The sequence below is a fragment of the Amycolatopsis sp. M39 genome (assembly GCF_001651785.1).
Lineage (GTDB): Bacteria > Actinomycetota > Actinomycetes > Mycobacteriales > Pseudonocardiaceae > Amycolatopsis > Amycolatopsis rubida.
In genome coordinates, this window is sequence record NZ_LWSF01000010.1 from 57,672 (window position 1) to 113,436 (window position 55,765).

Annotated in this window: 54 protein-coding genes and 3 pseudogenes (2 of these 57 only partly in view); 21 read left to right on the forward strand and 36 right to left on the reverse strand. The window is 70.9% G+C overall.

Annotated elements, in window-relative coordinates; genetic code table 11:
- A protein-coding gene (locus A4R44_RS22775; protein WP_095213531.1) for a serine/threonine-protein kinase crosses the window boundary here: on the forward strand, positions 1–1,621 show its 3' portion. 164 nt of this gene lie to the left of the window's left edge; 1,621 of the gene's 1,785 nt are visible here — the last part of the coding sequence; the start codon falls outside the window, past its left edge; it ends in the stop codon at positions 1,619–1,621.
- Here the strand turns inward: A4R44_RS22775 and A4R44_RS22780 are convergent.
- The 3 genes from A4R44_RS22780 to A4R44_RS52075 all read right to left on the reverse strand — a co-directional run bounded on the left by A4R44_RS22780 (position 1,618) and on the right by A4R44_RS52075 (position 4,254).
- Positions 1,618–2,424: a M15 family metallopeptidase gene (locus A4R44_RS22780; protein ID WP_067584174.1), complete on the reverse strand. Its 807-nt coding sequence runs from the start codon at positions 2,422–2,424 to the stop codon at positions 1,618–1,620. The genes A4R44_RS22775 and A4R44_RS22780 overlap by 4 nt on opposite strands.
- 210 nt (positions 2,425–2,634) lie before the next feature.
- Positions 2,635–3,240: an MBL fold metallo-hydrolase gene (locus A4R44_RS22785; RefSeq protein WP_067584177.1), complete on the reverse strand. Its 606-nt coding sequence runs from the start codon at positions 3,238–3,240 to the stop codon at positions 2,635–2,637.
- A gap of 96 nt (positions 3,241–3,336) precedes the next feature.
- Positions 3,337–4,254 (reverse strand): hypothetical protein, encoded by a 918-nt coding sequence (locus A4R44_RS52075; RefSeq protein ID WP_067584180.1) that lies wholly within the window; start codon positions 4,252–4,254, stop codon positions 3,337–3,339.
- Positions 4,255–4,501: 247 nt separating this feature from the next.
- Between A4R44_RS52075 and A4R44_RS22795 the strand changes: the two genes are divergently transcribed.
- A complete protein-coding gene (locus A4R44_RS22795; RefSeq protein WP_198545403.1) occupies positions 4,502–6,112 on the forward strand; it encodes an amidohydrolase in 1,611 nt (536 codons plus the stop codon).
- Between the two features lie 63 nt (positions 6,113–6,175).
- On the opposite strand, the gene A4R44_RS22800 is transcribed toward A4R44_RS22795, so the two are convergent.
- The 6 genes and pseudogenes from A4R44_RS22800 to A4R44_RS22825 form a co-directional block, all read right to left on the reverse strand.
- The gene (locus A4R44_RS22800) at positions 6,176–7,288 is read right to left on the reverse strand and encodes an IS630 family transposase (protein WP_067584183.1); all 1,113 of its coding nucleotides are present in this window, start codon (positions 7,286–7,288) and stop codon (positions 6,176–6,178) included.
- Positions 7,289–7,336: 48 nt separating this feature from the next.
- A pseudogene (locus tag A4R44_RS22805) lies at positions 7,337–7,922 on the reverse strand (response regulator).
- Positions 7,919–9,175 carry a sensor histidine kinase gene (locus A4R44_RS22810; RefSeq protein ID WP_067584186.1) on the reverse strand — a complete coding sequence of 419 codons (1,257 nt, stop codon included), beginning with the start codon at positions 9,173–9,175 and terminating at the stop codon, positions 7,919–7,921. The pseudogene A4R44_RS22805 and the gene A4R44_RS22810 overlap by 4 nt, the downstream one beginning before the upstream one ends.
- 3 nt (positions 9,176–9,178) lie before the next feature.
- The gene (locus A4R44_RS22815) at positions 9,179–9,913 is read right to left on the reverse strand and encodes an ABC transporter permease (protein WP_067584188.1); all 735 of its coding nucleotides are present in this window, start codon (positions 9,911–9,913) and stop codon (positions 9,179–9,181) included.
- Between the two features lie 9 nt (positions 9,914–9,922).
- Entirely contained in the window at positions 9,923–10,825 is a 903-nt protein-coding gene (locus A4R44_RS22820; protein WP_067584191.1) for an ABC transporter ATP-binding protein, read from the reverse strand.
- Positions 10,826–10,930: 105 nt separating this feature from the next.
- Positions 10,931–12,100, reverse strand: a complete 1,170-nt coding sequence (locus A4R44_RS22825) for a cation diffusion facilitator family transporter (RefSeq protein ID WP_198545404.1) — start codon at positions 12,098–12,100, stop codon at positions 10,931–10,933.
- Between the two features lie 113 nt (positions 12,101–12,213).
- On the opposite strand from A4R44_RS22825, the gene A4R44_RS22830 reads away from it, so the two are divergent.
- A complete protein-coding gene (locus A4R44_RS22830; RefSeq protein WP_067584194.1) occupies positions 12,214–12,585 on the forward strand; it encodes a metalloregulator ArsR/SmtB family transcription factor in 372 nt (123 codons plus the stop codon).
- Positions 12,586–12,590: 5 nt separating this feature from the next.
- On the opposite strand, the gene A4R44_RS22835 is transcribed toward A4R44_RS22830, so the two are convergent.
- Complete coding sequence (locus tag A4R44_RS22835) at positions 12,591–12,965, reverse strand: DUF2267 domain-containing protein (protein ID WP_067584197.1); 375 nt, start codon at positions 12,963–12,965, stop codon at positions 12,591–12,593.
- Positions 12,966–13,037: 72 nt separating this feature from the next.
- Between A4R44_RS22835 and A4R44_RS22840 the strand changes: the two genes are divergently transcribed.
- A complete protein-coding gene (locus A4R44_RS22840) occupies positions 13,038–13,394 on the forward strand; it encodes a hypothetical protein (RefSeq protein ID WP_067584199.1) in 357 nt (118 codons plus the stop codon).
- Between the two features lie 62 nt (positions 13,395–13,456).
- The gene (locus A4R44_RS22845) at positions 13,457–13,828 is read left to right on the forward strand and encodes a hypothetical protein (RefSeq protein ID WP_338080261.1); all 372 of its coding nucleotides are present in this window, start codon (positions 13,457–13,459) and stop codon (positions 13,826–13,828) included.
- A 1,420-nt stretch (positions 13,829–15,248) separates the two neighbouring features.
- On the opposite strand, the pseudogene A4R44_RS22850 reads toward A4R44_RS22845, so the two are convergent.
- Both A4R44_RS22850 and A4R44_RS22855 read right to left on the reverse strand, forming a co-directional pair.
- Positions 15,249–15,775: pseudogene (locus A4R44_RS22850) on the reverse strand (hemerythrin domain-containing protein).
- A 69-nt stretch (positions 15,776–15,844) separates the two neighbouring features.
- A complete protein-coding gene (locus A4R44_RS22855; RefSeq protein WP_067584202.1) occupies positions 15,845–16,303 on the reverse strand; it encodes a MarR family winged helix-turn-helix transcriptional regulator in 459 nt (152 codons plus the stop codon).
- 75 nt (positions 16,304–16,378) lie between these two features.
- On the opposite strand from A4R44_RS22855, the gene A4R44_RS22860 reads away from it, so the two are divergent.
- Positions 16,379–17,236, forward strand: coding sequence for an LLM class flavin-dependent oxidoreductase (locus A4R44_RS22860; RefSeq protein ID WP_067584205.1), 858 nt, complete (start codon positions 16,379–16,381; stop codon positions 17,234–17,236).
- Here the strand turns inward: A4R44_RS22860 and A4R44_RS22865 are convergent, their stop codons facing one another.
- Both A4R44_RS22865 and A4R44_RS22870 read right to left on the reverse strand, forming a co-directional pair.
- Positions 17,237–18,625: a HAMP domain-containing sensor histidine kinase gene (locus A4R44_RS22865; protein ID WP_067584208.1), complete on the reverse strand. Its 1,389-nt coding sequence runs from the start codon at positions 18,623–18,625 to the stop codon at positions 17,237–17,239.
- A 20-nt stretch (positions 18,626–18,645) separates the two neighbouring features.
- Positions 18,646–19,320, reverse strand: a complete 675-nt coding sequence (locus tag A4R44_RS22870) for a response regulator transcription factor (RefSeq protein WP_067584211.1) — start codon at positions 19,318–19,320, stop codon at positions 18,646–18,648.
- Positions 19,321–19,541: 221 nt separating this feature from the next.
- Between A4R44_RS22870 and A4R44_RS22875 the strand changes: the two genes are divergently transcribed.
- Positions 19,542–20,789 (forward strand): glycosyltransferase, encoded by a 1,248-nt coding sequence (locus A4R44_RS22875; protein WP_067584215.1) that lies wholly within the window; start codon positions 19,542–19,544, stop codon positions 20,787–20,789.
- Positions 20,790–20,897: 108 nt separating this feature from the next.
- Positions 20,898–22,937 carry a glycosyltransferase family 39 protein gene (locus tag A4R44_RS22880; RefSeq protein WP_232791725.1) on the forward strand — a complete coding sequence of 680 codons (2,040 nt, stop codon included), beginning with the start codon at positions 20,898–20,900 and terminating at the stop codon, positions 22,935–22,937.
- Between the two features lie 39 nt (positions 22,938–22,976).
- Here the strand turns inward: A4R44_RS22880 and A4R44_RS22885 are convergent, their stop codons facing one another.
- From A4R44_RS22885 to A4R44_RS22940, 12 genes are all read right to left on the reverse strand, one after another.
- Complete coding sequence (locus A4R44_RS22885) at positions 22,977–23,735, reverse strand: aspartate/glutamate racemase family protein (protein ID WP_067584222.1); 759 nt, start codon at positions 23,733–23,735, stop codon at positions 22,977–22,979.
- Positions 23,732–24,778, reverse strand: coding sequence for a leucyl aminopeptidase (locus A4R44_RS22890; RefSeq protein WP_067584225.1), 1,047 nt, complete (start codon positions 24,776–24,778; stop codon positions 23,732–23,734). The genes A4R44_RS22885 and A4R44_RS22890 overlap by 4 nt, the downstream gene beginning before the upstream one ends.
- Positions 24,779–24,835: 57 nt before the next feature.
- Complete coding sequence (locus A4R44_RS22895) at positions 24,836–25,678, reverse strand: alpha/beta fold hydrolase (protein WP_067584228.1); 843 nt, start codon at positions 25,676–25,678, stop codon at positions 24,836–24,838.
- Positions 25,679–25,697: 19 nt separating this feature from the next.
- A complete protein-coding gene (locus A4R44_RS22900; protein ID WP_067584231.1) occupies positions 25,698–26,357 on the reverse strand; it encodes an isochorismatase family protein in 660 nt (219 codons plus the stop codon).
- Entirely contained in the window at positions 26,354–27,001 is a 648-nt protein-coding gene (locus A4R44_RS22905) for an SRPBCC family protein (RefSeq protein ID WP_369805927.1), read from the reverse strand. The genes A4R44_RS22900 and A4R44_RS22905 overlap by 4 nt, the downstream gene beginning before the upstream one ends.
- Positions 26,998–27,504, reverse strand: coding sequence for a (2Fe-2S)-binding protein (locus A4R44_RS22910; protein WP_067584234.1), 507 nt, complete (start codon positions 27,502–27,504; stop codon positions 26,998–27,000). Before A4R44_RS22910 ends, A4R44_RS22905 begins: the two co-directional genes overlap by 4 nt.
- A complete protein-coding gene (locus A4R44_RS22915) occupies positions 27,501–29,903 on the reverse strand; it encodes a xanthine dehydrogenase family protein molybdopterin-binding subunit (protein WP_067584237.1) in 2,403 nt (800 codons plus the stop codon). The genes A4R44_RS22910 and A4R44_RS22915 overlap by 4 nt, the downstream gene beginning before the upstream one ends.
- 237 nt (positions 29,904–30,140) lie before the next feature.
- Positions 30,141–31,019: a xanthine dehydrogenase family protein subunit M gene (locus tag A4R44_RS22920; RefSeq protein WP_067584240.1), complete on the reverse strand. Its 879-nt coding sequence runs from the start codon at positions 31,017–31,019 to the stop codon at positions 30,141–30,143.
- 25 nt (positions 31,020–31,044) lie between these two features.
- Positions 31,045–32,439: an MFS transporter gene (locus tag A4R44_RS22925; protein ID WP_067584243.1), complete on the reverse strand. Its 1,395-nt coding sequence runs from the start codon at positions 32,437–32,439 to the stop codon at positions 31,045–31,047.
- 42 nt (positions 32,440–32,481) lie between these two features.
- Entirely contained in the window at positions 32,482–33,750 is a 1,269-nt protein-coding gene (locus A4R44_RS22930) for an FAD-dependent monooxygenase (protein WP_067584246.1), read from the reverse strand.
- A gap of 759 nt (positions 33,751–34,509) precedes the next feature.
- Complete coding sequence (locus A4R44_RS22935; protein ID WP_093576895.1) at positions 34,510–35,010, reverse strand: MarR family winged helix-turn-helix transcriptional regulator; 501 nt, start codon at positions 35,008–35,010, stop codon at positions 34,510–34,512.
- Between the two features lie 269 nt (positions 35,011–35,279).
- Positions 35,280–36,374, reverse strand: coding sequence for a CoA transferase (locus A4R44_RS22940; protein ID WP_232791726.1), 1,095 nt, complete (start codon positions 36,372–36,374; stop codon positions 35,280–35,282).
- On the opposite strand from A4R44_RS22940, the gene A4R44_RS50625 reads away from it, so the two are divergent.
- A complete protein-coding gene (locus tag A4R44_RS50625; RefSeq protein ID WP_232791727.1) occupies positions 36,375–37,136 on the forward strand; it encodes a hypothetical protein in 762 nt (253 codons plus the stop codon).
- A gap of 120 nt (positions 37,137–37,256) precedes the next feature.
- Here A4R44_RS50625 and A4R44_RS49215 read toward each other — a convergent pair whose 3' ends face one another.
- Entirely contained in the window at positions 37,257–37,523 is a 267-nt protein-coding gene (locus tag A4R44_RS49215) for a hypothetical protein (protein ID WP_067584253.1), read from the reverse strand.
- A 188-nt stretch (positions 37,524–37,711) separates the two neighbouring features.
- Here A4R44_RS49215 and A4R44_RS22950 point away from each other — a divergent pair, with 188 nt between their 5' ends.
- Entirely contained in the window at positions 37,712–38,566 is an 855-nt protein-coding gene (locus A4R44_RS22950) for a LysR family transcriptional regulator (protein WP_067584256.1), read from the forward strand.
- Here A4R44_RS22950 and A4R44_RS22955 read toward each other — a convergent pair.
- Positions 38,551–38,892 (reverse strand): helix-turn-helix domain-containing protein, encoded by a 342-nt coding sequence (locus A4R44_RS22955; protein WP_067584259.1) that lies wholly within the window; start codon positions 38,890–38,892, stop codon positions 38,551–38,553. The genes A4R44_RS22950 and A4R44_RS22955 overlap by 16 nt on opposite strands.
- A 126-nt stretch (positions 38,893–39,018) precedes the next feature.
- Here A4R44_RS22955 and A4R44_RS22960 point away from each other — a divergent pair, with 126 nt between their 5' ends.
- Positions 39,019–39,738 (forward strand): alpha/beta fold hydrolase, encoded by a 720-nt coding sequence (locus A4R44_RS22960; RefSeq protein ID WP_067584261.1) that lies wholly within the window; start codon positions 39,019–39,021, stop codon positions 39,736–39,738.
- A gap of 182 nt (positions 39,739–39,920) precedes the next feature.
- Positions 39,921–40,961: an MFS transporter gene (locus tag A4R44_RS46100; protein WP_232791728.1), complete on the forward strand. Its 1,041-nt coding sequence runs from the start codon at positions 39,921–39,923 to the stop codon at positions 40,959–40,961.
- A 232-nt stretch (positions 40,962–41,193) separates the two neighbouring features.
- Here A4R44_RS46100 and A4R44_RS51790 read toward each other — a convergent pair whose 3' ends face one another.
- Both A4R44_RS51790 and A4R44_RS22975 read right to left on the reverse strand, forming a co-directional pair.
- Positions 41,194–41,328: a hypothetical protein gene (locus A4R44_RS51790; RefSeq protein WP_255366174.1), complete on the reverse strand. Its 135-nt coding sequence runs from the start codon at positions 41,326–41,328 to the stop codon at positions 41,194–41,196.
- 679 nt (positions 41,329–42,007) lie between these two features.
- Complete coding sequence (locus A4R44_RS22975; RefSeq protein ID WP_067584550.1) at positions 42,008–42,445, reverse strand: ATP-binding protein; 438 nt, start codon at positions 42,443–42,445, stop codon at positions 42,008–42,010.
- Between the two features lie 260 nt (positions 42,446–42,705).
- Between A4R44_RS22975 and A4R44_RS22980 the strand changes: the two genes are divergently transcribed.
- Positions 42,706–43,926 (forward strand): PP2C family protein-serine/threonine phosphatase, encoded by a 1,221-nt coding sequence (locus tag A4R44_RS22980; protein ID WP_067584267.1) that lies wholly within the window; start codon positions 42,706–42,708, stop codon positions 43,924–43,926.
- On the opposite strand, the gene A4R44_RS22985 is transcribed toward A4R44_RS22980, so the two are convergent.
- Positions 43,927–44,298, reverse strand: a complete 372-nt coding sequence (locus A4R44_RS22985) for an STAS domain-containing protein (protein WP_067584270.1) — start codon at positions 44,296–44,298, stop codon at positions 43,927–43,929.
- An 827-nt stretch (positions 44,299–45,125) separates the two neighbouring features.
- On the reverse strand, positions 45,126–45,737 hold the full coding sequence (locus A4R44_RS22990; protein ID WP_067584273.1) for an HSP18 transcriptional regulator: 612 nt from the start codon (positions 45,735–45,737) through the stop codon (positions 45,126–45,128).
- 305 nt (positions 45,738–46,042) lie between these two features.
- On the opposite strand from A4R44_RS22990, the gene A4R44_RS22995 reads away from it, so the two are divergent.
- From A4R44_RS22995 to A4R44_RS23005, 3 genes are all read left to right on the forward strand, one after another.
- Positions 46,043–46,468, forward strand: coding sequence for a DUF6292 family protein (locus A4R44_RS22995; protein WP_067584553.1), 426 nt, complete (start codon positions 46,043–46,045; stop codon positions 46,466–46,468).
- 78 nt (positions 46,469–46,546) lie between these two features.
- Entirely contained in the window at positions 46,547–46,852 is a 306-nt protein-coding gene (locus A4R44_RS23000; protein ID WP_067584276.1) for a hypothetical protein, read from the forward strand.
- 103 nt (positions 46,853–46,955) lie between these two features.
- A complete protein-coding gene (locus A4R44_RS23005; protein WP_067584279.1) occupies positions 46,956–47,339 on the forward strand; it encodes a DUF2267 domain-containing protein in 384 nt (127 codons plus the stop codon).
- 7 nt (positions 47,340–47,346) lie between these two features.
- Here the strand turns inward: A4R44_RS23005 and A4R44_RS23010 are convergent, their stop codons facing one another.
- Complete coding sequence (locus A4R44_RS23010; protein ID WP_067584556.1) at positions 47,347–48,141, reverse strand: MBL fold metallo-hydrolase; 795 nt, start codon at positions 48,139–48,141, stop codon at positions 47,347–47,349.
- A gap of 152 nt (positions 48,142–48,293) precedes the next feature.
- Here A4R44_RS23010 and A4R44_RS23015 point away from each other — a divergent pair, with 152 nt between their 5' ends.
- From A4R44_RS23015 to metG, 3 genes are all read left to right on the forward strand, one after another.
- A complete protein-coding gene (locus A4R44_RS23015) occupies positions 48,294–48,890 on the forward strand; it encodes a bifunctional 2-polyprenyl-6-hydroxyphenol methylase/3-demethylubiquinol 3-O-methyltransferase UbiG (RefSeq protein WP_067584283.1) in 597 nt (198 codons plus the stop codon).
- 18 nt (positions 48,891–48,908) lie between these two features.
- Positions 48,909–49,373, forward strand: coding sequence for a DinB family protein (locus A4R44_RS23020; protein WP_067584286.1), 465 nt, complete (start codon positions 48,909–48,911; stop codon positions 49,371–49,373).
- Between the two features lie 235 nt (positions 49,374–49,608).
- Entirely contained in the window at positions 49,609–51,012 is a 1,404-nt protein-coding gene (gene metG, locus A4R44_RS23025) for a methionine--tRNA ligase (protein ID WP_067584289.1), read from the forward strand.
- Here the strand turns inward: metG and A4R44_RS23030 are convergent.
- The 3 genes and pseudogenes from A4R44_RS23030 to A4R44_RS23040 all read right to left on the reverse strand — a co-directional run bounded on the left by A4R44_RS23030 (position 50,989) and on the right by A4R44_RS23040 (position 54,133).
- A complete protein-coding gene (locus tag A4R44_RS23030; RefSeq protein ID WP_067584559.1) occupies positions 50,989–51,924 on the reverse strand; it encodes a bile acid:sodium symporter in 936 nt (311 codons plus the stop codon). The genes metG and A4R44_RS23030 overlap by 24 nt on opposite strands.
- A 209-nt stretch (positions 51,925–52,133) precedes the next feature.
- A pseudogene (locus A4R44_RS23035) lies at positions 52,134–53,203 on the reverse strand (cytochrome P450); the annotation flags it as partial.
- A 390-nt stretch (positions 53,204–53,593) separates the two neighbouring features.
- Positions 53,594–54,133 carry a TetR family transcriptional regulator gene (locus tag A4R44_RS23040; protein WP_095213536.1) on the reverse strand — a complete coding sequence of 180 codons (540 nt, stop codon included), beginning with the start codon at positions 54,131–54,133 and terminating at the stop codon, positions 53,594–53,596.
- A 48-nt stretch (positions 54,134–54,181) separates the two neighbouring features.
- Between A4R44_RS23040 and bioB the strand changes: the two genes are divergently transcribed.
- Positions 54,182–55,240, forward strand: a complete 1,059-nt coding sequence (gene bioB, locus A4R44_RS23045) for a biotin synthase BioB (RefSeq protein WP_067584292.1) — start codon at positions 54,182–54,184, stop codon at positions 55,238–55,240.
- 5 nt (positions 55,241–55,245) lie between these two features.
- Positions 55,246–55,765: the 5' portion of an 8-amino-7-oxononanoate synthase gene (locus tag A4R44_RS23050; RefSeq protein ID WP_067584565.1), read on the forward strand. Its footprint extends 617 nt past the window's final position; 520 of the gene's 1,137 nt are visible here — the first part of the coding sequence; it begins with the start codon at positions 55,246–55,248; the stop codon falls past the right edge of the window.

Genomic DNA, 55,765 nt, shown 5'->3' on the forward strand with positions numbered 1-55,765 from the left:
GCTCGGCGCGGCGCTGCAGCATCCGCACATCGTCGCGGTGTACGACTCCGTTTCCGACGGCACCGACCGATGGCTCGTCATGGAGTACCTCCCGGCGCGCAGCTTGGCCGAGATCGTGCACGCCGACGGTGTCCTCGCTCCCGGACGAGCCGCGGAAATCGGCGGGCAGATCGCGTCCGCGCTCGCCGCGATGCACGCCCGCGGCATGGTGCATCGCGACCTCGCCCCGGGCAACGTCCTGGTCGCCGACGACGGCACCGCCAAACTCGCCGACCTCGGCATCTCCCGCGGCCACGAGGCCACGCTCACCGACGGAGCCCGGGTCGGCGGCACCGCCGGGTACCTCGCGCCGGAAGTCGCGAACGGCGAGGCGGCCACCGCGGCGTCGGACGTCTTCTCGCTCGGGGCGACGCTGTTCGCGGCTGTCGAGGGCGGTTCTCCTTGGGGCAGCGGGGAAAACGGGCCGTTCGCGCAACTGCGCCGGGCCGCGGAAGGAACTCCCGAACCGCCGCGCAACGCTCGTGAGCTCGGGCCCGCGTTGCGGGCGATGCTCAGCCGTCAGCCGGAAAGGCGCCCGACCGCGGTCGAGGCCGAGGCCTTCCTGCGCGGTGCGCCCGTGCCGCAAACGGCGAAGAGGCCCAAGCGGCCCATGATCATCGGCGCGGCGCTCGGCGCGGTTGTCCTTCTGGCCGCCGGGTTTCTCGTCTTCACTCGCGACGACGCCCCGCCCGCGAACGCGACTGCCGCGCCGCCGTCGCAAGAGCTGTCAGGCGACCCGCACACCGCTGATCCGTGCTCGCTGCTGTCGGTGAATTCCCTGAGCCAGTACGGCAAAGTGTTCCTCGAACCGAACCTCGGCACGTTCGCGCGCTGCGACCTCAACACGAGCCTGCCCGACCGCAGCGGCACGATCGTGACCAGCCTGGAACTGTCCGAACCGGAGCAGTATCCGCAGGTGCCGCCGGTCCGGGGAAAACTCGGCGAGCTCCGGCGGCCGAACCCCGACGCCGGGAAATGCCGTCGCTCCTTCACCCTGCCGGATCTCTCGGTCGTCACGGTGAGCTCGGTCCGCTCCGACGGCGCGGCCGCTCCGCAACTGTGCGCGATGGCGGACGCCGTCGTCGGGGACGCCTACGCGCGCGTCGCCCGCGGCCCGATCGCCCGCCGGGCCCAGCCGTTCCAGCCGGGTTCGCTGGCGCGGACGGACGCCTGCACGCTGGTCGACGATGCCACGCTCCGCCGGACCGCCGGCCCGGACTACCCGGTCGACCGGCATTTCGCGAACTGGGCCTGCTCGTGGGGGCACGACGCGAAGTCGGTCGACCTCTACTACGACCGGCAGTGGCCGCTGGCCGAGGATCCGCCGGACGGCCAGACGCGCACGACCGTTGGCGGACGCCTCGCGTACGTCGATCCGCACGACAGCGAAGGCGACACGTGCGACGTCACCCTCGTCCATCGCACCTACTCGCCGGCACTCCCCTCGCTCGAAGGCACGCCGGAGCAGCGAGACGAAGTCGTGCTGGTCGAAATCACCGACGAAGCGAGCAAGGGAAACCTCACCGCCATCTGCGACACAGCGAAATCGGTCGCCGCGGTCGTCGCGACCCGCCTGCCCTAGAACGGACGGCAGTTCAGCGACCGCCGCGAGACCGGGAAGTCGAAGTAGGTGTCCGGGAACGTCTCCGGCTGGAACGTGTAATGCCACCATTCCTCGGGCAGGTTCTTGAACCCGGCGCGCTCCAGTCCGTGCAGCAGGAGCATCCGGTTCTCCCGCTGTTTCCCGGCGATCCGCGGGCCGAGCGTGTGCGCGAGGGTGTCGAAGCAGTCGAAGCCGGTGCCCATGTCGAGCGAGTTGTCCGGGAATCGTTCGGCTTTCCGGCCGTAGCACGGCGTCAGCGGCTCACCGGGGCGGTACGGCCGCGTCGGGAACGCCGGGAGACGGACGAGCGTCAGGTCGACCGTGCTTCCCCGGCTGTGGCCGGATTTCGCCGCGATGTAGCCGTCCGCGAAAAGCCGGGCCTTCTCCACGCGCGGGTAGAACTCGGCTTTCATCCGCAGGTCGGACAGGTCCTCCGCCCAGCGCACGAAGTCGTCGACCGCGCGCTGGGGGCGGTAGCAGTCGTAGACCTTCAGCGTGTAGCCCTGGCGCAGGAACGACAGTTGCGCCCTGTGCAGGGCGACAGCGGCGTCCCTGGTCAGGATGCACATCGGCTGCCGGTATCCGTCGACCCGCGCGCCGGTGAAGTTGTGCGGGGTGATGTACCGGATCTCCTGCACGATGGTCGGATCGACGTCGCGCAGGGCGACGAATCCGGGCGGTGCCTTCGGCTCCGGTGCGGCCGGCGCCGGCGGTGCGGCGACGAGACAGGTCAGCAGGCTCATCGCGGCGATCGTCAGGCCGCGCATCGTCTTTCCGCGCATAGCCGGATTGCTTACCACAAGATCGCGCCGAAGTCCCCGGGCCGATCAAGTGGTCCCACACCGCCAGCACGGTGCCCGTGACCGCCACATGGCAGACGGACGGGAACGGCAGGTCGCCACCAGCTCCGTCAGAAGGCGGACCCGGACGCGGGCCGGTTCCCCCGGGGTCGTGCTCGAACCCGGGCTGGAACACCGCGTCCCCGGCGAAAGTCAGCCGGACGATGCTGCGGAGTGTGCCCGCCGGTCCGGCAGATCCGCACGCCCGGCGTCACCTCGTGCCCGGTTTCGGACGGCCGCAGTACACGTCAAGGAACCGCGTGGCCGTCGTGCGCAGCACCTCCGGGATCGGCTCCGGCAGGACAGTGCGGGAAAAGCCGGGCGCCTGCCAGAACTCCGCCTCCGCCGAGGCGAGGTGAACCGCGGATCCTCGCGCGGCCGACCGCGGAGCCCCTCGACGAGCAGCCCGCCGATGTGGTCCGTGTGCAGGTGGGTGAGCACGACGTCGGTCAGCGACGACGGGTCGGTCCCGGCCGCGACGAGCCGCGTCGCCGGCTGCCCGGCGCGCGGGAAGCCCGGGAATTCGGCGGCCAGCCCGGAATCGGCCAGGCTCGTCCGGCCGCCGCTGCGCACCGCGGCCACGTTCAGCGGCCAGTCGATCGTCTCCGGCGGCAGGAACATTTCGCGCGGCCAGGCCGGCAGGTCGGCGTTGGCGGCCAGCGTTACGGCGGTGATCGGCAGCATGGCGATGTCGCCGACCTTCAGCGCGGACCGCGAACGGACCGCCTCGTCGAGACGGGCGGAAGGGGCCAAGCCCATGGGGTTCTCCTCGGGAGCAGCGCGGCCAGATAGCCGGCTGAGACCGGACGGCCGCCCGGTTTGTGACAACTCGCCCAGGATCCGGTTCCGCGGCAGTCAGGTTTGCGGGGCTTTCGGGGCTTGCGGGGCCTTCCGCACCACGCGCCGCCGCCCGTCCGCGCGCAGCATCGGCTCGAACCGCGACCGCGCCTCCGCCGCCAGCTCGGCGCCGAGGTCCACCTCGTACCGCCCCGCCGGCACTGCGATCCGCAACCGATCGCCCCGCGTGCCGAGACCGGTGATCCGGTTCCGCGCCACTGCCAGCAACTGCACACCATGCCTCAGCGGGCGACGGCCCAGCACATGCCGGACCGCCACCAGCTCCTGCCGCGTCAGCGCGACGAACGCCGCCGGCCGGGATTGCTGCCACAGCCACCGCCGCGGGAGTTCCGGTTCCGCGCCGAGGTAGCGCGTATGCCGGGTATGTCCGAGTGCCACCAACGGCGACGCCGGGAGCCGCTCCCAGCCGAGGGAAGGCGGGCCCGCGTGCGCCGGTTCCGCCGCGCCGGGGCGATGCGCGCGCGACCGCACGTGCGTCAAGAGGTCGGCCACCGCGGGCCACGCCCACGAGCGGTAGCGGAAGACCAGTGTCGTCCGGACGCCGGTCAGCACCAGGCACGAGTGCTTCCCCGCCATCGCGTGCTCGACCGCGATCAGCTCCGGGTACGGGATCGCACCGATAATGCGCGGGTAGGGCAGGTCGTCGACCCACAGCGCCGCCCCGCGCGCGCCCGCGCCCAGCGCCTGCTCCGGCGTCCACACCACGCCGTCGCTCGACGGCCGGGTCGCCGACGGGGCCAGGACCACCTCGCCCGGCCCGACCAGGTCCGCGAGGTCGTCCGCCGCCGCGCCCGGCCGGGACCAGCGGGAAGGCGGTTTGGTGTCGAGCCGGTCGGCGAGGTCGCGGCCGATCTGGATCTCCCACGGCTCGGCGGCGGCGCCGAGCGCGGCCCGCGCCCCACCGATGCCGGACATGCGAGCCTCCTGCCGCCGCGGGAGCCGGGCCGGGCGCCCGGTGCTTCCAGCGTATACACCGCCGCGGGGCCGGTTCTCATTCCGGAGTCCGCCCCGGCGGGACCCAGATCACCCGATTGCCGCAACCCGCTTCGACGATGCGCCCGCGCCCGCCGCGCCCCTAGAATCGGCGGTGCGGCACCGCGGCCACACCATCCTTTGTGGACACAGCGCCGCGCGGTCAGCCGTCGACCCTGGAGGGAACCTCGTGTCCGCACCGGAATCCGTGCAGATCGTCACCGCCCGGCGCATCGTGACCATGGCCGGCGCCGAACCCCCGGCCTTCGCGATGCGCGGCGAACGGATCGTCGCGCACGGCGCCGTCGCCGACCTGCGCGGCGAGTTCCCGGCCGCGCGGCTGCACGATTTCGGCGACGCCACCGTCATCCCCGGCTTCAACGACGCCCACCAGCACCCGACCGTCGTCGCCGCGCAGTCCTTGCAGGTCGACCTCTCGCCGTCCCGGATCAGCTCGACCGCCGATCTCACCGCCGCGCTGCGCGAACGAGCCGCCGCGACGCCGCCCGGCGAATGGGTCATCGGCTGCGGCTACGACTCGTTCCGCAGCAACGGCGGCCGCGAACTCACCCGCGCCGAACTGGACGAAGCCTGCCCGGACCACCCGGTCCTGGTCGTGCACGTGACGCTGCACGCCGGCGTCGTCAACTCCCCCGGTCTCGCCCTCGCCGGCCTCACCGACTGGAGCGAACCCCCGCCCGGCGGTCACCTCGGCCGCGACGCCGCCGGCCGTCTCGACGGCGTCATCCACGACCAAGCCCTCTACGACCTGGCATTTCCCGCTTTCACCCCGCGCCCGACGATCGTGCAGGACCCCTCCACCGAGGTCTTGGCCGCCGCCTTCACCCGGCACGCCGCCGCCCTGCACGCCGCGGGCATCACCTCGGTCGGCGACGCCCTCGTCGGCCGCACCGAATGGCAGGTCCTCCGTCACCTGGCCGACCAGAACCAGCTCACCCTCCGGGTCAACGCACTGGCCGCCTACGACCACTTCGACTACTTCCGCGCCCTCCCCGGCACTCCGCTCGCTCCCGAAACCCGGCTGCGCCTTGGCGGCGTCAAGACCTTCGCCGACGGTGCCGTCAACGGCGGGACCTGCCTGGTCGAACAGCCCATCGAAGGCACCGACAGCTACGGATTGGAGCGCGTCAGCGCCGCCCAACTGGCCGACACCGTGCGCCACGTGCACGACGCCGGCTGGCGGGTCTGCGTGCACGCCAACGGCGACCGCGCGATCCGCCGCGTCCTCGACGCCGTCGACCAGGCCCAAGCCGCCACTCCGCGGGAGGACCCCCGGCACCGCATCGAACACTGTTCCATCATTGACGACGAGATCCTGAAACGCATGCGCGACCACGGGATGGTCGCAGTGCCGTTCGCGAACTACGCCGCCGCGCACGGGGACAAACTGACCCAGTACTACGGGCCGGAACGCGTCGAGCGCATGTTCGCCCACCGCTCGATGCTCGACGCCGGGGTCGCCGTGGCCGGTTCGTCCGACCATCCGTGCGGCCCGTTCCCGCCGCTGTACGCACTGCGCAGCTGCGTGACGCGCCGAGCCCCGGACGGGGAGTTGTTCGGGCCTTCGCAGCGGATCAGCGTCGAGGCCGCGCTCGGGGTTTACACGACAGGGTCGGCGTATGCGTCCGGGGAGGAGGCGACCAAGGGACAGCTCGCGCCCGGGTTCCTGGCCGATTTCGCGGTGCTGGCGGAGGATCCGTTCGCGGCCGATCCGGAGGCGCTGGACCGGGTGCGGGTACGGGAAACGTGGGTCGGCGGGGAGCGGGTCTGGTCGGCGTAGCGCGCGTGAGGGGAATCCTCAGTGACTCTGATTCCCGCAGGGTTCCCCTCACGGCGCACCGTGCTAGTGTCCTGCGCCGGAAATTCGTCGGCAGAAGTTCGCCAGTGACTCAAGGATCTCTGCGGCGGTCTTGGTCCAGATGAAGGGCCTGGGGTTTTCGTTCCATTCCTTGATCCATGAGCGGATGTCGGCTTCGAGGTTCTGAACGTTCTTGTGGGTGCCACGCCTGATCTGCTGATCAGCGAGGAACCCGAACCACCGCTCAACCTGATTGATCCAGGAGGAACCGGTGGGGGTGAAGTGCATATGACAACGAGGGTGCCGTTCCAGCCACGCCCGAATCGCAGGTGTTTTGTGGGTACCGTAGTTGTCGCAGATCAGATGGATCTGGAGATGGGCAGGGATTTCCTTGTCGACCTTGACGAGAAACTTCTCGAACTCCGCGGCACGATGCCGGCGGTGCAGAGAACTGATGACCTCGCCGGTGGCAACGTCGAACGCCGCGAACAAGGTGGTCAGACCGTTGCGGACGTAGTCGTGGGTACGACGCTCGGGCATGCCGGGCATCATCGGAAGCACCGGCTGAGACCGGTCCAGCGCCTGGATCTGCGACTTCTCGTCAACAGACAGAACGATCGCACCGTCGGGCGGATTGAAATACAACCCGACGACATCGTGCACTTTCTCCACGAACAACGGATCGGTCGACAGTGTGAAGGTCTCGGTCAGGTGCGGTTTGAGCTGAAACTTCCGCCAGATCCGGCCGACAGTCGACTTGGACAAGCCACTGTGCTGCGCCATCGACGCACGCGACCAGTGCGTGGCGTCCTTCGGGATTTCTTCCAGGGTCGCCACCACGACCGCTTCGACGTCCTCGACCCCGATCACCGGCGGACGACCGGGCCGAGGTTCGTCGACCAGCCCGTCGAGACGGTCCGACAGAAAACGCCGGCGCCATTTGCGGACCATGTCCGGCGACACGCCAAGGTCCTTCGCGACGCCCACGACCGGAGGCACGCCGCCCTCAGCGCACGCCAGCACAATCCGCGATCGCGCAGCCAAAGCCTGCGCAGAATTCCGTCGTCGCACCCAGCGTTCCAGCGTCGACCGCTCCTCATCGGCGAGGACCACCGGCTCAAGCTTCGGCCCCCGACGTCCCGCGGCACCATCAGTCATGCCGCCAGAGCCTAACTGACGACGAATTAACGACGCAGGACACTAGCCCTACAGCGTCAAATACCCCTGCGCGAACGCCGCGGCCACCGCCGCCGCGCGGTCGTTCACGCCGAGTTTCGCGTAAACGTGCAGCAGGTGCGTCTTCACCGTCGCCTGGCTGATGAACAACTGCTCCGCCGCCCGGCGGTTCGTCGCGCCCTTCGCGATCAGCCGCAGGACCTCGATCTCGCGTTCCGACAACAGGTCCGCCGCCGGGTGCCGCAGCTGCCCCATCAGGCGGGTCGCGACCGTCGGCGAGAGCACTGCCTGGCCTTGCGCCGCGGCCTCGACCGCGCGGAAAAGCTCCTCCCGGGGCGCTTCCTTCAGCAGATACCCGGTGGCTCCCGCTTCGATCGCCGGAAGCGCGCGCGGGGACACCGCGTTTCGCCAGTTCCTTGATCGCGGTGACGCCGTTCGTTCCCGGCATTCGCAGGTCCATCAGGATCACGTCCGGGCGAAGCTGCTCACCGGCGGTGATCGCGGCGGCTCCGTCCGCGGCCTCGCCGACTACCTCGAACCGCGGATCGGCGCCGAACATGCCGCGCAGGCCGTCGCGCACCACCGGGTGGTCGTCGACGATCAGCAGCGAAATCACCGCCCACCGCCAGCCGGAATGGCGGGCACGGTCGCCGAGACCGCCGTGCCGCGGCCGGGTTCCGATTCGATGTCCAGGCGTCCCGCGAGGCGTTGCACCCGCTGCCGCATTCCGGACAGGCCGAAGCCGCCGTTCGTGGAACCGTTGGCGCGCTTGGCATTCGGTTCGAAGCCGACGCCGTCGTCGCGGACGTCGAGGGTCACCAGGTCCGGCATGTACGACAGGGTCAGGCCGACCCGCTTCGCCTGCGCGTGTTTCGCCACGTTCGACAGCGCTTCCTGCGCGGTCCGCAGCAAGGCCACCTCGACGTCGGTGTGCATCGGACGGGCGTCGCCGGTGGTGGTGAGCACGGCATCGACGCGGTTGGCCGCTGACCAATTCCTGGTCACCTCGCCGATCGCCTCCGGGAGCCGGGCGTCGGCGAGCACCGAGGGCTCCACGGAATGGACCGTCCGGCGCGCTTCGACCAGGCTTTCCCGGGCCAGGTTCGTCGCGTTCGCCACGTGCCGGCCGAGCACTTCCGGTTCGGCGGCGGTTTGCTCGGCCGCTTGCAGCTGGGCCAGTATTCCGGCCAGGCCCTGCGCGAGGGTGTCGTGGATTTCCCGCGCCATCCGCTGCCGTTCGTCCAGAACCCCGGCCGCGCGAGCCTGGACCAGCAGTCGCGCGTGCAGTCCGGCGTTCTCGGCCAAGGCGGCTTCCAGTTTCAGATTGACCTCGCGCAGTTCCGCGAGCGCCTGCTTCTGCAGTTCATTCCGCTGGTAGGCCATTTCCACGAAAGAGAACACCGCTCCGGCCAGCGCGATCGAAAGCACGCTGACGCCCAGCCACACCCACCACAGATTCTCCGCGCCGATCTTGGCGATTCCGCCCAGAAAAGCCATCGCGGAGATCACCGCGGTGGCAGCGGCACCGGCGTATCGCCAGCGTCCCGTCAGGTACTGGAAAGCTTGCGGGTAACCGACAAAGGCGAACAGGCCGTACCACGGTGCGAGAGCCGCCAAGCTCGCCGCCATCGCCAGCAGTCCCGCGTAATATCCCGATCGCACTACGTGTGGATGAAGAGTGTGAAACCACAGCAGCCAGAGGGCGGCGGCGGCAGAAAGACCCAGCACGACCGGAAGATGCGCGGGCAGCTGAAGCACAGTAATGCCCACGCTCACCGCGAGAAGACCGTACGGCAGCACTGTGAACGTCGCCGTCTGTGCGGCTTCCCAGCGGTCGAACTCTTCGCGCAGATCCCCCTCGATGCCCACCAGTCACTCCCAGCGGAAATACCGCGCGGCCAAGCCCCCGGCCACGACAAGCCACCCTAGCATGACACCGACGTGCAGCAGGTGCGGCCAATTCCCGGAAGTCGTGTCCTGCAACGCTTGTACGCCCGCGCCGAGCGGCGTCAGATCGCTGATCGTCCGCAGAACCTGGTTCATGCCGGCGCGCGGCAGCCAGAGCCCGGCAAAGAACACCAGCGGGAAGAACACCAGGGAACCGACCGCGCTGGCGCTTGTCGCGGACCGGGCGAGCGCCGCGACCAGCAGCCCGATCGCGAACAGCGCCAGTGCCAGCAGCGCAAAGCAGAGCACGTACGCGGGCAGGCGCCGAGGCAGGTCGAGATCGAAGGCCAGCCGTCCGGTCAGGAGGACGACCAGCGTCGAGGCCGCCGACAGCACCACCGCCATCAGCAGTTGCGCACCGAGCAGGACCGTCGGTTCCACCGGGGTGAGCCGCATCCGCCGCAGCACGCCCTTCTCGCGGTAGGAAGCGAACAGCTGCGACAGCCCGCTGAGCGAGAACAGCGCGACCCCCATCGCGACGACGATCGGGAGGTAGCGGCTGATCATCCGGACTCCGTCCGGCCCGGGTTCGCGCACAGCCGGGATCAGGCCGAGAACGCCGAACAGGACCGGCGAGAACGCGAGCGCGAAGAACACGACGATCGGCTCGCGGAAGAACAGTTTCGTTTCGGTGGCGGCGAGCCGGAACAAGGCGGGCACCGGGGCTCCTCAGGATTCGATGGAACGGCCGGTGAGCGCGACGAACGCGTCGTCCAACGTGGTCTGGTCCATTCGCAGGCCGGCGATCTGGTGGCCTGCCAGCGCGGAGGCGACCGCGAGCAGCAGGTTTCCCCCTCCGGTGACGACGATCTGACTGCCCGAGCGCTCGACGGCGGCGACCTCCGGCAGTCCGGTCAGCACCGCGTCGTCGAGCGGTGCGGCAGTGCGAAACCGGAGCCGCTGCCGGTCGTCGACGCGTGCCACCAGCCCGGCCGGGCTGTCGACCGCGACGACCTGACCCGCGTCGATGACCGCCAGCCGGTCGCACAATCGCTCGGCCTCTTCCATGAAGTGCGTGACCAGCAAGATCGTCACGCCCCGCGCGCGGATGCGTTCGACCAGGCCCCAGACGTCGCGGCGAGCCTGCGGATCGAGGCCGGTGGTGAGCTCGTCGAGCATCGCGACCTTCGGGTTGCCAAGCAGCGCGAGCGCGATCGACAGCCGTTGTTTCTGGCCGCCGGACAAACGGCGGAACTGAGTGCCGAGCTTGTGTTCGAGGGCGAGGATCTCGGCGAGTTCCCGCCAATCGGCCGGGTCGCGATAGAACGAGCTGTACAGCTGGAGCGCCTCGCCGACCTTGAGTTTGTCCGGCAGTTCGCTTTCCTGGAGCTGCCCGCCGAGAACCTGGCGCAGTTCGCCGTCGTCGCGCTGCGGGTCGAGGCCGCAGACGCGGATCGCCCCGCCGTCCGGCCCGCGCAGCCCTTCGACGCACTCGACCGTCGTGGTCTTGCCGGCCCCGTTCGGTCCGAGAATGCCGAAAATCTCGCCCGGTTCGACGGCGAAGCTGACGCCGTCGACCACGGTGTGCCCGCCGTACCGCTTGACGAGGTTGTCCACCTCGATGATTGCCATGCGTTCACCGTGCCGGGCGGCACCGGCGCGGCGAATCGACTGCGTGGCCAGACTTTCCGGCCGGCCCGGGCGGAGCGGCGGATCAGCCGATCGGCCGATGCGCGATCAGCCGAGGTGGGCGGCCTCCGCCCCGATCGCCGGTTCGACGTGCACTGCCGCCGCCGTCAGCCGGGGCACCGTGGTGATCAGCCGGTGTTCCAGGTTGTGTGCAAGTTCGTGCGCCTGCTCGACGGTGAGGGTGTTGCCGACCTGGACGGCGAGTTCCGCGCGGAGGCAGTGGCCGATCCAGCGCATCCGGACCTCCCGCACGCCTTCCACTCCGGGCACCGCCGCGGCTGTCTGTTCGGCCAGTTCGACGGTCGCCGGATCGACGGCGTCCATCAGCCGCCGGAAGACTTCCTTGGCCGCGTCGCGCAGGACGAACAGGATCGCGACGGTGATCAGCAATCCGATCACCGGGTCGGCCGCCGGGAAACCGAGGGCGACGCCGGCCGCGCCCAGCACTACCGCCAGCGAGGTGAAGCCGTCGGTGCGGGCGTGCAGGCCGTCCGCGACCAAGGCGGCGGAGCCGATTTCGCGGCCGACGGTGATCCGGTACCGGGCGACGAGTTCGTTTCCGGCGAAGCCCACTGCTCCGGCGGCGGCGAGCACCCAGAGCTGCTGCACGGGATGCGGATGCAGCAGGCGGTCGATCGCTTCGTAGGCGGCTAACGCGGCTGATCCGGCGATGATCAGCACGACCACGACTCCGGCCAGGTCTTCGGCGCGGCCGAGGCCGTAGGTGTAGCGGCGGGTCGCGGCGCGGCGGCCCAGTGCGAAGGCGATGCCCAGCGGCAGGGCGGTGAGGGCGTCGGCGAAGTTGTGGATGGTGTCGCCGAGGAGCGCCACCGAACCGGTGACCACGACCAGGGCCAGCTGGATCACAGCGGTGCCGAACAGGGCGGCGAACGACCAGGTCAGCGCCCGGATTCCGCGTTGACTCGTTTCGAGGGCGGTGTCGAGGCGGTCGGCGCTGTCGTGACTGTGCGGGGCGAGGAGGTGTTTGACGCGGTGCCGCCAGGTCGCAGGCTTGCCGTGACCGTGACCGTGGCCATGCCCGTGCCCGTGGCCATGCCCGTGCCCGTGGCCATGCCCGTGGCCGTGGCCATGCCCGTGGCCGTGGCCATGCCCGTGGCCGTGGCCATGCCCGTGGCCGTGGCCGTGACCGTGGCCATCACCGTGCTCTCGCACCGGCCCGTCCTCGGGCTGCGGACGGTCCTGACCCAGCTCTGCCATCGACCACTCCCGGATGCTCGAAACCCGCGCGCGACCGGGCGGACGCACCGGCCGACTATCAGCATACCTGCGCAGATGCGCAGACAACCGAGAAGGAACGGTAGCATCAGGGCATGCACTCCTCCCTGCCGGACTTCGACATGCCCTCCGACGAGCAGGTCCACCTGGCCGCGGAAAGCTTCCGCCTGCTCTCCGACCCGACGCGGATCAAGGTGCTGTGGGCGCTTCTGCAGGGAGAATCGTCGGTGGCCTGCCTCGCCGAACTGGCCGGGGCCGCGCCGACCGCGGTCAGCCAGCATCTGGCCAAGCTCCGGCTCGCGGGACTGGTGAAGGGCCGCCGCGAGGGGACGTTCGTGTACTACTCCGCCGCGGACGAGCACGTGCGCGGGCTCCTGGCCCAGGCGCTGCACCACGCCGACCACGTCGACCGGGACATCCCTGGCGGCGACGCCCAGCCGCACCGCCCCCGGATGCGGAACGCCTGAGCAGGTCAGGCGGCCCGGGCCGCCACCAGGTGCCGCAACGGTTCCGGCAGCACGTCCCAGACCTCGTCCGCCACCTGCACCGTTTCGCGGCCCAGCACGGCCAGCACCACGCCTGCCCGGTGCACGGCCTCCGGATCCGTCAAGTCCGCCCGGTGCGCGATCCGTCCGACGAAGTCCTCCAGTTCGAAGCGTTCCCCGCGGCCGCCGCCCGGACGCAGGTCGTCGGCCAGTCCGGCCGGCAGCTGTACCGCCAGGCTCGCCGCCGCTTCCGGGGAGATCCGCTCGGACAGCGTCCGCAGCACTGCGTGCGCTGCCCGTTCGGCGTCGCGGGACTCCGCGAGGCAGGCCCGCCTCCGGATCAGTTCGACGATCTCGTTCATCGTCCCCGGATACCCGGGGCGGCCGTCCGCAATCGTCCGGTTAGCCGCACTGCCACCGGGTATCACCGGTTCATGGACCATTCAGCGACGTCTCCCGCACCGGCCGAGCAGGCGCAGACCGCGCTGCGCCGGCTCCGTCGCGAGGCCGGTGCCGGCGGCTACGAATGCCCCGCGGAGTTGTACCGGACGCTGGGCTTGCTGAGCCTCCTCGCCGACGACCTCTCCGAACTCCTCCCCGATTTGTCCGGCCAGCTCGAAGAAGCACTGCTCGCCGGGCGCGTGCGGCATCGTTCGGACGACGCGCAGGCAGCTTGCGACGCGGTCGCCTCGGCGGCGCACAGCATTTCGGTCGCCCGCTTCACCGCGCTCCTGGTCGGCCAGGAAATCCAGAATGCACAGACCGCGATCCGCGATCTCGCTGCCACCTGACCTCGTTTTGTCCCGTTCCGCGCGGGTATCCGGTGAGGAAAGCACTGCAGCGAGAAGGGAGCATGATGGCCGACAGCGATCCGGCTGAGCCCGAAACGCTCGACCAGTCCGAATCTCTCGACGAGGACGAACTGCGGGTCGACCCGTTGGAGGAGGGCGTAGAACCGGCGGAACGCTGGAGCCCGGCGGTCCGGCAGGCCACGACCCCCGCCGAGGCGCGCGAAGGCGAGCCGCTCGAAAACCGGCTCGCCGAGGAACGGCCGGACATCCAGCCCGTGCCGAACCCGCCCGACGACGAGACACTCGCCCGGGCGGAAGCGGCCAGGGCCGTGGTTCCGGACGAGGATCTTCCGCAGCACCGGGCGGATCCGGATCCCGGTGAACAGGCGGACGAGGCCGGCGGCTCCGTCGCGAAGTCGCTTCGCGAAGAGTAATCCGCCGGGAAGGAGTCCCCCATGCCGACGGTCACCACCCGTTTTTGGGCTCGTCCGGTCGTCGCCGTGCCCAGCCTGAGCTAGCTGGTCCTCGGCAGCGCCGGGTTCTCCGTGCCGGAAACCAGGCGCGAGCTGTTCATCGTCCCCACCGCACTGGGCCTGCTCGGGCTTTTGGCCGCACGCAAGCTTTCCGGTGCCATCGCTGTACTACTGGGTGCTGTTCGTGGCGGCACCCGGTTGACCCGCGTACGGGATTCTGGCGACGGTGCCGCTCGCGCTCGGCGGCGCCCGGCATCACCGCGCCGCCCATCCGGACTCCCCCGGCGGCAGAGCCTTCCCGCACGGTCTCCCGCCGCGATCCGATCCCACGAATACCGCGCCCAGAACCGCTTCTGCTCCGCGGTCCCCAGCGCCTCCAGCTCTGCGGGATCGTCCGGCAAAGCCCGCAACTGCGCCGCCAGCCGGGCCGGGTCGCGCGGCGGTACCAACCTGCCGGTGATCCCGTCCACCACCGTATCCGTCAAGCCGCCGACCGCCATCGGCCACTGCTTCCAGCGGAACCGTCCCGAACTGCTCGTGCCAAGGCGTGCACAGCACCGCGTCCGCCGGACGCAGCAACGCAGGCAGGTCGTCCCGGCACACCTGACCTGCCAGCCGCACCCGGCCGGCCACTCCGAGCCCGGATTCCGGGAAAGCGCCGCGGAAGCCGATCCGCCCGCGAGCACCAACTCGGTCTCCGGCGCCTGTCCGCAACGCGGCGATCGGCAGGTCGAATCCCTTGCGCGGCACCAATCTCCCCCACCGGCACCGGCGGCGCAACCGGGCCGTGCGGCGCCGAACCGGTCCAGGTCGACCCCGCACGGCACCACCGAGATCCGCTGCCGCGGCACCCTCGCCGAGCCAGTTCGAACACCTCGTCCGAGCAGGTCGCGATAGCGCGGCCGACCTGTTTGCCGACCATGCGCTCGCACCGCTTCCGGTCCGGCGGGCTCGGGCCGGCGTCGCCCTGGTGCAGCCGTTTCACCGCGCCCAGCGGGCGAAAGGTCCGCACCGGCGGCACGCCAGCCTCTTGTGCGGCGAGAACGGTTGCTACACCGGACATTCAGAAGTGCGCGTGCGCCACATCCGGCGGCGCTCCGTCCACCGGTCGCGCAGCCGGCTGCCGAATTCTCCATGTGCGGCACAAGCTCGTCCTTCGGCAGTCGCAGCGCCGGGCCGGCCGGAACGTGCACGACGCGGCAGCCCGCCGGTGCTCCACCGCGGCAGGAGCGTCCGGGTCGCCGAGTCCCGTGCAGACGGACGCGTTTTGCCCGCCCGCGGCCTCCGCCCCCGGTTCGGCGAGCGGGCCGGCGTGCTCGGGCGCCATCGAGATCTTCGCCAGGCTCCTTCGGCACGAGAACGCAGTGCGCCGCGACCGGCGTCAGCTCTTCCGCCCGGTCAGCGCGTCGCGAATCTTGTCGACGAACGGCGCGAGAATCAGATTCTCCGGCGGGGGCTCGGCGCGACCTTCTTCGCCGCCAGCACGCGTTCGCCCAGCTGGTCCAGCTCCCCGGCCGAACACGCCTCGCGCAGCCGCGGCAGCAGGCCGGTTTCCTCGTCCCTGATGTGGCGCCGGACGTCGGCGATGAGCTTGCCGAGCAGCTCCTCGTACTCCGGTTCGCCCGGACTCTCGCGCTCAAGCCGCTTCATGAGCTTTTCCGTTTCGGCGTGCTTCTCGATCTCGTGATCGGCGATCTCGTCGCCGTCGTCGAGGTGTTCGCGCGCGGCCCGGTACACGAGCTGCTCTTCCGCGACCGAATGCCGGACCAGCTCGGCGATCACGTGGTCGACCACGTCTTTCCGGTCGCCCGCCCCGGGTTCGCTCTCGAGTTCGGCGAACACCCGCTCCACGTCGCGGTGGTCGTCGGTGATCACGGTAATCAGGTCAGTCCTGGTGGGCGCGGCCATGCTGCCTCCTCGGGCGCCGGGAAACCTCCGGTTACCCGGTGCGCCGCACGGCAACCGTCCGAAGCGGAACTACCCGGCTCCCGGCCGCGCCCGGTCGTCCGCGACCACCACCCGCCGCAGCAGGGAAATCAGCGTCTCGCGTTCTTTCGCGGACAGTTCGCCGAGAAAGACGTCCTGCGAGCGGCTGGCCTCCTCCTTCAGCTCTCCCGTCAGCGACTTCCCGGCCTCGGTGAGCGTGACGCGTTGACGCCGCCGGTCGTCCGGGTCGCGTTCGCGGCCGACGAGGTCTCGGCGTTCCAGTTCGTCCAGATAGCCCACGAGATGACTGCGGTTGAGCCCGAGCCGGTCGGCGAGCGCGTGCTGCGCCAGCGGCCCGAAGTCGGAAAGACCGGCCAGCACGGCGAAATGCGGCAGCCGGAGGCCATGCGTCTCGAGCGCGCCTGCCAGCTCCCGCCGCCCGATCCGCGCGACGTGCCCGGCCAGGTACGAGGGCAGCGCGAGCAGGGTCGGCGGGCGCAGTTCGTCCATGCCGGAATCCTACCCGCTGGACAGAGTTCGTTCCGTCAGGTAATCATGTCTGCATGACACTATTCCGGGCGACCCATGCCTGACTACGGCCACGACCTCCAGTTCGGCGTCATCCTCCTGCCGGAAGCCGCCGAACCCGGCGCGGCGACCCGGCTCGCCGAAGCCGCCGACACCGCCGGGCTCGACCTGCTCAGCGTCCCCGACCACCCGTACCGGCCGGACCTGCTCGACGCGTGGACCGTCCTGAGCGTCGTCGCCGCGCGCACCGAGCGGCTGCGCGTGTTCCCGAACGTCGCCAACCTGCCGCTGCGCCCGCCCGCGGTGCTCGCGCGCTCGGCGGCGAGTCTCGACCTGCTCAGCGGCGGCCGCGCCGAACTCGCCCTCGGCGCTGGCGCGTACTGGGACGAGATCGAGGCGCAAGGCGGCCCGCGGTACACCCCCGGCGAAGCCTTCGCCGCGCTGACGGAAGCGATCGACGTCGTCCGTGCACTGTGGACACCCGGTCCCCCAGCCGAAGTGTCCGGTGCCCGGCACCGGCTCACCGGCACTCCGCCGGGCCCTTTTCCGGTGCACCGCATGGAGATCTGGCTCGGCGCGCTCGGACCGCGGATGCTGCGCCTGATCGGCCGCACCGCGGACGGCTGGCTGCCGAGCATGACCCGCGTCCCGCCGGACCGGCTGCCCGCCGCGAACGCGCTCATCGACGGGGCGGCCCGGAAGGCGGGCCGCTCCCCCGCCGAGATCCGGCGGCTGTACAACCTGCCGGGGATTCCGTCCGGCAGCACCGGCGCGTGGGCCGGCCAGCTCGCCGGACTGGCGCTCGCGCACGGGACGAGCGCGTTTCTCCTGGCCGTGGACTCCGCCGACGCCATCCGGTTGTTCGCGCGGGAGGTCGCGCCGCGGGTGCGCGAGCTGGTGGCCGCCCAGCGATGATCAGCCGCGGCTGCCGGGCAGCAGGGGAGAGCCTGCCGCAGCCGCGGGCGGCAATCGGACCACCGCCAGCGCTCCCCGGCCGGACGGCGGGTCCTCGAAGCGCGCGTACCCGCCGTGCGCGGCCGCGATGTCGGTGACGATCGCCAAGCCCAGTCCCGATCCCGGCAACGACCGGGCCTCCGGCACCCGCCAGAACCGGTCGAACGCCGCGTCCCGGTCCGCCGCGGCGACGCCCGGCCCGTTGTCGGCCACCGACACCAGCCCCGGCTCCGAACGCACCTTCACCGCCGAACCGGCGGGCGAGAACTTGATCGCGTTGTCCAGCAGGTTCAGCACCATCCGTTCCAGCGCGCCCTCGTCGCCGCGGACGGACCATTCGGCGCACGTCACGTCGAACGTGTGCTCCCGCGCGCGGCTCGACGCCCGGCGGACGGCGTGGCGGACCACTGTGCCCATCGCGACTTCGGCGTGGTCGAACTCGTGCTCGTCCCTGGCGAGCACGACCAGTTCGGCGACGAGGTCGCCGAGTTCGCCCGCCTGCGCCTGGAGCCGGTCCAGGAGCCGGCCGCGGTCGCCGTCGGCCAGCGCGCGGCCGGTGCGTTCGCTGCGGGCCAGCAGGTCGATGTTGGTGCGCAGGCTGGTCAACGGCGTCCGCAGTTCGTGCGCGGCGTCGGTGACCAGCGCGCGCTGCCGCCGCCGCGAATCGGCCAGTGCGCCGGTCATCGCGGAGAACGCGCGGCCCAGCCGTCCCACCTCGTCGCGGCCGGACACGGTGACCGGGAGGTCGAGGTCGTGCGTGCGGGCGATCTCCTCGGCGGCTCCGGTCAATCGCGCCATGGGCCGCAGCGTCCGCCGGGTCAGCAGCAGTCCGGCCGCCGCGGCGAGCAGCGCGCCCAGCACCGACACCGCGATCAGGATGGTCCGAAGGCCGGCGAGGGTGCTGTCGACCTCGGCGAGGCTTCGCGAGATGACCAGCACGTTCCCGTCGCCGAGCGGGCCGAGCAGCACCCGGACCGGCGTGCCGGACCGGGTCTGGCCGTCCCGCAGGGTCACGGTGCGCGCGCCCCGGTCGGCCGCGTCGACGACAACCGAGTCCACGCCCGGCGGCGAGCAGACCGTGCCGTCCGCTTTCAGCAGCTGGACGCCTTCCAGGAACCGCTGCAGCGGTTTGCCCGGGGTGCTGTGGCGGCACAGGTCCGCCGGGCCGGGCCGGCGCGCCTCCGGGTCGTCCGGGCCGGGCGGCGGCGGAGGCCAGCCGCCGAGCAGGGTTTCGTCCAGCTGGGTGCGCAGACTGTGCTCAGTGGACAGATAGGTCACCGTGCTGACCACCGCGATCGCGACCGCGACGATCGCCGCGGTGATCAGCGCGACCCGGCTGCGCAGCAGCATCCGGGGTTCCCCGCGGCGCCTCACGGGGCCCGCAGCACGAATCCGACACCGCGCACGGTGTGCAGCAGCCGGCTCGCCCCGCCCGCCTCGGTCTTGCGCCGCAGATACCCGACGTACACGTCGAGATTGTTGGTGCGGCTCGGTTCCCTCCCCCAGACCTCCTGCCGCAGCCGGTTCTTGGTCAGCACCTTCTCCGGGGCCCGCAGGAACACCGCGAGCAGGTCGAACTCGGTGGGCGTGAGTTCCAGCCGCCGCCCGGCGCGGGTCACCTCGCGCGTTTCCGGGTCGAGTTCCAGATCCGCGAACCGGCGCGCCGCCGGACCCGGCGTGGCGCGATTCTGCTTCAGCAGCGCGCGCACCCGCGCCAGCAGCTCCTCCAGCGCGAACGGCTTCACCAGGTAGTCGTCGGCGCCGGAGTCGAGACCGGTGACCCGGTCGCCCAGCGCGTCGCGCGCGGTCAGCATCAGCACCGGCAGCCGCTCCCCCGCCGCCCGGATCCGCCGGCACGTCTCCAGGCCGTCGACCTCGGGCATCATCACGTCCAGGATCACCAGATCGGGTTTGCCCGTCCCGGAGACCGCCGCCAGCGCCGCCGCGCCGCTTTCGGCCGCGGCGACCTCGTACCCCTCGAATTCGAGGCCGCGCTGGAGGCTTTCGCGCACGTCGGCGTCGTCGTCCACCACCAGCAGCCGCATCCCGCCCGATCCTTTCCGCGCCGTGCTCGTCCGGAATCGGCCCGAGGCTACGCGGCCAAACTGTGCGGAAGCTGTTCGTCCCACGACCGGGGAAAGATCAGCTTCTCACGATCCTCTCAGGGTTTTTCCAGGTCTTTCTCACGACGGCCGCGCCACGGTGAGACCCGAAGCGGTCACACAGCGTCGTGCGCGACCGGTTGTCACCCCGGAACGGAGGAAGCATGTCGGTCGGCGCGACCAGAGGGTTGACCACGTCCCCGGGGCCGGGTGCGGCGACGGCGACCGTGGACATCGTCATCCCCGTATACAACGAGGAACGCGCCCTGCCGGGCTGCGTCCAGGTCCTGCGCGAGTTCCTGCGCCGCGAGTTCCCCTTCGAGTGGACCATCGTGATCGCGGACAACGCGAGCACAGACCGGACCCTGGAGGTCGCCGAAACGCTCGCCCGCGCCGACAAGACGCTGCGGGTCCGCCATCTCGACCGGAAGGGCCGGGGCCGGGCGCTGCGCGAAACCTGGCGAGCGAGCACCGCCGACGTCGTGGTCTACATGGACGTCGACCTCTCCACCGGCCTCGACGCCCTGCTGCCGCTGGTGGCTCCCCTGGTCAACGGGCATTCGGACCTGGCCATCGGCTCCCGGCTGGCCCCGGGAGCGCGCACCGTGCGCGGACCGAAGCGCGAGTTCGTTTCCCGGTGCTACAACAAGATGATCCGGCTGAGCCACGGCGCGCGGTTCTCCGACGCGCAGTGCGGGTTCAAAGCCGCGCGCACCGACGTCCTCCGGCCGCTGCTGGAACACGTGCGAGACGACGCCTGGTTCTTCGACACCGAACTCCTGCTGCTGGCCGAGCACAACGGGCTGCGCGTGCACGAGGTGCCGGTCGACTGGGTCGAGGACGCCGACAGCCGCGTCGACGTCGCGAAGACCGCGCTCGACGACATCCGCGGGCTGATCCGGGTCGCGCGGGCCAAGGCGGCGGGCACGGCGAAGGTGCCGGACCTGCCTCGCCGCCCCGCGCCGCGAGCCGCGCACCCGGACGCCGTGCTGAGCCCGCCCGACAGCGGCCGATTCTGGGAAATCCTGTCGTTCGCCGTGATCGGTGTGCTCTCCACGGTGGCGAATCTCGCGCTGTACGGGCTTTTCCGGCTGTGGTGGCCGGTGCTCGCGGCGAATCTGGCCGCGCTCGTGCTCACCACACTGTTCAACACCGAGGCCAACCGCCGCTTCACCTTCGCCGGTGCGGGCACCCCGCGCCGCAAAGCGCATCTGCAAGGATTCGTCGTATTCGGCCTCTACTACGCCTTCACCTCGGCAGCGCTGCTCCTGCTCCACGCACTCGTGGCCGAACCGGGCCGGACGCTGGAACTGACCGTGCTGCTCGCCGCCTCGCTGCTCGGCACAGCGGGCCGGTTCGTGCTGCTGCGCACCTGGGTCTTCCGCCAGGACAACGGAAAGGACGAAGAATGACAGTCGCCGCCCCCTCCGCGGCGCCAGCCNCCAGCCGAAACCGCCGCCCCGGCGACCCGCTCGCGATGGCGGACCTGGGCGCTCGCCGCGATCTGCGCGGCCGCTGCCGTGCTCTACGCCTGGCGGATCGGCGACGGCCAAGTGGGCAACAGCTACTACTCCGCCGCCGTGAAGTCCATGACCGGCAGCTTCTCGAACTTCCTTTTCGGTTCGTTCGACCCGTACGGCGTGTTCACTGTGGACAAGCCGCCGATGTCCCTGTGGCCGCAAGCGATTTCGGTGCTGATCTTCGGCTTCCACGGCTGGGCGCTGCTGCTGCCGCAGGTGCTCGAAGGCGTCGCGGCGGTCTTCCTGCTGCACCGTGCGGTCCGGCTGTGGGCCGGGGAGAACGCCGCGCTGCTGGCCGCGCTGATCCTCACGCTCACCCCGATCACGGTGGCGATCAACCGGGACAACAACCCCGACACCCTGCTCGTGCTGCTGCTTGTCGCCGCGGCGTACGCGTTCACCCGCTCGGTGCAGGCGGACCCGAGCCGCGCGCGGACCCGGTGGCTGCTGTGGTGCGCGTTCTTCATCGGTTGCGGCTTCGTCACGAAGATGATGCAGGCGTGGATCATCCTCCCCGGCTTCGCGCTCGCCTATTTCGCCGGCACTTCCGCCCCGGTGAAACGGCGGCTGCTGGACCTGCTGGGCGCTGCCGCCGTGCTGCTCGTTTCGTCGTTCTGGTGGACCGCGCTGCACGACCTGTGGCCGGGCTCGAAGCCGTACATGGGCGGCAGCACCGACGGCACCGCGCTGAACCTGATCTTCGGCTACAACGGCTTCGGCCGGATCTTCGGCGGCGAGGGCAACTTCGGCCCCGGCGGGGGCGGACACCGGCCAGGCGGGGGCCTGCCCGGCGGCATGGAGCTGCCTGCGGGCACGGCACCGCCCTCCGGCGGCCCCGGCGGGATGTTCGGCGGCGAAACCGGGCTCGGCCGGATGTTCGGCGGTGCGGTCGGCGGGCAGATCTCCTGGCTGCTGCCGCTGGCGCTGCTGGTCCTGGTCGCCGTCGCGGTGCGCGGCGTCCGGCGGAAGCGGCCGGGCGGCCCGGCGCAGCGGGCGGGCTGGTTCGCCTGGGGCAGCTGGCTGCTGGTGACCGGCGTGGTGTTCAGCTACGCCCAGGGGATCTGGCATCCGTACTACACGACCATGCTGGCCCCGGCGATCGCGGCGATCTGCGCGGCCGGGCTCGCCGGTTTCTGGCGCGAGTACCGGCAGGACTCCGGCTACGGCTGGCTGCTGCTTCCGGCGGGCGTCGCGCTCACCGCGGGCTGGGCGTTCGTCCTGGCGAACCGCGACCCCTCGTGGCACGGCTGGACGCGGTGGGCGGTGCTGGCGGTCGGCGCGGTCGCTGTCGCCGCGCTCGTGCTGGGCAAACTCGCCTCAGTACGCCGGGCGATTTTCACCCGGGCGTCGCTGGTGCTCGCGGCCGTCGCGCTGCTGCTGGTGCCGGCCGTGTGGTCGGCCGCGACCGCGGCCACTGGCGAGAGCATGGGCGGCATGCCTTCGGCCGGGCCTGCCGGCCTGGGCTTCCCGGGCGGATCCGGCGGCGGGGCGCGGATGCCGGGCGGACGCGACGCGGGCCTGCCGGGTGCGCCGGACGCTTCCGGTTTTCCCGGCGGCCCGGGCGGCATGCGGGCAGGCGCGCGGAAGCCTGGCGACATGGGCGATTTCCTGAACGGCAAACTCACCGACGACCAGCGCCGCATCCTGGACTACGCCAAGCAGCACAGCGGCGGCGCCGCGATCACCCTCGCGGTCGACGGCTCGGCCACGATGGCGTCGAGCTTCATCATCGGCTCCGACGAGACCGTGATCGGCATGGGCGGTTTCCTCGGCAGCGACGACTCGCCGTCGGTCGGCCAGCTCCAGCAGTGGACCGCCGAGGGCAAGCTCAAGTTCGTCCTCGGCAGCACCGGCGGCCGCGGCGGCAGGGGCATGCCGGGGATGAGCGGCGGCGCCGGAGAGAAACGGCAGGGGTGGATCAAGCAGCACTGCGCCGCGGTCGATCCGGCCGCCTACGGCGGAAAGCCGGCGTCGGCGGAGCAGGAGGCCCAGGCCGGTCCGATGGGCGGAGCCCAGACGCTCTACCAGTGCCACGCCTGAAACCCGCGGGGGCGGACCGGAGTCTGCCCCCGCGGGCCGTTACGCGGAGACCTTCCCGCTCAGCAAATGCCCCGCCCCGGGCACCTCCGGCCGCACCCCCAGCTCGCTGAGAATCCGGAACGCCGTCGCCGTCGCCGCCGACAGCACCGGGATCCCCACCGCGTCCTGGACCGGCTGGACCGACGGCAGCGACGGCATCTGCACGCACGCCGACAGCACCAGCGCGTCCGCTCGCGACAGGTCCAGTTTCCGGTAGTGCGCAAGCAGATCCGCCGGATCCAGCCGCGCCACCGCCAGGTTGTCGGGCACCTCCAGCGAGAGCGAATCGACCACCTCGACGCCCGCGTCCTCCAGGTACTCGACGACCGCCTGGGTAAGCGGCTTCAGATACGGCGTCACCATCGCGACCCGCTTCGCCTCCAACGCGGCGATCCCGGACAACAGCGCGCCCGCCGACGAGACCACCGGCGCGTCCGAGCCTTCCGCGCGCAGCGCCGAGGTGATCGCATCCTCGGCGGTGCAGTGATAACCCGGCCCCTGCGCCATGATCGCGACCAGACAGGCCGTCGCCACGACGCCGGGCCGCGCGTCGGCCAGTTCGGTGGCCGCGCGTTGCGCCTGGGCGTTCATCGCGCGCAACTGCTCCGGCGTCACGTGCTGCATCCGCGCGCGGGCGGAGTGGAAGACGAACCGGTCCTGCGGATACCGCTCCTCGCGGGCGCGCAGCATCCGCGGCAGTTCGGTTTCCATGGTCAGGTTGGAGCTCGGGACGATCATCCCGATGTGGTGGTCGGTCATCGCTTCGCCGCCGGGCGCATGTCCTGCACGGTCAGCTCGCCCGCGTCGACGATCAGCTCGTCGTCGAGGTACAGGCTGTTGCCGCGCATCGGGATGTCGAAGTGGCAGGCCGTGTCGTTCGGGCCGCCGAGTTCGTTGTTCGGGCCGATCGAGAACATCACGTTGCCGTAGAAGCTGCGCAGCTCCATGCCCATGCCGCCGGGGAACTGGGTCAGGCCGTGCCAGTGCGCCCGCTCGTCGAGGCCCCAGCCGACGTGCGACATCCCGTAGCCGCGCGGGTCGTGGAAGGACTCGATGTAGCTGCGCAGCAGGTCGGCGTCGAGGCCGGACGAGCCCGCGCCGCCGCGGATGTCCTGGATGAAGCCCTTTTCGATGGTCAGCTCGACCGGCGTCCGCACGTAGGTGTTGAACGGCAGCAGCACGTCGCCGGGCGCGAGCACGATCTTGCCGTCCACGCCGTCGTCCGAACCGCCGGTGAAGACGAACGCCGCGGGCCAGTGGTCCCAGCGGCCCGGCTGGTCGGTGTAGCCGTACTCGCTCATCGTCGGGTACACGCCCAGCTGGTAGGTGACGTCCGTCCCGTGCGGACTGGTGATCCGCATGGTCTTGGCCTTGGCCAGCAGCTCCGCGCCGATTTCGACGCGCTCGCGCAGTTCCTTCGTCGGCATCAGCCGGGCCAGCAGTTCGGGCGGCTCGACCGCGGTGAGGATCCGGGTCCCGGCGGCCTGGATCGCGAACTGCTCCTCGCTGAAGAGCAGGAACGTGCAGTCGACGACCATGTCCGCGGCCTTGAGCGCCTCCACCGCGAGCGGCAGCTGGTCAAGACCGGACTGCCCGACCGCCCACGCGCCGGACGCGTTCGCCGGCGACGGCAGCCGCAGGTGATAGGTCGCCGCGCCGAGCTGCTGGGCGGCCCAGAGGAAGGCGTCCGCGTACTCCGCGCGCTCGGCGCCGCGCGTCAGCACGACGACCGTCTCGCCCTCGTGCACGCCGGAAAAAGTCAGCTGGCGCAAGCAGATGTCGTTGAACAGGTTCTGGTCCATGGCGACCTCCTTGATTGTCCGAATACGGATTATCCGAGTACGAAAAAACCGCCGGGATCAGCGGGCGAGCACGTCTTTCAGCGCCGAACGCAGCGCGTGCCGGGCGGGCTGCGGTTCGTCCCAGAAGATCATGTGCCCGGCGCCCGCCACGGCTGCCAGCGGATGCTTCGATTTCTCCAGCACCGCGACGTCCGCCGAGGTCACCACCGGGCTCTCCGCGCCGTGCAGCAGCACGGCGGGCCCTGGCAGATTTTCCCACAGCGGAAGGAATTCCTCGGATTCGAAACCCGCGTGCGTGGCCGCGATGGCGGCACGAGAGCACGAAGCGAGCCAGCGAGCGCGCAATTCCTGTTCCCGGCGCGGCCATCGCGGCCACGAGGCGGCGACCTCGTCCGCGTTGGTTCCCCGCCGCGCTTGGTCCACTTGGGACTCGAAGACCGCCAGCGAAGTCGGGTACCGGCGTCCGGGGCCGCTCATCGGCGGATCGGCGAGGACGGTGCCCGCGACCCGGCCGGACAACGCGGCTTTGGCCGCGATCCGCGCGCCCATCGAGTGGCCGAACAGCAGCGGCGCGGACAGGTTCAGCTGGTCGATCACCGCTTCGACGTCCGCGGCGTACGCGTCGAGGCCATAGCCGGGCCCGTCGTCGGACAGGCCGCGGCCGCGGACGTCGAGCACCAGCGGACGGACGAGATCGGTCAGCTCCCGGGCGACGAAGTCCATGGTGATCGCCGGGCTGGTGATCCCGGGCAGCACCACGAGCGGGACGCCGTCGGCCGGTCCGTAGTCGAGGACGTGCAGCCGGACGGAACCGGAGCGCGCCCAGACGCTGGCCGCCGGAACGTCAGCCAGGTCGGCGAGCGCGGACTGGGACAGCACCCGGTCAGGCAGTGACGACATGCGGGAACTCCTTCCGGGTTCAGCGGGCCTTGGCGAGCAGCTCGACGCCCTCGCCCAGGCCGATCACATCGGCGTATTTGGCTTGCAGGTCAAAGAGAGCGGCGTCGTGCGGTCCGCGTGCACGGTCGCCGCAGGCGTCGCGGACGACGAGGGTGTCGAAGCCGGATTGGACCGCGTCGACGGCGGTGGCCCGGACGCAGCCCGAGGTCGTCGCACCGCACACCAGCACGGTGTCCGCGCCGAGACCAGTGAGCAGCGCGGCGAGGCTCGTCCCGTGGAACGCGGACGCGCCCTTCTTGACGATCAGGTGGTCCGCGTCGTGCCGTTCCAGCCGGGGATCGAGCGCGACCTCGGCGCTTCCGCCGCGCAGGCTGCGCATGCCGGGAGCCTTGCGCAGCCACGCGATCGCGTCGCCGTCCGCCTCCGCGGCGGTGTAGCTGATCGCGGTGTAGACGACCGGCGCTCCGCTCTCGCGAGCGGCCCGGACCAGCGCTCCGGCGGCTTCGACTTCGGTGGAAAGGTCCGCGCCGGAAGGGAATTCCGGTTCGGTGAAACCGCGGGTCAGGTCGACCACGACCAGCACCGGCGCGGTTCCCCGCGGCACCGCGGCCCCGAACCCCGCGCGGGCGTAGGTCCGGTCGGTCTCGGTGCCGTGCAGTCCGTTTTCAGGCGCGTTCACGCAGCAGCTCCTTGATCAGTTTGTGCTGCGACCGGACCCGGCCGAGCAGCCAGCCCTGGAACAGCCCGAGCGCGCCCGCCGCGACAACGGGGAGGTAGCGCTTCGCGTTGGGCGGCAGCAGCATCGCCAGTCCGTCCAGCGAATCCGAGGCAGAAGCGGNCAGAAGCGGCGGCGGTGGCCGCCGGAGCCGGTGCGGTGCCGCCGTTTTCCAGCAGCGCACCGAGGTTCTGCGCGAACTGCTGCAGGATCCGGTTCGACACCGTGCTGATCGCGCCCTTGCCGAACTGCGCGATCTTACCCCGCACCACGAGATCAGTGCGCAGGCTCAGCGACGAGCCCTTCGGACCGGGCGCCAGGGTCAGCGTGACGTCCGCTTCGGCGTCGCCGTTCCCGTGGCTGTCCGCGCCCCTGGCCGACAGCCGCAGCCGGCGCTCGCCCTCGGCGATCTCGGTGAACCGGACCTTGCCCGCGTACGCGGCGCTGACCGGGCCGACCTTGAACTTGACCTTGCCGAGGTAGGACTCGCCGTCGCGGCCCTCCAGCACCGCGCCGGGCAGGCAGCCCGCGACCCGCTCGACGTCGTTGAGCAGCGCGAACACCGTGTCCGGATCGCCGGGAAGATCAAGGGTGTTCTGCAGAATCATCGGACCGCGTCCTCTTTCCTGCCGGATCCGGCCGACCGCTGGGCGGCGGTCGCCTCGATCGCGTCCACAATGGTCTGATACCCGGTGCAGCGGCACAGGTTCGACGACACCGCCTCCCGGATCTCCTCGCGCGTCGGCGACGGTTCCTGAGCGAGGAACCCTTCGGCCAGCATGAGGAAGCCCGGCGTGCAGAAGCCGCACTGCAAGCCGTGGTGTTCGGAAAACGCCTGCTGCAGATCGTTCGGCTCCTCCGGGGTGCCGAGGTCCTCGACGGTCCGGATCGCGCAGCCTTCCGCCTGCACGGCGTACATCAGGCAGGCGCGCACCGGTTCGCCGTCGACCAGGATCGTGCACGCCCCGCACACGCCGTGCTCGCAGCCGGCGTGCGTGCCGGTGAGGCCCACGTTGTGCCGGAGCACGTCGAGCAGTGTCCACCGCGGTTCGACGAGCAGTTCGTGCTCCTCGCCGTTGACGGTCAGGACGATCAGCTGTTTGTCGGTCATGCGCCGGTACCCGCTTTCTCCCGGTCGGCCAGGTCAGTCACAGCCAGCGCGGCGAGGACGGCCTCGGGGTGGATCGGAGTCTGCTCCAGCTGGACCCCGGTGTGCCAGAGAAGGTCGTTGACCGCGTTGAGCACCGCGGCGGGCGCGCCGATCGTGCCGCCCTCTCCGGCTCCCTTCGCCCCGCTTTCGGTGAAGGCGCAGGGGGTTTCGAGGTGGTCGACAGTGATGTCGGGGATCTCCGCGGCGGTCGGGACGAGGTAGTCGATGAAGCTCGCCGCCGACGGTTCGCCGTTCTCGGCGTAGGTGACCTCCTCGAACAGCGCGCCGGCGATGCCCTGCGCGATCCCGCCGCGCGCCTGGCCGTCGACCACCTTCGGATTGATCACCACGCCGCAGTCCTCGACACAGGCGTAGCGGAGGATTTTCACCTGGCCGGTGCCCGGATCGGCCTCCGCCACGACCGCGTGAGTGGCGTTCGAGAACGTGCCGTCGCCGGGGATGTCGAACGCCGCGGTGGCGGTGAGCGTCGGCTCGGCTTCCTTCGGCAGCAGGTGGCTGCGCAGGTACGCGACGTCGGCGATCTCCTCGAACGACAGCCGCTGGCTGGGGTCGTCGAGCTGGATCACCCCGCCCTCGCCGTCGAGGCCGACGTTCTCGACCCGAGTGTCCATCAGGTGCGCCGCGATCAGGCAGAGCTGCTCGCCCAGCCGGGTCGCCGCCGTAGCCACTGCCGAGCCACCGATGGTCACCGATCGGGACGCGAATGTGCCCCAGCCGTAGGAAATCCGTTCAGTGTCGCCTTGCCGCAGCTTCACCTTGGCGAGGTCGACGCCGAGCCGTTCCGCGACGATCTGCGCGAACGTCGTTTCGTGGGACTGCCCGTGGTTGATCGTGCCGCTCGTGACGACGATCGAACCGGTGAGGTCCATCCGGATCTCGCTCATGTCGAACCCGGGCACCACGGTCATCTTCCGCTTCGCGAACGCCTCGGAGCCGTAGCCGGTGCGCTCGGAGAAGCAGCTGTAGCCGATGCCGATGTGCGGGTTCTTCCCGCGCAGCTCGTACCAGCCCTCGTCGCGGAGGATTTTCTCGCCCAGCTCCAGCGATTCGAGGTAGCTGCCCGGATCGTAGGTGACCTGGTTGATGCCCAGGTACGGAAACTCGGTGATCACGTTGCGGCGGCGGATCTCGACCGGATCGAGACCGAGCCGGCGCGCGGCCAGGTCCATGATCCGCTCCAGCACCATGACGTACTGCGGACGGCTGACCCCGCGGTACGGCGCGGTCGGCGCTTTGTTGCTGGTGATCGCCCGCGCCCGCACGCGATAGGCCGGAACCCGGTACACCGACGGCATTTCCGCCGCCGCCATCAACGGCTCGATGCCGACGGTGAACGGATAGCACGAGTACGCGCCCATGTCGCACACGATGTCGGACTCCAGCGCGGTCAACTCGCCGTCCGGAGTGAACGCGGCACGGGTGCGGTATCGCTGTTCGCGCGCGAGGAACCCGGACGCGAGCGCCTCGCCGCGGCCCTCGATCCACTTGACCGGACGCCGCAAGCGCTTCGCCGCCGCCGCGACAGCGATTTCCTCCCGCCCCACCACGCATTTCTGCCCGAAGCCGCCACCCATGTCCGGGACGACGACGCGCACCGAACGCTCCGGAATCCGCAGCGAACGCGCCAGCACGGTACGGACCTGGTGCGGCACCTGACTGCACGTCTGGACGAGAAGCTGCTCGTCGCGGTCGTCCCAGGACGCCACCGCGCCGCGCGTCTCCAGCGGCAACGCGTTCTGCCGGCCGCTGCGGGTGACGAGTTCGATCACGCACCCGTCCGCGAACGCTTCGTCCACTCCCGGGGTGTCGAACGAGGTGACATCCAGCAGCACATTGCTCGGCGCGTCCTCGTGCACCAGCGGCGCGTTCGCGGCGAGCGCGCTCTCCTCGGAAACGACGGCGTCGAGGACCTCGTAACTCACCTGCGCGGCTTCGATGCCGTCCTCGACCGCGTATGGATCCTTCGCGATGACCAGCGCGATCGGCTCGCCGACGAACCGGACTTTGCCGCGCGCGAGGATCGGCATCGTGGTCGGGGTGAACTCCTCGGGCGGACGGTCCAGCAGCGCGACCATGTCGCCGAGCTGGAGGTCTTCCGCCGAGTACGCGGCCACGACGCCGTCCACGTCGCGAGTGGCCCCGAGGTCGAGCCCGGTGATCTTGCCGTGCGCGACGGTCGCCCGCACGAACCCGGCGTGCAGCATGCCGTGGAGGTGAATGTCGTCCACGAACCGTCCCCGGCCAGTCACCAGCCGCGGATCCTCGCGACGGCGCACGGACGCGCCGATCCACTTGCCGCCCCGGCCGTCGAAACGGGGTTCTTCGGGCTTGTCGGCCATTACCGCTCTCCCCTCTCCCGCACCTGGCTTCGCGCCAGCACCGCCCGGCCGTCCCCCGAGCCTGCTCACCATTACCGCTCTCCCCTCTGCCGCACCTGGCTTCGCGCCAGCACCGCCCGACCGTCCAGCCGGGACCCCCCGAGCCCGCCCACCATCACCGCTCTCCCCTCTCCCGCACCTGGCTTCGCACCAGCACCGCCCGACCGTCCAGCCGGGACCCCCCGAGCCCGCTCACCATCACCGCTCTCCCCTCTCCCACACCTGGCCCAGACTCCGCGCCACCAAGGTCCTCGTCAGCGCACGCCGGTAATCCGCGCTCCCCTGCGCGTCGCTCCGCGGCTCGATCGCCTCGGCCGCCGCCCGGCCGCACGCCGCGAACAGCTCCGGCCCCGGCTCGCCGCCCGCCAGCACCTCCTCGGCTTCCGGAACCCGCGACGGCGCGGGCGCGACCCCGCCCAGCACCACCCGGCCGCCCGCCAGCGACCCGTCCGTCCGAGGTTCGAGCGTCACCGCCGCCGCGACCGTGGCGAAATCCCCGGCACGGCGGGAAAACTCGGTCAACGCCGCCTTCGGAGCCGCCCGGGTGAACCGGACCTCGGTGACGACCTCGTCCGCCTCCACCGCGGTCGCGTAGAAGCCGGAGAACATCTCCCCCGCCGGGATTTCGCGGCGGCCGTCCGGTCCTTCGGCAACGATCACCGCGTCCAGCAGCAGCGCGAGCATGCACCACTCGGCGGTGGCGTCGCCGTGCACGAGACTGCCGCCGACGGTGCCGCGCGACCGGATCGGCAGGTGCCCGACGTAGCGCATCGCCTCCGCCAGCACGGCGAATCCCGGGTCGAGCCGGGCAAGTTCGACCTGGCGGTGCGTCGTCATCGCACCGATGCGGAGCGTCGAATCGGCGTGCACGATGTCGGTCATCCCCGGCAGATCGCGCAACCGCCCGAGGTCGACCAGATCGCTCGGGCGGGCCAGGCGGAAGCTCATCATCGGCATCAGGCTCTGCCCGCCCGCGAGCGCTTTCGGCTCCCGCCCTTGCCCGGCGAGGTCGGAAAGCAGGCCGACGGCGTCGGCGACATCGTGCGCCCGATGGTAGGCGAACGCGGCGGGCTTCATGCACTTCCCTTTCTGCTGCCGAGAATCAGACTGTGTCCATTTCGGACTGGTGCGGCGCGGGCGCGGTCTCGTCGTCGATCCGGTCCAGCTCCCGGCCCCGCGTTTCCGGCGCGCAGAAGACCATGAACACCACGGCCCCGACGACGAGCAGGCCGAGCAGCGTGAACGTCAGCGGCAGCCCGAGCACCGGCCACAGCACGCTGCCGAACAGCAGCGGCGCGAACCCGGTCACCGCCCGGCTCGACGACGACGCCCAGCCGAAGCCCGACGCGCGCAGCTCCGTCGGGTACAGCTCGGACACGAACGCGTACATCACCGGAATGACCACCAGCGAGAACAGCCCGAACGCGCCGATCGCCACCACCGCGGCTCCCGCCGACCCGAGCACCAGCGAGAAAATCACCAGCGTGACCGCGGCGAGCGGCCCGGCCGCGGCGATCACCCGCTTGCGGCCGACGCGGTCCACCAGCAACACCGCCACCACGACCCCGACGATACCGAGCGCGTTCATCAAAGTGGTCGAGGCGAACGCGGCTATCTCCCCGAACCCCTGCGCCTTCAGGATCGACGGCATCCAGCTCAGCGCGGCGTAGTACACCAGCATCACGGTGATGAACAGCGCCCACGCGACGCCGGTGACCTTCGGGTTGCAGGCCCAGACCCGCCGCAGCTGATCAACGGCCGCGAACAACCCGCCGCCCCGCTTGTCTTCCTGAACCGCCGGCGGAATCCGATACGGCTCCTTCGGCGCACCCGTACGCTCGACAAGATCGTCGATGACCAGCCGAGCCTCGGCCTCGCGTCCCTTGCGCACCAGATACAACGGCGATTCCGGCACCCCGCGTCGCGCCCAGAACAACAGCACCGCGGGCAGGATCATCAGCACCAGCATCCACCGCCAGTTCCCGGAAACCGGAACCAGCAGCGTCGCGGACGCCCCCGCCAGCGTCGTGCCGACCGGCCACCACCCGTCCATCGCGGACAGTACGCGGCCGCGTTGCTTGCGCGGCGAAAACTCGCTGACAATGGCGTAATCCACCGGAATACAGCCGCCCAGCCCGACTCCGGCGAGGAACCGCAGCAGCAAAAACACCTCGATATTCGGCGACAACGCCGCGAAGACCGAGAAGAACGCGAACAACAGCAACGTAATGCTGAACGCCCGCTTCCGCCCGATCCGGTCCGCGACCGTCCCCCAGGCGACCGCCCCCACCGCCATGCCGATCAGGTTGGCGGTGGCGACAAACCCCCGCTGCGTCGCCGACAGCCCGAATTCCGTGCCCACCAGCGGGGTGAGAAATCCGTTCAGCGCGACGTCCCAGGCGTCGAACATGTAGCCGAGCCCGCCGATGAGGAAGATCTTGCCCTGGACGCGCCAGCGCCACGGCAAGTCCTGGACCACCTGGTCTCCGGTACGCATAGCCTTTGCTCCTTTGCGAAAGTCTGCGTGCGCCGTTTCGTGCTATCGGGCGAACTGGTAGTGAATCGATTCGTTGTCGGGGTCGCCCAGCGGGGTTCCGTTCCACAGCCAGTCGTAGGACACATCGGACTCGCCGTCGAAGCTGCGCAGCTTTTCGTCGCGCTGGCGCTGCGCCGGACCGTCCGGCAAGTGGTAGAAACTCATGTTCCGCAACGACGCGTCCTGCACCATCCCCGCGTGCTTGGCCCGCCGGTGCACATACCGGGTCAGCGCAGCGTCGATCCCGTCGCGCGTCGCCTGCCCCAGCTCCTCCGCGAGAACCGCCCCGTCCTCCATCGCCTGCGACGCCCCTTGCGCCTGATACGGAAGCATGGCGTGGCAAGCGTCCCCGAGCAACGCGACGCGTCCGTCGACCCACACCGGATCGCGACGCCGCCGGTACATCGCCCAGACCGAGACGTCGTCCTTGGCTTTCGACAACATCGTCGGCACGCGATCGTCCCAATCGGAATACTCGGCCGCAAGCTGTTCCGCACCGGCCGGCGCACTCCAGTTCTTCTCGACTTCCTCCGTGCACGGCACAATCGCCACCACGTTGAGATACTCGCCGCCGCGGATCATGTAGTGCACGAGATGCTTGTCCGGCCCGTACCAAATCGTCGAATGATACCGATCGGCCAGGAACCGGGTCGCCGGATCCGCCGCGATCGAATCCCCCGGAATCAACGCCCGGTACGCCATCTCCCCAGAGAACGCGAGCGTGTCGTCAAACCCCGCGAGATCCCTTACCGCGGAACGAATCCCGTCCGCCCCCACGACAACGTCGCCCGCAAACCGCCGCCCGTCCCCAGTGATCACGGCGGGCCGCTCCGGATTCCCGCGATCAAGATCGACGACCTTCGCCGCGGTAGCCACCTTCACCACCGGCCCCGCCCCGTCCGGGTCAATACATGCCCGCAGCAGAACGGAATGCAAATCCGCCCGATGATAATGCCAATACGGAGCCCCGTACCTGTCGACGACCCGCTGCCCGAGCGGCAACTGCGCGATAATGCTGCCGTCAGCCCACCGCCGCCGAACCTGATCCTGCGGCTCGCACCGAACCCGCTGCAGCTCGGCCCGCAACCCCAGCCCGATCAGAATCCGGCTGGCATTGGGCGCAGTCTGAATCCCGGCCCCGATCTCCCCCAGCTGCGGCGCCGCTTCGACCACCGTGACCCGCAACCCGCGCTGCCGCAACGACAAGGCCGCACACAGCCCGCCCAGCCCGCCCCCGGCGACCACTACCTCGAAAGACTGACTCGCCGCCACCTGCCGACCTCCTACCCGCTAGCCGCCTCCGGCGCACCGTCACCCCGGACCCAGTTAATCCGAACACGGATTATCCGAACACGCAATAGTCGGCGGGAATTTCGCGGCAGCGAGGTTCCGTTGGGCGCACTGGGTGCAGGGACGGTCACCGAACGAGGCGACACGACAGCTCCCGACCCCGCACAGCGAGGCAGCACGTGAGGGCCACCCACACAGCCGCTGATTCCTTCACGACCCGCCGCCGCCCGCGGGAGCCCCTTCGCCGGCCTGGCTTCCTTCACGGACCTCCGCAGAAGCAAAGCCACGCAACCCGTCTCGCCGCCAGCGCTCCCCCACCCTGACGAGCACCGCTACAGCAAACCCGCCACCTGCCGCGCCACCGAGAAAACCTCATCGGGCCACGACCGACCCCCGCGCACCCAACCACCCAAGCCACGCGCACCCCAACCGCAGCCCGCGCACCCACCCAGGCAGCCCCACCCGCAAACCGCCGCCGCTGCACCCACCATCAAGGCACCCAGCCCCTCCCGCCGCAGCCGATGCACCCGCCATCGAGGCACCCAGCCCCTCCCCCGCACCCCGATCCGGGGCCTCCCTGCGGTTCGGGGGTGCTTGTCAAGGCATCTTTCCCGCCTTGACAAGCACCCNCCCAGCCCCTCCCCCACACCCCGATCCGAAGCCTCCCTGCGGTTCGGGGTGCCCCACGCCAGCCCCCAAAGGCAATGTCGCCCCCAGGCGACGAGCCGCCCCCGAGAAGCCTCAGATCTCCGGCCGCTCAGCAACCGCTTCCCACAACGCCCCCAGCTCGTTCAACATCCTCGCGATCTCCCCCCGCCTCTCCTCCGGACACCCCGCGAGCAACGCCTGATCCAGCTTCCGAGTCCGCCGAGTCACCTCGCGAAACGCAGCCAGCCCGTCATCCGTCAGCGTCAAAACCTTGGCCCGAGCATCATGCGGCGCAGGCCCGCGGGCGATCAGCCCGCGAGTCTCCAACCGCCGGCACACATCAGCCATCGTCGAAGTGTCCAGCGCCACCGCCTTGGCCAGCGCAGTCTGATCGAACCCGGGATAAGCCCGCACCGCCGACAGCACCGCGAACTGCGGCCCGGTCAACACCGAGTCGACATGCCGATTCCAGGCCGCCAAATACGCCTGGTACAACCGCCGAGCCCCGTACCCGGGCGCGGCGGCGAGATCCGCCGGCGCTTCCAGGCTCACCCGGCGCCCCGCCCGCGAGCCGCCCTTCGCTGACCCACCCACTGCTGTCGACATCCCTCGACCTTAACTACGCACCCGTGCTCCAGCAGCCCATCCGGCCCGCCGGAGCCTGTCCCCGCATCCCTGCCCGCTCATAATAGTACGTCCTCGGACAAAGTGCGGCGCAGGCGACACCGGGCGGCTTCGCCTGATTCCGGTCGAACAAGACAGCCCGGACAGGCGATTCGCGCGAAGCCGTGACCAGGAACGGACGAATACCCTACTATCAAACGGCTTCACCCCGAAAACCGCGCCCCAACCCGGCCGGCAGGTCACCACTCCGGCCGGGAACTCCCCAGCTCAGGCGTAGTCCCCTCCCACCGCGGCGGGGTCTCGCTCATCCGGATCACCGGTCCGAGGCTCTTCAGATCGCCATAAATCGTGTCGTCGTCCAGAACCGCGTAACGCTCGAATTCCGAAGGCGGAAGACGACCCGGCGCATCCGCGTAGTCAGTCAACAACCCCTGCCGCTGCAACAACATCGACGACTGGCACAGCGAAACCCGCACATGATACGACCCGCCTTCCCGAACCCGCCGCGCCAAAGCCAGCATCGCGCCGTAACTCGCCAGGAAACCGGTCAGGAAATCGCACAGATACACCGGTGTCAACTGTGGACGGTCGCCCCCTTGAACCACACAAGCACCAGTCACGGCTTGCGCGACCTGATCCCATCCAGCACGCATCCCGAACGGGCCGCCGGAGCCGAAGCAGTTCACGGTCACGTAAACGATCCCGGGGCGAAGTGCCGCGACGTCTTCCGGGCCGAAGCCGTGCGCCGACATCCTGCCTGGGCGGTAGCCTTCGACGAACACATCGGCCGCGCTGACCAACGAACGCAACCGAGCAGCATCGTCCGCTGTGGAGTAGTCAAGGTAGGTGCTTCGCTTGCCATGACTGGTATCCCGGACGAACGGCGCCACCTGAGGAAGATGCGGCGCGGTCACCATCAGCACGTTCGCACCATGCTGCGCCAAGCTCAACGTGGCAGTGGGGCCAGCCAGAATGCGAGTCAGGTCCAAGACCCGGACGTCCGAAAGCGGCGAAGCACCGCCAGCGGGCAGCGCGGAAGGAGCGCTGTCCCCGATTTTGGCGATTTCGACAACAGGACGTGCGGCCAGGGAGGAACCGTGCGGATGCGCGAGCCATTCCTCCGGCGTCCGCACGGTTCCCCCGCACGCGCCGGCGGCGGCGATAGCGTCTTCCAGATCATCGGCCTTCCACTCGGCGACCGCCGCGGCAACAGAGGCAGGCGTCGCCTCGCAATCGAGGACGGCCAAGACCCGGCGTTCCAGATGCGGCAGATTGAAATGCGGCAGAAACCACCGTCCGTCGGCAGTCGGCCAAGGCTGGGTGAGCGCGACCATGTGCTCGACAGCAGGAGAAAGCGGCGCGGGACGGTAATCGCCGTCCGCCGAGCGGACAAGCGTCATGTCTTCACCGCCGAGAGCGGTGGCCGCGGCAGCGCGGACATCCACCGCAATCCTCTGCCGACGCCCGGTCCGCAACTCCCACAGGTCGTTCGCGGCGACCGCACGGGCGGCGAGTGCGTCGGCGAGTGTCTCGCCGATCCGCAACGGCGACGCGAAAAGCGGGTCCGAGCCGGTGATCGTGACCTCGCCGGCCGCGGGACGAGGGCCGTCGCGCAGGGTCATCAATTCGTCGAAGGCGTCCATTGTGTCTCCTTTCAGGCCGAAGCGACGTCGACCACGTTGCGGCCCGGTACCTGCACCGGCCAGGAGCGAAGCGGCGGCGTCCTCGGCCTCCGCGAGCGGGACGACCCGCGTCACGGAGTCCAGGAGCGCCGGATCGAACAACTGCGCCCGGCGCTGCCAGGCGGCCTCGCGACGGAGCGGAGGCGTGCGGATCGGGTCGATCCCGAGCAGGGCGACGCGGCGCAGGATGAACGGCAGGACGTTGCCGGGGCACTCGGCAAGTCCGCAAATCCTCGCGACCCCGAAGTGTTGCAGACCGGCAAGCGCACCAGCGGGGACGGAACCGCCAATCGTGTCGGCTGCGCCTGTCGAGCGCTGTTTGCCCAACGGCTTGCCAGAAGAAGCGAGTTCGGCGCGGTCGAGGACATGCGCGGCGAGTTGTGCGGACAGCTCGGCAGCCAGTGGCAGCGATGACCTCGTACTGCGCCGCCGCGAGCAGCGCTACTGCGATCGAGCCGACGCCGCCGCCCGCGCCGGTGACCAGGGTCGGTCCGGTTTCCGGGGCCAGGCCGTGGCGTTCCAAAACGAGCAGGCTCAGCGCGGCGGTGAACCCGGCGGTGCCGATCGCCGCCGCGGGGAGCGGGCCGAGTTGCGCGGGGACGCGGTCGAGGTCGCCGCCAGCCCGCCGTGCAGGTCTTCGCCGGCTCCTGCGCCGTTGAGCGTGCCGAGGTAGCGCGGATGCCGAGGCGAGAGGACGTCTCCGGTCAGGTCGATCCCGACGACGAGCGGAGGGCGACGGACGATGCCGGGGCGGCCGTGCGGCGCGAGCGCGTCCTTGTAATTGATGCTGGAGCAGCGCACGCGGACAGTGGTGTCGAGGTCGTCCAGCCTCGCCGGGCCGAGCCAGCCGGGCGTCGCGCGCGATCCAGCCGGGGAAGGCCGTCAACTCCTGGTCCATGCTTCCCACGCTAGAAATCCGGAACCTGGCGGGGAAATGCCGGTCACAGCGGTGCCATGCGCGGCGGGCATAGCTGGGTAGGCTGCCGGACATGGAGGTCGAACTGCGGCATCTGCGCGCGTTCGTGACGGTCGCGGCGTGCGGCACGTTCACGGCCGCGAGCCGCGAACTGCTGATCACCCAGCCTGCGCTGACGCGCACGATCCAGCAGTTCGAGGAGTCGGTCGGCACCCGCCTGCTGGAGCGCACGCCGCACGGCGTCGTACCGACCGAAGCCGGCGGCGAGTTGCTCGGACGGCTGCGCGTCGTGCTGCGCGACCTCGACGCCGCACTCGCCGCGGCGGGCGGCAACGCCGGGCTGCGGATCGGGTTCCAGTGGGCACTGCCGGATCCGTGGGCGAGCGACCTGCTGACCGCCTTCGAAACCGCGACCGGCGCGACCGCCACCCTCCTGCGCCGCGACGACATCGTGGCCGCCCTGTATTCCGGCGACGTCGACGCGGCGTTGGTGCGCGGCGAGATCGGCGCGTCCGGGATCAGCGGAAGCTTGCTGTTCGAGGAAGACCGGCTGGCCGCGGTCGCCGCGAGTTCGGAACTGGCGGCGCGCGCGGAGCTGGACTGGGCGGATCTGGCCGCGCATCCGGTGGTCGTGAACACGGTCAGCGGCGCGACCAGTCCGCTCGACTGGCCGCCGGAAAACCGGCCCGCGCGGGTGACCCAGTGCGGCAGCTACGACGAATGGCTCACGATTATCGCGTCCGGCCGGGCCGTCGGATCGACCACCACCTCGGCCGCGGAGGCGCACACCCACGCGCGCGTCGCGCACATCCCGCTGCGGAACGCGCCCCGCGTGGCGCTGCGCCTGCTGTGGCCGGCGCGCCGGTCAAGCGATCCGCTGCTGCGGCGGTTCAGCGAACTGGCGCGTTCCGTTCAGCGGGCGTCGTAGTCCGCGCGAGCCTTTTCGATCTTCGCTAAATGCTCGACGCTCCATTCCAGCAATGGCGCGGTCGCTTCGCGAAGAGTCCGGCCCATTGCGGTCAGCTCGTAGGAAACATGCGGCGGCATGACATTGCGGACAGTCCGCGTGAGAATCCCGTCACGCTCCAGGTCCCGCAGCGTCACGGTGAGCATCCGCTGGCTGATTCCTTCGATTTCCCTTTTGAGTTCGGTGAACCGCCGCGGGCCGTCGCGCAGCATGCGGACGATCAGCAGCGCCCACTTGTCCCCCACGATTTCCAGGACCACGCGGGTCCGGCACACCTCGTCGGCCATGGTTACCTCCGGAGAACCGAGGCACTAAATAGTGCCTTATTGCCCGCCGCCGCACGGACGATCACGATGGTTCTCAGACAGTACCGGGTTACTTCCGGTAACCGCAAAACCCGAGGAATCCTGACTATGACGACGTTTGTGCTGGTCCACGGCGCGTGGCACAGCGGCCGGGCCTGGGACCGGGTGGTCCCGCTGCTGGAAGCGGCGGGACATCGGGTGCTCGCGCCCTCGCTGACCGGCTACGGCGACAAGAAACACCTGCTCGGCCCCGAAATCGGGCTCGACACTCACGTCCAGGACATCGTGGACCTGCTCCGCGGCGAAGAGGACGTGGTCCTCGTCGGACACAGCTACGCCGGGATGGTCATCTCGTCGGCCGCGAACGAGGTGCCGGACCGGGTAGCCGGACTGGTCTACCTCGACGCGATGGTGCCGGAGGACGGCGAAACCGCGGTCGACGTCCAGCCGGTCAGCCAAAGCCTGATCGACCTCGCCAAGCAGCACGGCGACGGCTGGCGCGTTCCGCCGCTGCCGGAGCAGCCCGCGCCGTTCGGACTGTTCGGCGTCACCGACCCGGCCGACGTCGCGTGGGTGCGCGGAATGCTCTCCGACCAGCCGGTCCGCTGCCTGCAGCAACCGGCGCGGCTCGACAATCCCGCCGCGCGAGCGATCCCCCGCACGCACATCCACTGCGTCGGCGCGACCCCGAAGGGCATCACCCGCCGTCCGGTCCCGGCGATCCAGCCGAACGGGACGCCGTCGCAGGTGTGGGAGCTGCAGACCGGGCACGACTGCATGATCACGATGCCGGTCGAGCTGAGCGAACTGCTGCTGAAGCTCACCTAGCCCGGCCGAAGTCCGTGAGGGAATCAGATTCCCTGAGGGTTCCCCTCACGGACCTTCGCATCGCCTGCCANCCTCACGGACGGCGCGCGGCGGCAAGCGGAGTGCCCATCAGGCAAAATTGCCTAGTGGGCACTTTTATGGCTACCTTGGGAGCACAGCATCCGGGGGAAGGACGTCCAGCCATGCCGAGAACCGCCGCGCCGGAAGAAACCAGCCTGTTCACCGGGCGCGTCAAGATCGGCATCGCCGGGGCGTTGTCCGGCATGGCGCTGGGCATGCTCGACAGCTACATCGTCGCCACCGCACTGCCCAGCATCGCCGCGGATCTCGGCGGGCCGGGGTCGATGACCTGGATCATCACCGCCTACGCGCTGGCGATCGCGGCGTCCACCCAGGTGTGGGGCAAGCTCAGCGACCAGTTCGACCGCAAGGCGATGTTCCTGCTGTCAGTGGCGGTCTTCCTCACCGGATCCATGCTGTGCGGCCTGGCTCCGGCCATGGGCGCGCTGATCGGTTTCCGTGCACTGCAAGGCATCGGGGCCGGCGGGCTGCTCGTCGGGGCGATGGCGATGGTCCAGGTTCTGGTGCCGCCCAAGGAATCCACGCGGATCTCCAGCTGGACCGGCCTGTTGCTGGGCCTCTCCCTCGTCGGCGGCCCGCTGGCGGGCGGATTCCTCGCCGACGCCGCCGCGGCGCCGTCCAGCTCCAACGCGCAGCCGTGGCAGGTCGAGGTCGTCAGCGGCGCCAAGGGGGACGAACTCGCCGACGCACTGGTTGCCGCACACCAGGAAGGCCGCCGGTCGGTCGATTTCCCGTACAGCGAAGCCGTGCACCAGAAGCGCCGGGCCGCGGCGGGCGGCGCGCTGCAGATCGGTTTCGACGACCACGAAGCTCGCGCCGCCTACGACGCCGAAAGCCTGCGCTTCTACGGTGCCCCCCATGTCGCGCTGCTGTTCGCGCCGGATACTGCGGAAGCCCGGCTCGCGGCGGATGTCGGGATGTACGGGCAGGCCCTGCTGCTGGCCATGCAGGCGCACGGAGTTTCCAGCTGCCCGCAAGGATTGCTGAGCTTCTACGTCGACACGGTGCGGGAAACGCTCGGCCTCGAACGAGGGAAGCCGCTGTTCGGAATCTCGTTCGGGTACGCCGACCGCGCCGCACCGGTCAACCGGTTCGCCGCCGGACGCGTTCCGCTGGACGAGACCACCCGGTTCCACGCCTGAACGGTGATCCCGATCGACCGGCATGCATGCGACGCGTAACCGCTCGTCGCCGCCGCGGGACATCGGCCGGCATCACGGCGTCGGGGACGAGGTGCCCGGGCGGCTCGCGGACAGGGCGGCCGTCCATCAGGAACTGCGCGACCCAGTTGGAACGCCACCGGGTTCCGGGAGGCGGCACAGAGCACCACCAGTTCCGCCATGCGGTCGCCAGGCCGCACGAAACCGCGTTCTGTCAAGTAGAGACCGCCCTTCCGGCCGCGCCAGCGCCTCCCTCGGCCCGCGCGAAGCGCGTTTTGTCCACATCGGACACCGTCGGCCGCACCAGGTACAGCGCGCCGTTGCGGGTCAGCAGGAAAGGATCGGCCACGCACAACGGGTCCAGTATCGCGCGCCCGTCCGGCGTCCCACGCGCGAGTCGAACGGACCGTCGGCGGCGGAGAAGGCGCGTGCGGAGGATTGCCGACCACGACGTCGTACGGTCCGGTTTCTCAGGTTTCCCGGAGTCCGCCGCGACGACGGCGGCTCCAGTCCGCGCCAGGGCGTTGGCCAGTGCACCGCTGCCGGTTCGCGGGTCTGCGGTCAGCACGCTGGAAAGCAAGGCAGTGTCCTCATCGCGGACGGCAGGCCCCGGGCAGCCGGAATACTCTGCCCGGCGGCCGTGCCTCCGACGCGGGGAGCGCGGACGTCGGCCTGGCGGTCCTCCGGCTCGGCCGGTCCGCCCGGATACCCCCGTCCAGTCAGGACAAACCGCGATTTCCGCCGCACCGCCCCGAAATCGGCCGGTCAAGCGCCGGCAGCACCGCTGCCCGGCGATCTCCACATCCCGCCCTCGCGGCCCGGGGAATGTCCCCTGCGGCCATTCCGCCTCGCCTGCCGGATACCCGCATCCGGGAACGGAAGGAGCGAGACCACGGCCGAACCGCGCGAACCCGAGGACGTCCGCGGCGGCACCCCCGGAGGAAGAACGCGAGACCATCCCCGGCGAACCGGCACGTCCGGCGGCGAACGACGACTCCGGCCCGCGGCAGGGCCGGTGAACCGCGGCCTCAGCGGGACGATTCGCAGGACTCCCGGGCAGGCACCCCGCAGCCGAGCCGGGCCCAGACCGTCTTGCCGCCGGAATGCTCGTGCACTCCCCAGTCGTCGGCGAGCCGGTCGACGAGCAGCATTCCCCGGCCGCGCGCCCGTTCGAAGTCCGGCGGGCGGACCTCCGGACGCCCGTGCTCCGGGTCCTCCACCTCGATCACGACGACGCACGGCCGGGGCAGCACGGTCAACCGCGCGCAGGAGGGACCCGAGGTGTGCTCGTAAGCGTTCGACGCGAGTTCCTCGACCACCATCAGGACGTCCGCGAGATGGTCAGGCGACAGATGCCCCAGCGACTTGCCCGCCCAGGCGCGCACCCGCGGCAGCGCGGAAACTCCGGTGCCCTCCAGATCCAGTACCCAGGGCGGGTCGCCCGCCCCGGAAGCCGAGGCGGTCACCGCCGGCCCCTCTTCGTTCGGCCAGGACAACAAGGCCCCGCTCCCGCCGACGGCGCGACGGAGTGCCGGGAACTGCCTGCGCCGGAAAGCGCCGCCGCGCTTCGCCGCTCCTCGCCGCAGCCGCTTGACATCACGTGGGGAAGTCCCTTTCTCGTGCTCGACTTCGCCGGTGCCCCATCGGGCGTACCCGGACGGGGCCGACTTCACACCTGTTGTCTCTCCTCGCTGGACCGCGGCGACGGTTCGGCTACTGTCGCTGCATGCCGTCTCACGCGCCGGAGCCCGAATCGCGCACTCGCCTCGCCGAAATCCTCGGCGCCGGGGCGAGCAACGCCGCGCTCGGCGAGGAGCTCACCAAGGTCCTCGCGCGGGCCTGCGCCGTTCTCGACGTCGACACCGCCACCGTGCTGCGTCACGATTCCCGGTGGCAGCGCCTTGTCGCGATCGCCGCCGCCGGTCTCGAGGAAGAGGTCTACCAGGGAGTCCAGGTGCCGGTCGGCGCGGGATTCCCCGGCAGTGTCGCCGCGCGCCGGGAGCCGGTCGTCATCGACCAGGTCGACCAGACCACGGTGCTGAACGCGCTGCTGGCCGAACGCGGCCTGCACACCATGCTCGGCGTCCCGATGCTGGCCGGCACCGAACTGGTCGGCGTCCTGCACATCGGAGCCGCGCGGGACCGCCGGTTCACCACCACCGACATCGAAACCCTGCGGCTGCTGGCCGACCGGCTGGCCGCCGTGCTGCAGGCAGAACTCATGCACCAGAACCAGGCCGCGACCATCGCGTTGCAGCGCAGCCTGCTGCCGGGCGTCCTGCCCGTCATCGACGGCCTGCGCCTGGCCGCGCGCTACGTGCCGGGCGCGGAGGCCGGGCTCGGCGGCGACTGGTACGACGTGTTCCGGCTTCCCGGAGACCAGACCGGCATCGTGATGGGCGACGTTTCCGGGCACGGTCTCGAAGCCGCGGTCATCATGGGGCGGCTCCGCAGCGCGTTGCGGGCGTACGCGCTCGATTGCGACGATCCCGCGGAAGTCCTCGCCAAACTCGACCGCAAAGCGAACCACTTCGAGCACGGAGTGATGGCGACGGTCGCCTACGGCATCCTCAGACCCGGCCACGAGACGATGGCGCTGTCGCTGGCCGGGCACCTGCCGCCGGTCCTGGCTTCGCCGGGCGAACCGGCGCGGCTCGTGCCTGCCCCGCCGGACCCGCCGGTCGGCCTGACGGTCGGGGCCACCGTCGAACGGCGCACCACCATGGTGCAACTGCCGCCGGGAGCCGTCGCCGCGTTCTATACCGACGGTCTCGTCGAGCGCCGGGACCGGCTCGTCGACACCGGCATGGACCAGCTCGCCGGACTGGTCCGTCCGGAGGACCCGGACCGGGCCTGCGCCCGGATCATGGCCGCGATGGTGGGATCGCGGCCCCCGCAGGACGACGTCGCACTCGTGGTGCTCCAGCGCGCTGCGGGGGCGCACTGATCACTCCGCGGCCAGCGCCTCGTCGAGCGTGCGGTACAGCGGGAGGCTCTGCTCCAGCCCGGTGAGCTGGATAGGCCGCAGAGTCGCCCGGCCGGACGCCACGATCCGCACCTGCGTCCCCTCCGGCGCTTCCCGGCACGCGGCCAGCAGGACGGTCAGCCCCGCCGACGCGAGGAAATCGACCCCGGTCAGGTCCAGCACCAGCACCGGGGGCTTCCCGGCGACGGTCTCGGCGACCGCGGCCGTCAATTTCGGGGCGGTCCCGAGGTCAAGGTCCCCGTTCAGGGCCAGCACCGCCGCGGGCGAGCGGTCGGCCCGTTCGATCGACAGCGAACCCGGCGGGTCGATCACCGGGTCGGTCAGCTCACTCATCGCTCTTTCCCTCCTCAGGAAGCCCGGAGCGCTCTTCGTCCGGGCAGGAAAAGGACGCGGCTGNCTCACGACGGCGGCTCGCACGAATGCCGCCGCGGGGAAATGATCTCGGATCCCGGGAACGGCGGCAGTGCGGGGCGCCCGGGGAGAGACATTCGGCTCATTGCACCGGGTTTCGGCGCGGCCTTGGCTGGTGGTTGCCGGGCCGGTCGGCGTGCTCGCCGAACCAGCGCGGCGACGCGGTGTCGCGGCTGGGGACGACCGGCGATTTGCGGCTGGGGGCGACCGGCGATTTTCCGGCGGAGCGCACTGCCTGGCTCGATGTGCGTGGCTGTGCCCTCGCCGCGGCGGCCTTGCGCTGCCGGCCGGCCTGATCCGGCAAGCCCAGACGACCTGGTTTGCCCGGCGGGCACGTCGCCGCCAGCCGGGCACGCGGAATGGCTCGCCGCGCCCGGGACGCACCACTGGGCCGCCGCGTCCTCGCACCGCCAGCCAACCCGACCCGGCACACCCGGACAACCCCGCTCGCCCAGCCCGCACACCACCACCAACCACGCACCCGACCCGGCACACCACGCCCCCGCCCCGCCAGCCGACCCGACCCGGCACACCCGGACAACCCCGCTCGCCCAGCCCGCACACCNACCCGGCACACCCCGCCCCCGCCCCGCCAGCCGACCCGACCCGGCACACCCGGACAACCCCGCTCGCCCAGCCCGCACACCACCGACCACGCACCCGACCCGGCGCACCACGCCCCCGCACCGCCAGCCGGACCAGCCCGGCACGTCGCGACCCGAACGCCGCGCCCGCTCATCGCGCGGCGCTCATCGCGCACGACCGCGCCGCTGCCCGGCCGCCTCCTCGCGCAGCCGGTCCGCGTGCTCGGCGATCTCCCCGACGCGGTCCGCCAGTGCGGCGTGCCGCGGTTCGAGATGCGCGCGCAGGTCGGCCAGCGGCGGGAGCAGGTTCGTGACGTCGTCGTCTCCCAGCGCGACGCCGAGCCGGTCGGCGCTTTCTTGTCCGGCGGGGTCCAAGCCGGGCGCGGCGCTGGCCTCCGCGGCCAGCCGCCGCAGCACCGCGGCGTTGCGCCGGGCCCAGCCGGCGACTGCCCGGTCTCCCGCGCGGCGGCCGCGTTCGGCGTCGACGCGTGCTTCGCCAGTGGCCTCCCCGGTCGCCGACGGCCGCACCCGCAGGTACCGGCGTTCGGCCGCCTGCCTGCTCGCCACGCCCAGCGCCGGGGCCAGCGCCGCCCAGCTCGCGCCCGCCGCGCGCGCGGACGCGATCAGTTCCGGTTCCCATTCGCCGAGCTGATCGCGCAGCGCCCGCAGCACGGAGAGCGCGGCCAGCGACCGGTCGGCCGCCGCGCCGCCGTCCCGGGCGGCCAGCACCGCCTCGCGGACGCCCTGGATCAGCGGGCCGGGGTCCACCTCCGCCATCGCGTCATCCTCTCGACGACTTGGCAGTTGTCATCAGTTCGATGACATGCTAGAAGAAAAGGGCGTCCCCTGTCGAGCGGCGGAGGTGAATCCGATGACCGGCCGGCCTCGCGGGCCGATTCGCCGCGCTCCGCGGGTTTCCCGGGCCCCGTCACCGGGAATAAGGTCCGGGCCGCCCGCGAGGGCGCGTTCCGGCCGCTAGCCGGAGAACCCCGCCGCGCCACCGGATGCGGCCCGTGACGCGGGACAGGAAACCCCTGTTCCGCGCCAGTCCTTCGCGCGAGAAAGGCGTTGTCCCCGTGTCCCTGCCGCTGCACACCGCCCAGACCGGCTCGTCGCACCCCGCGTCGGTGCGCCTGTGGAACTACCTCGCCGAGGTCACCGGCGCTCTGGGCATCGGCCTCGAATCCTGCACCGTCGACCACGACACCCCGGTGTCGGCCTACGTCGCGCTCGACGGCCGTCTGCCCGCCTACCCCGGCCGCGACGTCGCCCTGCTGTGGGACGAGATCCACGGCTGGGCCGCCGCCGTGGAAACGCATTCCGGCGAAGACCTCATCGTCATCCGCTACCTGGCCGGGCCTTCGGTCGCGCCGCCCGCGTCCCGCGTCGCCGAATTCGCGGCCGCGGTCCGCGACGACGACCACCGGATCGGCTGCCTCGCGCCGCCCGGGCTCCGGACGCCGGGCACGCCCGCCGACCTCGACGCCCTCCTCCGCGACGCGGGGTGAACCGGGCAGCTCACCGTCCGTGAACGTCCACTGTGGACCCTCCGGTTTCACGCCGCCGCGAAACGGGCAGGCAGGATGATGAGCGAGTTCGAAACGCGGCGGAGGATGCCCGCGCCGGCCGGCCACGTCTACGCCGTCGCCTCCGATGCCGCGCACCTGAACGAATGGCTGCCGGAGCCGGTCGCGGTGCCCCCGTCCGGGCGCCGCGACCGGCTCCGGCTCGAATGGAACGGCGGCTGGCTCCAGGTCGCGCCCGGTGCGGCGGGCACGAGCCACGCGACGCTGCACCTGTCGGTTCCGGCGGGCCAGGACCGCGACGACGTGCCCGCGCGGATCCGCGAGTCGCTCGACCGGCTCGCCGTTTTGTCCGGCTCGCCCGGCTGAATCCGTCCACAGTGGACTCCACCGGATCGTTTTCCGTCGCACGGAACCGGAACGTCGCCGCGCGCGCCGGATCGGCTACTCTGCGGCCAGGAGTTGATGGTCCATGGTGGTGCGGAAGGAAATTCTGCCCGGGCCTCGCCTGCCCCGCACGGAACGGAACCGGCTCGCGATCGACTGCGTCGTCGACAGCCTGCTGCGATGCCTTCCTCTGGCCGAGCAAACCCGGCTGGGCATCGTGGCGGCGAACCGCGGCCGCACCTGCGACCGCGAGGCCCTCCTGATGGAGGTCTCGTTGCGCACCAGGCGTTCCCCGCACGCGGCGAGGTGCCTGGTCCGCGCGGTCTACTCGGCACTCGGGCAGACCTCGCCGGAGCTGGCCTCCCGGGTGCGCGCGGGGGTGAGCCCGGACGTGCTGGTCCTGCTGGGCGGGACGCGGCAGCCGAGCAGGTGGTCGCGGGAAACCCCGCCCCGGTGCCGCAGCGGGTAACCCCCGCTCAGGCCCAGGCGAACCGCCGGATCCCGGCCGCGGTGACCAGCCGCCCGAAGGCGAGTCCCGGGAAATGCGCTGGCGCGAAAACGTCGCCGGACGCCTCGAGTTCGGCCGCGATCCGCTGCCGCATCGCGGTCGCCGCGGGCCGGTCCACATCGAACATGCCCTCCCATTCCGGGTCGGTCAGCTCGCTGACGGTATGCAGGACGTCGCCGAGCAGCAGGGCGCGTTCGCCGGCGTCGCTGACCACGAAAACCGTCGAGCCGGGCGTGTGGCCGGGCGCGGGACGGGCGACAAGGCCGGGGACCAGTTCGATTTCGCCGTCGAAGGTCTCGACCTGTCCGAGGATCGGCGCGAACGTGGCCCGCACCGCCGGATCCGCGGTTTCGCCGGTCGTGAAGTGCGCCCAGTCGGCAGCGTGCATGCGGAAGGCCGCCCGCGGGAAAACGGCTTCGCCGCGCACGCTCGACCAGCCGACGTGGTCCACGTGCAGATGGGTGAAGACCACGTCCGTCACCTCCTCCGGCGCGACCCCGGCGCGGCGCAGGTTGCCGAGGAGGCCGCCGGTGGCGAAGCCGTCGTGCTCGAATCCCGGCCCGGTCCCGGCGTCGACCAGCACCGTCCGGTCGCCGAGCCGGACGAGGAACGATCCGACGTCCATCCGGATCCGGCCCTCGGCGTCGAGCGGCTGATGGCGGCATTCCCACCGCGCGCCCCGGGCGTGCACGACCGTGCCCGCCAGCGGCAGCCGGGCGATGCCGTCGAGGATCGGAACGATGTCCACGGCGCCGATTTTCATTGACCGCTCCCCGCTTTCCGGACCGTTCGTCTCCGACGGTACCGGCGAAACGATCCGGTCCAGCATGCGGGAGTTGCCGTTCCGGCAAGATCGCGTGCGCTGCGGGCCCGGCTCCGGCGACGCTGGACGCACCCGACCCGAGGAGCCGACCGATGACCACCGACGCGAACCTGTTCTGGGACGAAGTGCACGCCGCCCGGCCGCCCTCGGACCCGAAGCCGAACGCCCGGCTCGTGGAAACCGTCTCCGATCTTCCTCCCGGCGACGCGCTCGACCTCGGCTGCGGCAACGGCGGCGACGCACGCTGGCTCGCCGGGCGCGGCTGGAACGTGACCGCCACTGACATCTCCGCCGTCGCGGTCAACCGCCTCGCCGGCCCGCGGATCACCGCCGTGCGGCACGACCTGCGGGTCAGCTTCCCGGCCGGTGCGTTCGACCTCGTGACAGCGCACTACCTGCAGACCCCCTTCGAACTGGACCGGTCGACAGTCCTGCGCACCGCCGCGCACGCACTGCGGCCAGGCGGCCGGTTGCTGGTCGTGGACCACGGCTCGATCGCGCCGTGGTCGTGGAACCAGGATCCGGACGCGCGTTTCCCCAGCCCCGCGGAGATCGCCGCGGACCTCGCCCTCGATCCGGTGCGGTGGACCGTCGAGCGCGCGGACTCCCCCACTCGCCTGGCGACCGGGCCGGACGGCCAGACCGCCGAGGTCGTCGACCACGTCCTGCTGATCCGCCGCACCGCCTGAACCCCGAAGGAGACCACTGTGGCCCGCCGTCGCGACACCCCGCCGCCCCGTACCGGAAGCAGCGAAACCGAAGTCCTGCGCGGATTTCTCGACTATCTCCGCACCTCGGTCGCCGCCAAGGTCGACGGCGCGCCGGAGCCCGAAGCCCACGCCGCCGCGGTGCCGTCCGGGACGAATCTGGTCGGCCTGCTCAACCACCTGACCTTCGTGGAGCGGTCGCTGTTTCTCGGCGAGACCGTGAAGAATTGGCCCTCGACGTTCCGCACCGAGGACAGCGTCGCCGACGTCGTCGCCCGCTACCGGGAAGCCGTCGAACTCGCCAACGAACTTCTCGACAGCTGCCCGGATCTCGCCGCCCCGCTGCCGGGCCGCGCCGGCCCGAGCGTCCGCTGGGCGCTGACGCACCTGATCGAGGAAACCGGACGGCACGCCGGGCACGCCGACATCCTGCGCGAGCTGATCGACGGCACGACCGGACGCTGAAAACCAGTGGCAGGAACTCAAGGCGACGCTGCCGGGGCAACGGGCGGCGGGGACGTCCGTGACGTGGGGAAGAAAACCAGTGGTCCCGAAGGCGGGTGCCCGGCCACTATGGAAGGCATGACCACCGCACCGATGACGAGCCCCGGCCTGGGGCCCGTTCTCGTGCGCTGACCCGCCCAGCCCCGGCCGTCGCCGGGGGCTCTCCGCCGTCGGCCGGCGGCGGAGAGGATTGACCATGACCGACGTGATCACCACCGCGATCCCTTATGTCAACGCGGAACCGCATCTCGGGCACGCGCTCGAACTCGTGCAGGCCGATGTTCTGGCCCGGCACCGGCGGTTGCGCGGCACCGACGTCCAGCTGCTCACCGGCACCGATGACAACGCTCTCAAGAACGTCACTGCGGCGAAGGCCGCGGGCATTCCCGTGCGGGAGTTCGTCGACCACGGCGCCGCGCGCTTCGCCGCGTTGCGGGAACCGCTCGGACTCGCCGTCGACGATTTCATCCGCACCAGCACCGATCGCCGCCACCTCGACGGCGTCCGGCGCCTGTGGCAAGCCAGCGCCCGCCGCGGCGACTTCTCCCTGCGCGACTACACCGGCCGCTACTGTGTGGGCTGCGAACAGTTCTACGCGGACGGCGAACGCTGTCGGGAACACGAAACCCCGCCGGAAATCGTCACCGAACAGAACTGGTTCTTCCGGCTTTCCCGTTATGCCGGAGAAATCCGGGACCTGCTGGAAACCGGGCGCCTCCGGATCGAACCCGCCGCCCGGCTCCGCGAGGTGCTGGGATTCGTCCGCTCCGGGTTGTCCGACATCAGCGTGTCCCGGCCCGCCGCGCGCTCGGACGGCTGGGGCATCCCGGTGCCCGGCGACCCGGACCAGGTGATTTACGTCTGGTGGGACGCGCTCGCCAGCTACCTCACCGCCGACCCGTCCCGCTGGGCCCAGGCGGCCGAGCGAGTGCACGTGATCGGCAAAGGCATCCTGCGGTTCCACGCCGTGTACTGGCCCGCGCTGCTGCTCTCCGCCGGCGAACGGCTGCCGGACACCATCTTCGTGCACGACTATCTGACTCTGGACGGCGCGAAGATCTCCAAGAGCGCGGGCAACACCGTCCGTCCGACCGACCTGGTCGACCGGTACGGCGCCGACGCCGTCCGCTGGTGGCTGCTGCGCGAAGTCGCCCCGCTCGGCGACACCGACTTCACCGAAACGCGGCTGATCGACCGCGCCGACGACGAACTCGCCAACGGCCTCGGCAATCTCGTGCACCGGGTGCTCAGCCTCGCCCGCCGCACCGGCCGGATCGCCCCGTCGAGTCCACTGAGGACAGTGCACGCGCTCGCCTCCCGGATCGACACGGCGCTCGCCGCCTTCGACTTCCGCACGGCCACCGGCGCCGTGGCCGAGGTGATCAGCGACGCCAACCGGTACGTCGAACAGACCCGGCCCTGGACGTTGCGCGGTGCCGATCTGGCGGAGGTATTGGGGACCGTCGTGGGCACTTGCCGGGAACTGGCAACCGAACTCAGCCCGTTCCTCCCGGACGGCGCCGCCCGCCTGCGCGCGCAACTGGATCGCGGGGAACCGGCGCGCCTCTACCCCCGGCTACGGGAGCAAGCGAGGCACTAGGCGGACGTACCACACCATGCCGGCCACCTCGACCAAGGTCTGCGTCACCACCACGACCGCGGCGACCGCGAACTCGTCCGGCAACGCCAGCGCCAGCGGAAGCACCACCAGAGAATTCCGGGTCGCCCCGGTGAAAACGACCGCCCGGCCCGCCGGGACGTCCAGCCGGAACAACCGCGCGACGCCCAGTCCGGCCAAGGCCATCACCACCAGGAAAATCACAAAGAACGGCACCACCGACGCGACCGGGCCGGGTCCGCCGTGGAGCTTCGGGGTTTGCGACGCCACCACAGTCGCCAGCGTCGCGGCCATCAACGGCACCATGGCGGTCCCGGCCGCGTCGGCGAACCGGCGGCCGGTCGCGTGCCGGGCCGCCCACGCCTGGGTGAGCCAGGCCAGCGCCAGCGGGATCGCGATCAGCACCAGGAACGCTTCGAGAAACGGCCCGGCCCGCACGGAACGCGCCAGGTCCGCGCCGAGGAAGAGGAACAGGAACCCGGGCAGCAGGATCATCTGCGCGAGCAGCAGCAACGGCGTCGCGGCGAGCAGGCGGCGGCTGCTGCCTCCGGCCAGGCCGCTGAAGACGATCACGTAGTCCACGCACGGGGCCAGCAGCACGAGCAGCATGCCCAGCCGCAGCGCTTGCCCGGCCGGGAAGAAGGCGGACATCGCCGCGACGACCAGCGGCACCACGACGAAGTTCACCGCCAGCGCGGCGCCGAGGAACCGGCCGTCGCGCAGGGAACGGCCCAGTTCGGCGGCGGGCACCTGAAGAAACGTGACGTACAGCAGCGCCGCCAGCACCGGGTTGATCGCCGGTTCCAGCCCCGGCCCGGCCGCCGGGGCCAGCCAGCCGGCCAGTGCGCCGACGGCGAGCGCGGCCAGGTAGATGACGACCTGGTGCCGTTGCATCCGTGGCACCAGGCCGGGCGACTGCGACAACGGGCGTGCTCCTCGATCCGGCCTCGTGGGGCGATAGGACTCCCACCGTGGGAAGGTACCGCCGCAGGACCTGATGATCATTGCGGCCGAGGAGCCCGGAGCCAGCACGCGCGCCATCCGCCGCCGACGAATTCCACGCCGGCCTCGGGGCGGCAACCCGGCCCGGCACCGGGCAGCCGTCACCAGCCGATCGGCATCCGGCGCGGGCCGCGCACCGGCATCTCGGCCTTCCACTCGATCTCGCCGGCGATCCGCAGCCCCGGCAGCCTGCTCAGCAGCGCGCGCAGGCCTTCCCGCAGCTCGACCCTGGCGAGGTTCGCGCCGACACAGTGATGCACACCGTGCCCGAAACCCAGATGCGAGGCCCCCTCCCGGTCGAAGCGCAGCACATCGGGATCCTCGAACTGCCGGGGATCCCGGTTGGCCGAGGCGAAGTCGGACACCACGGGCTCTCCCGCGCGCACCAGCGAACCGCCCACCTCGACGTCCTCGGTCGCATAGCGGGGAAAGCCCGGCCAATGGCCCAGCGGGATGAACCGCGACAGTTCCTCGGCCGCGGCCGGCATCCGGCTGAGGTCGGCCCGCAGCTCGGGTGCTCCAGCAGGACGAAGACCGAGCCGGCCAGCAGCGACGCGGTGGTTTCGTTGCCGGACACCAGAAGCCCGTCGCACAAATCGATCAGCTCCGGCTCGGAGAGCCGGTCGCGCTCGTCGCGGGCCTCGATCAGCGCGGTCATCAGGTCATCGGCGGGCTCCGCGCGCCGTGCGGCGATGAGCCCGCTCATGTACTCCTGGAGCTCCGCTTCGCTGGCCTCGTACTCCTCAGCGGTGGTCTCGCTCGTGGACAGGATCCGGTCGCTCCAGACCCGAAACTTCGGCCAGCCGGCCACTGGCACGCCGAGCAGCTCGCAGATCACCGCCACCGGCAGCGGCAACGCGAAATTCTCCACCAGGTCCGCCGTCCTGCCGCCGGCCGCCATCGCGTCCACGAGTTCCCCGGCCAGCTGCCGCACCCTGTTCTGGGTGAAGGCTTTGGCCACCAGCTTGCGCAGCCGGCTGTGTTCCGGCGGATCCATCATGATGGTCCCGCCGTCCAGCTTGTGCGGCGTCATCCTCGGCACGTCGGCGTCGACGGCCATGGCCCGGCTGAACCGCCGGTCGCCGAACACCATGCGAACGTCGTCGTAGCGGGTGGCCAGCCACGCCGGCTCGCCGTAGGGCAGCTTGATCCGGATCATCCCTGGCGCGTCGCACATCGCTGGTCATTCTTCGGGTGTATCGAGGCCATCGGGATGAGAGCACCCCTGGCCGGCCGAACAGGCGACACCCCTACGCCCACGGGCACGGCTGGCTGGTCGAAGCAGGTTTGACGCGTGGTCGGGGGAATCGCGGCCCGACCTGGGGGAGGTAGCCGGCCGGCGGGTGCTCATCGGCGGGGCGCAGCACTCAAGCCGGCGAGACCCTCGGCACCCCGAGCCGCGCTCCGCGTCGTCGATCCCGCCGCGAACCGCACCATCACGATCATCAGCCCCCCTCCGGGCCCGTCCAGGCGTTCGGCCGCGGCATCCAGCCCACCGGATTTCAGTTCGCGCTCACCGGCGGCGGGGCGGCAGCCAGGAGACTCCGACCGCGCTGAACGCTCACGACAGTCCGTTGAGGATAGCGTCGATGCCGAACCCGAACGCCTCGTCCGAATCGCCGCTGTGCGCCGGTTCCTCCTCGACGATCCCGGCGCGCACCAGTTCGGCGTGGTTCTGCTCCTCCGCGACGAACCCGAGTACATAGTGGACGACGGTCCGCGCCGCCCACTCCGCGCGCCGCTCGTCGTACTTCCCGGTGAACAGCCGGCGCAGCGCGTGCGTGGGCACCAGCAGATCCGGCCGGTACGCCTGCACGAACGACACCACCTCGGCCCCGTCGCGGACCCGCAGCAGCGCCGAGCGGAAGTCTCCGGCCGCCTCGCGCGGGTCCTTCGCCACCCCGGGCAGCCCCTTCAGGATCCGCGCGGCGACGACGGCGAGCAGCTCCTGTTTGCTGGCGACGTGGTAGTACAGCGCGCCCGGCTGGACCCCCAGGTCGAGGGCCACCCGCCGCATCGACAAGCCGCTCAGCCCCGCTTCGGCCAGCAGCTCGTAGGCCCGGTCGACGATCTGGTCTCGCGTCACCTTCACCCCGCTCATTCTGCCTGCCGCTTGCTTCCGGCCGATCGGCCGCCTAGGATTTGACAGGTGTTCAAAACCTTCGACGACCTGGCCGACCGGCAGCTGGCCGGCGGCGTACTCGACCGCACTGACGCCCGTGCGGTGCTGGAAGCGCCGGACGAGGACGTGCTCGGCCTGGTCGCGGCTGCCGGACGGCTGCGGCGCGCGCACTTCGGCAACCGGGTCAAGGTCAACTACCTCGTCAACCTGAAATCGGGCCTGTGCCCCGAGGACTGCGGGTACTGCTCGCAGCGGCTCGGGTCGTCCGCGCAGATCCTCAAGTACTCGTGGCTGTCCGCCGAGGAAACGGCGCGCCAGGCAGGCGCGGGCATTCAGGGCGGCGCGTCGCGGGTGTGCCTGGTCGCGAGCGGGCGCGGGCCGAGCGACCGCGACGTCGACCGGGTCGCCCAGGCCGTCGAGGCGGTGAAGTCCGCGCATTCCGGCGTGGAGGTGTGCGCCTGCCTCGGGCTGCTCAAGGACGGGCAGGCCGAGAAGCTGCGCGACGCCGGGGTCGACGCGTACAACCACAACCTGAACACGAGCGAGTCGCGGTACTCCGAGATCTGCACGACGCACGGGTACGACGACCGCGTCGACACCGTCGAAAAGGCCAAGTCCGCCGGGCTTTCCGCGTGCTCCGGCCTGATCGTCGGCATGGGCGAGACCGACGACGAGCTGATCGACGCCGTCTTCGCGCTGCGCGACATCGGCAGCGATTCGATCCCGGTCAACTTCCTGATGCCGTTCGAGGGCACGCCGCTCGCCGGAACCTGGGAGCTGAGCCCGCTGCGCGCGCTGCGCATCCTCGCGCTGGCCCGGTTCGCTTGCCCGGCAGCGGAAGTCCGGATGGCCGGCGGCCGCGAGATGCACCTGCGATCGCTGCAGCCGCTCGCGCTGCACGTGGTGAACTCGCTGTTCCTCGGCGACTACCTCACCAGCGAAGGCCAGGCCGCGAAGGCCGATCTGGAGATGATCGCCGACGCGGGCTTCGAGGTTCTCGGCGCGGGCGAGCAGCAGCCGGCCGAGCACACCACCCCGGCGCTGCGGGAACGCGGAGCGGGCACCGCCGCCGCACCCAACGCGTGACCGCCATGGTGTCGATGCACGACTGGCTGACCGCCGCCGGACGGGACCGGCACGTCGCCGGTCTCGTCCGGCGGACCGATGATCGGCGGCATCCGCGAAAGTCCACATTGGATCTCGCGTCGAACGATTATCTGAGCCTCAGCACCGATCCGCGACTGCGCGCGGCCGCCGTCCAGGCCGTCGAGAAGTACGGAGCCGGCGCTGGCGCGTCCCGAGTCGTCACCGGCACCACGCCGTGTCACACGGAGCTGGAACGCGAACTGGCCGACCTCACCGGGCAACCGGCCGCGCTCGGTTTTTCCAGTGGTTACACCGCGAACATCGGCGTCATCACCGCACTCGGCTCGCCGGACACGCTGCTGATCACCGACGCGCACATCCACGCCTCGCTGATCGACGGCGCGCGGCTGTCCCGCTCCCCCGTCGCGATCTGCCCGCACAACGACCTGGACGCCCTCGCGCACTTGCTGCGCGACCGGGCGCAGGAGCGGGCGATCGTGGCGGTCGAGTCGATCTATTCGGTGC

What these genes read in the sequence shown, in the direction of transcription:
- A4R44_RS22890 (WP_067584225.1), bottom strand. Translation starts at nt 24,778, where the DNA reads ATGGACCAGAACCTGTTCAACGACATCTGCTTGCGCCAGCTGACTTTT.
- A4R44_RS22825 (WP_198545404.1), bottom strand. Translation starts at nt 12,100, where the DNA reads ATGGCAGAGCTGGGTCAGGACCGTCCGCAGCCCGAGGACGGGCCGGTG.
- A4R44_RS22830 (WP_067584194.1), top strand. Translation starts at nt 12,214, where the DNA reads ATGCACTCCTCCCTGCCGGACTTCGACATGCCCTCCGACGAGCAGGTC.
- A4R44_RS22820 (WP_067584191.1), bottom strand. Translation starts at nt 10,825, where the DNA reads ATGGCAATCATCGAGGTGGACAACCTCGTCAAGCGGTACGGCGGGCAC.
- A4R44_RS22865 (WP_067584208.1), bottom strand. Translation starts at nt 18,625, where the DNA reads ATGCTGCTGCGCAGCCGGGTCGCGCTGATCACCGCGGCGATCGTCGCG.
- A4R44_RS22835 (WP_067584197.1), bottom strand. Translation starts at nt 12,965, where the DNA reads ATGAACGAGATCGTCGAACTGATCCGGAGGCGGGCCTGCCTCGCGGAG.
- A4R44_RS22985 (WP_067584270.1), bottom strand. Translation starts at nt 44,298, where the DNA reads ATGAGTGAGCTGACCGACCCGGTGATCGACCCGCCGGGTTCGCTGTCG.
- A4R44_RS23040 (WP_095213536.1), bottom strand. Translation starts at nt 54,133, where the DNA reads ATGAGCGGGGTGAAGGTGACGCGAGACCAGATCGTCGACCGGGCCTAC.
- A4R44_RS23030 (WP_067584559.1), bottom strand. Translation starts at nt 51,924, where the DNA reads ATGCAACGGCACCAGGTCGTCATCTACCTGGCCGCGCTCGCCGTCGGC.
- A4R44_RS22920 (WP_067584240.1), bottom strand. Translation starts at nt 31,019, where the DNA reads ATGAAGCCCGCCGCGTTCGCCTACCATCGGGCGCACGATGTCGCCGAC.
- A4R44_RS22870 (WP_067584211.1), bottom strand. Translation starts at nt 19,320, where the DNA reads ATGCGGCTGCTGGTGGTGGACGACGACGCCGACGTGCGCGAAAGCCTC.
- A4R44_RS23005 (WP_067584279.1), top strand. Translation starts at nt 46,956, where the DNA reads ATGGTGGTGCGGAAGGAAATTCTGCCCGGGCCTCGCCTGCCCCGCACG.
- A4R44_RS22785 (WP_067584177.1), bottom strand. Translation starts at nt 3,240, where the DNA reads ATGGGCTTGGCCCCTTCCGCCCGTCTCGACGAGGCGGTCCGTTCGCGG.
- A4R44_RS22845 (WP_338080261.1), top strand. Translation starts at nt 13,457, where the DNA reads ATGATGGCCGACAGCGATCCGGCTGAGCCCGAAACGCTCGACCAGTCC.
- A4R44_RS22960 (WP_067584261.1), top strand. Translation starts at nt 39,019, where the DNA reads ATGACGACGTTTGTGCTGGTCCACGGCGCGTGGCACAGCGGCCGGGCC.
- A4R44_RS22980 (WP_067584267.1), top strand. Translation starts at nt 42,706, where the DNA reads ATGCCGTCTCACGCGCCGGAGCCCGAATCGCGCACTCGCCTCGCCGAA.
- A4R44_RS22925 (WP_067584243.1), bottom strand. Translation starts at nt 32,439, where the DNA reads ATGCGTACCGGAGACCAGGTGGTCCAGGACTTGCCGTGGCGCTGGCGC.
- A4R44_RS22915 (WP_067584237.1), bottom strand. Translation starts at nt 29,903, where the DNA reads ATGGCCGACAAGCCCGAAGAACCCCGTTTCGACGGCCGGGGCGGCAAG.
- A4R44_RS23000 (WP_067584276.1), top strand. Translation starts at nt 46,547, where the DNA reads ATGAGCGAGTTCGAAACGCGGCGGAGGATGCCCGCGCCGGCCGGCCAC.
- A4R44_RS22840 (WP_067584199.1), top strand. Translation starts at nt 13,038, where the DNA reads ATGGACCATTCAGCGACGTCTCCCGCACCGGCCGAGCAGGCGCAGACC.
- A4R44_RS46100 (WP_232791728.1), top strand. Translation starts at nt 39,921, where the DNA reads ATGCCGAGAACCGCCGCGCCGGAAGAAACCAGCCTGTTCACCGGGCGC.
- A4R44_RS23015 (WP_067584283.1), top strand. Translation starts at nt 48,294, where the DNA reads ATGACCACCGACGCGAACCTGTTCTGGGACGAAGTGCACGCCGCCCGG.
- A4R44_RS22950 (WP_067584256.1), top strand. Translation starts at nt 37,712, where the DNA reads ATGGAGGTCGAACTGCGGCATCTGCGCGCGTTCGTGACGGTCGCGGCG.
- A4R44_RS22800 (WP_067584183.1), bottom strand. Translation starts at nt 7,288, where the DNA reads ATGACTGATGGTGCCGCGGGACGTCGGGGGCCGAAGCTTGAGCCGGTG.
- A4R44_RS22855 (WP_067584202.1), bottom strand. Translation starts at nt 16,303, where the DNA reads ATGGACGAACTGCGCCCGCCGACCCTGCTCGCGCTGCCCTCGTACCTG.
- A4R44_RS23010 (WP_067584556.1), bottom strand. Translation starts at nt 48,141, where the DNA reads ATGAAAATCGGCGCCGTGGACATCGTTCCGATCCTCGACGGCATCGCC.
- A4R44_RS22910 (WP_067584234.1), bottom strand. Translation starts at nt 27,504, where the DNA reads ATGACCGACAAACAGCTGATCGTCCTGACCGTCAACGGCGAGGAGCAC.
- A4R44_RS22885 (WP_067584222.1), bottom strand. Translation starts at nt 23,735, where the DNA reads ATGACCGACCACCACATCGGGATGATCGTCCCGAGCTCCAACCTGACC.
- A4R44_RS22895 (WP_067584228.1), bottom strand. Translation starts at nt 25,678, where the DNA reads ATGTCGTCACTGCCTGACCGGGTGCTGTCCCAGTCCGCGCTCGCCGAC.
- A4R44_RS22940 (WP_232791726.1), bottom strand. Translation starts at nt 36,374, where the DNA reads ATGGTCGCGCTCACCCAGCCTTGGCCGACTGCCGACGGACGGTGGTTT.
- metG (WP_067584289.1), top strand. Translation starts at nt 49,609, where the DNA reads ATGACCGACGTGATCACCACCGCGATCCCTTATGTCAACGCGGAACCG.
- A4R44_RS22780 (WP_067584174.1), bottom strand. Translation starts at nt 2,424, where the DNA reads ATGCGCGGAAAGACGATGCGCGGCCTGACGATCGCCGCGATGAGCCTG.
- A4R44_RS22875 (WP_067584215.1), top strand. Translation starts at nt 19,542, where the DNA reads ATGTCGGTCGGCGCGACCAGAGGGTTGACCACGTCCCCGGGGCCGGGT.
- A4R44_RS22990 (WP_067584273.1), bottom strand. Translation starts at nt 45,737, where the DNA reads ATGGCGGAGGTGGACCCCGGCCCGCTGATCCAGGGCGTCCGCGAGGCG.
- A4R44_RS52075 (WP_067584180.1), bottom strand. Translation starts at nt 4,254, where the DNA reads ATGTCCGGCATCGGTGGGGCGCGGGCCGCGCTCGGCGCCGCCGCCGAG.
- A4R44_RS22955 (WP_067584259.1), bottom strand. Translation starts at nt 38,892, where the DNA reads ATGGCCGACGAGGTGTGCCGGACCCGCGTGGTCCTGGAAATCGTGGGG.
- A4R44_RS22860 (WP_067584205.1), top strand. Translation starts at nt 16,379, where the DNA reads ATGCCTGACTACGGCCACGACCTCCAGTTCGGCGTCATCCTCCTGCCG.